Origin of the sequence: Streptomyces sp. NPDC005281 (assembly GCF_040607495.1) — a bacterium.
In the GTDB taxonomy this organism is placed as follows: domain Bacteria; phylum Actinomycetota; class Actinomycetes; order Streptomycetales; family Streptomycetaceae; genus Streptomyces.
The window spans coordinates 57,672-114,729 of sequence record NZ_JBEXGX010000023.1 but is presented as its reverse complement, the minus strand read 5'-3'; the positions used below and the strand labels follow the sequence as shown (position 1 = coordinate 114,729).

The 57,058-nt window shown below is 70.9% G+C and carries 54 protein-coding genes and 1 riboswitch (2 of these 55 only partly in view); of the genes, 38 read left to right on the top strand and 16 right to left on the bottom strand.

The annotated features are described in order from the left end of the window. Positions 1-421: the 5' portion of a glycoside hydrolase family 25 protein gene (locus ABZV42_RS28940; RefSeq protein ID WP_355983444.1), read on the bottom strand. It extends 137 nt beyond the left edge of the window; the window shows 421 of its 558 coding nt (coding positions 1-421); its start codon is at positions 419-421; its stop codon lies beyond the left edge, outside the window. 451 nt (positions 422-872) lie between these two features. On the opposite strand from ABZV42_RS28940, the gene ABZV42_RS28935 reads away from it, so the two are divergent. From ABZV42_RS28935 to ABZV42_RS28910, 6 genes are all read left to right on the top strand, one after another. After that, on the top strand, positions 873-1,130 hold the full coding sequence (locus ABZV42_RS28935; RefSeq protein WP_356054255.1) for a hypothetical protein: 258 nt from the start codon (positions 873-875) through the stop codon (positions 1,128-1,130). A gap of 271 nt (positions 1,131-1,401) precedes the next feature. Further along, positions 1,402-2,472, top strand: coding sequence for a hypothetical protein (locus ABZV42_RS28930; protein ID WP_355983442.1), 1,071 nt, complete (start codon positions 1,402-1,404; stop codon positions 2,470-2,472). 194 nt (positions 2,473-2,666) lie between these two features. Continuing rightward, the gene (locus tag ABZV42_RS28925) at positions 2,667-3,755 is read left to right on the top strand and encodes a hypothetical protein (RefSeq protein WP_356054253.1); all 1,089 of its coding nucleotides are present in this window, start codon (positions 2,667-2,669) and stop codon (positions 3,753-3,755) included. 21 nt (positions 3,756-3,776) lie between these two features. Beyond that, positions 3,777-4,505 carry a hypothetical protein gene (locus ABZV42_RS28920; RefSeq protein ID WP_356054251.1) on the top strand — a complete coding sequence of 243 codons (729 nt, stop codon included), beginning with the start codon at positions 3,777-3,779 and terminating at the stop codon, positions 4,503-4,505. Positions 4,506-4,516: 11 nt separating this feature from the next. Beyond that, a complete protein-coding gene (locus ABZV42_RS28915; protein ID WP_355983439.1) occupies positions 4,517-5,284 on the top strand; it encodes a hypothetical protein in 768 nt (255 codons plus the stop codon). Between the two features lie 112 nt (positions 5,285-5,396). Further along, positions 5,397-6,506 carry a M14 family metallopeptidase gene (locus ABZV42_RS28910; protein ID WP_355983438.1) on the top strand — a complete coding sequence of 370 codons (1,110 nt, stop codon included), beginning with the start codon at positions 5,397-5,399 and terminating at the stop codon, positions 6,504-6,506. Between the two features lie 79 nt (positions 6,507-6,585). On the opposite strand, the gene ABZV42_RS28905 is transcribed toward ABZV42_RS28910, so the two are convergent. The 5 genes from ABZV42_RS28905 to ABZV42_RS28885 all read right to left on the bottom strand — a co-directional run bounded on the left by ABZV42_RS28905 (position 6,586) and on the right by ABZV42_RS28885 (position 12,933). Continuing rightward, entirely contained in the window at positions 6,586-7,605 is a 1,020-nt protein-coding gene (locus ABZV42_RS28905; RefSeq protein ID WP_356054249.1) for a methyltransferase domain-containing protein, read from the bottom strand. Continuing rightward, positions 7,602-8,960, bottom strand: coding sequence for a dipeptidase (locus ABZV42_RS28900; protein WP_355983436.1), 1,359 nt, complete (start codon positions 8,958-8,960; stop codon positions 7,602-7,604). Before ABZV42_RS28900 ends, ABZV42_RS28905 begins: the two co-directional genes overlap by 4 nt. A gap of 94 nt (positions 8,961-9,054) precedes the next feature. Beyond that, on the bottom strand, positions 9,055-10,377 hold the full coding sequence (locus tag ABZV42_RS28895; protein WP_356054247.1) for an MFS transporter: 1,323 nt from the start codon (positions 10,375-10,377) through the stop codon (positions 9,055-9,057). After that, positions 10,374-11,636 carry an ATP-grasp domain-containing protein gene (locus ABZV42_RS28890; RefSeq protein ID WP_356054245.1) on the bottom strand — a complete coding sequence of 421 codons (1,263 nt, stop codon included), beginning with the start codon at positions 11,634-11,636 and terminating at the stop codon, positions 10,374-10,376. The genes ABZV42_RS28895 and ABZV42_RS28890 overlap by 4 nt, the downstream gene beginning before the upstream one ends. A 1-nt stretch (position 11,637) precedes the next feature. After that, positions 11,638-12,933, bottom strand: coding sequence for an ATP-grasp domain-containing protein (locus ABZV42_RS28885; RefSeq protein ID WP_356054243.1), 1,296 nt, complete (start codon positions 12,931-12,933; stop codon positions 11,638-11,640). A 370-nt stretch (positions 12,934-13,303) separates the two neighbouring features. Between ABZV42_RS28885 and ABZV42_RS28880 the strand changes: the two genes are divergently transcribed. From ABZV42_RS28880 to ABZV42_RS28855, 6 genes are all read left to right on the top strand, one after another. Continuing rightward, positions 13,304-14,611 carry a hydroxyacid-oxoacid transhydrogenase gene (locus ABZV42_RS28880; RefSeq protein ID WP_355983431.1) on the top strand — a complete coding sequence of 436 codons (1,308 nt, stop codon included), beginning with the start codon at positions 13,304-13,306 and terminating at the stop codon, positions 14,609-14,611. Positions 14,612-14,657: 46 nt separating this feature from the next. Continuing rightward, positions 14,658-16,115, top strand: a complete 1,458-nt coding sequence (locus ABZV42_RS28875; protein ID WP_355983429.1) for an aldehyde dehydrogenase family protein — start codon at positions 14,658-14,660, stop codon at positions 16,113-16,115. An 86-nt stretch (positions 16,116-16,201) separates the two neighbouring features. Then, entirely contained in the window at positions 16,202-16,681 is a 480-nt protein-coding gene (locus tag ABZV42_RS28870; RefSeq protein WP_355983427.1) for a response regulator transcription factor, read from the top strand. Positions 16,682-16,800: 119 nt separating this feature from the next. Next, positions 16,801-17,775: a helix-turn-helix domain-containing protein gene (locus tag ABZV42_RS28865; protein WP_355983425.1), complete on the top strand. Its 975-nt coding sequence runs from the start codon at positions 16,801-16,803 to the stop codon at positions 17,773-17,775. Between the two features lie 29 nt (positions 17,776-17,804). After that, positions 17,805-18,854, top strand: coding sequence for an aspartate-semialdehyde dehydrogenase (locus ABZV42_RS28860; RefSeq protein WP_356054241.1), 1,050 nt, complete (start codon positions 17,805-17,807; stop codon positions 18,852-18,854). Next, complete coding sequence (locus ABZV42_RS28855; RefSeq protein ID WP_356054239.1) at positions 18,851-20,098, top strand: hypothetical protein; 1,248 nt, start codon at positions 18,851-18,853, stop codon at positions 20,096-20,098. Before ABZV42_RS28860 ends, ABZV42_RS28855 begins: the two co-directional genes overlap by 4 nt. Positions 20,099-20,247: 149 nt before the next feature. Here the strand turns inward: ABZV42_RS28855 and ABZV42_RS28850 are convergent, their stop codons facing one another. From ABZV42_RS28850 to gcvT, 4 genes are all read right to left on the bottom strand, one after another. After that, positions 20,248-21,615 carry an L-serine ammonia-lyase gene (locus ABZV42_RS28850; protein WP_355983419.1) on the bottom strand — a complete coding sequence of 456 codons (1,368 nt, stop codon included), beginning with the start codon at positions 21,613-21,615 and terminating at the stop codon, positions 20,248-20,250. 175 nt (positions 21,616-21,790) lie between these two features. Continuing rightward, positions 21,791-23,050 carry a serine hydroxymethyltransferase gene (gene glyA, locus ABZV42_RS28845; protein ID WP_356054237.1) on the bottom strand — a complete coding sequence of 420 codons (1,260 nt, stop codon included), beginning with the start codon at positions 23,048-23,050 and terminating at the stop codon, positions 21,791-21,793. Between the two features lie 11 nt (positions 23,051-23,061). Next, the gene (gcvH, locus tag ABZV42_RS28840) at positions 23,062-23,439 is read right to left on the bottom strand and encodes a glycine cleavage system protein GcvH (RefSeq protein WP_355983415.1); all 378 of its coding nucleotides are present in this window, start codon (positions 23,437-23,439) and stop codon (positions 23,062-23,064) included. A 163-nt stretch (positions 23,440-23,602) separates the two neighbouring features. Further along, a complete protein-coding gene (gene gcvT / locus ABZV42_RS28835; protein WP_355983413.1) occupies positions 23,603-24,721 on the bottom strand; it encodes a glycine cleavage system aminomethyltransferase GcvT in 1,119 nt (372 codons plus the stop codon). Positions 24,722-24,869: 148 nt separating this feature from the next. Continuing rightward, positions 24,870-24,966, bottom strand: a riboswitch (glycine riboswitch). Between the two features lie 175 nt (positions 24,967-25,141). Here gcvT and ABZV42_RS28830 point away from each other — a divergent pair. The 10 genes from ABZV42_RS28830 (at position 25,142) to ABZV42_RS28785 (ending at position 36,659) form a co-directional block, all read left to right on the top strand. Continuing rightward, positions 25,142-25,810 carry an AAA family ATPase gene (locus ABZV42_RS28830; RefSeq protein ID WP_355983411.1) on the top strand — a complete coding sequence of 223 codons (669 nt, stop codon included), beginning with the start codon at positions 25,142-25,144 and terminating at the stop codon, positions 25,808-25,810. Positions 25,811-25,873: 63 nt separating this feature from the next. After that, positions 25,874-26,650, top strand: coding sequence for an enhanced serine sensitivity protein SseB (locus ABZV42_RS28825; RefSeq protein WP_355983409.1), 777 nt, complete (start codon positions 25,874-25,876; stop codon positions 26,648-26,650). A gap of 214 nt (positions 26,651-26,864) precedes the next feature. Then, complete coding sequence (locus ABZV42_RS28820; protein ID WP_355983407.1) at positions 26,865-27,665, top strand: enhanced serine sensitivity protein SseB C-terminal domain-containing protein; 801 nt, start codon at positions 26,865-26,867, stop codon at positions 27,663-27,665. 476 nt (positions 27,666-28,141) lie between these two features. Further along, complete coding sequence (locus tag ABZV42_RS28815; RefSeq protein WP_355983405.1) at positions 28,142-29,140, top strand: ABC transporter permease; 999 nt, start codon at positions 28,142-28,144, stop codon at positions 29,138-29,140. A gap of 59 nt (positions 29,141-29,199) precedes the next feature. Beyond that, the gene (locus ABZV42_RS28810) at positions 29,200-30,951 is read left to right on the top strand and encodes an ABC transporter substrate-binding protein (RefSeq protein WP_355983403.1); all 1,752 of its coding nucleotides are present in this window, start codon (positions 29,200-29,202) and stop codon (positions 30,949-30,951) included. 72 nt (positions 30,952-31,023) lie between these two features. Further along, positions 31,024-32,031 carry an ABC transporter permease gene (locus tag ABZV42_RS28805; protein ID WP_355983401.1) on the top strand — a complete coding sequence of 336 codons (1,008 nt, stop codon included), beginning with the start codon at positions 31,024-31,026 and terminating at the stop codon, positions 32,029-32,031. Next, positions 32,028-33,125, top strand: coding sequence for an ABC transporter ATP-binding protein (locus ABZV42_RS28800; protein WP_355983399.1), 1,098 nt, complete (start codon positions 32,028-32,030; stop codon positions 33,123-33,125). Before ABZV42_RS28805 ends, ABZV42_RS28800 begins: the two co-directional genes overlap by 4 nt. Positions 33,126-33,160: 35 nt before the next feature. Beyond that, entirely contained in the window at positions 33,161-34,447 is a 1,287-nt protein-coding gene (locus ABZV42_RS28795; protein WP_355983470.1) for a dipeptide ABC transporter ATP-binding protein, read from the top strand. Between the two features lie 107 nt (positions 34,448-34,554). Then, the gene (locus tag ABZV42_RS28790) at positions 34,555-35,946 is read left to right on the top strand and encodes a M1 family metallopeptidase (protein WP_356054235.1); all 1,392 of its coding nucleotides are present in this window, start codon (positions 34,555-34,557) and stop codon (positions 35,944-35,946) included. Between the two features lie 47 nt (positions 35,947-35,993). Continuing rightward, positions 35,994-36,659: a trimeric intracellular cation channel family protein gene (locus ABZV42_RS28785; RefSeq protein ID WP_355983395.1), complete on the top strand. Its 666-nt coding sequence runs from the start codon at positions 35,994-35,996 to the stop codon at positions 36,657-36,659. Here the strand turns inward: ABZV42_RS28785 and ABZV42_RS28780 are convergent. After that, positions 36,559-37,911 carry an alpha/beta hydrolase-fold protein gene (locus ABZV42_RS28780; RefSeq protein ID WP_356054233.1) on the bottom strand — a complete coding sequence of 451 codons (1,353 nt, stop codon included), beginning with the start codon at positions 37,909-37,911 and terminating at the stop codon, positions 36,559-36,561. The genes ABZV42_RS28785 and ABZV42_RS28780 overlap by 101 nt on opposite strands. Positions 37,912-38,071: 160 nt before the next feature. On the opposite strand from ABZV42_RS28780, the gene ABZV42_RS28775 reads away from it, so the two are divergent. Further along, positions 38,072-38,932, top strand: coding sequence for a thioesterase family protein (locus tag ABZV42_RS28775; RefSeq protein WP_355983391.1), 861 nt, complete (start codon positions 38,072-38,074; stop codon positions 38,930-38,932). Positions 38,933-39,042: 110 nt separating this feature from the next. Here ABZV42_RS28775 and ABZV42_RS28770 read toward each other — a convergent pair whose 3' ends face one another. Next, on the bottom strand, positions 39,043-39,633 hold the full coding sequence (locus tag ABZV42_RS28770; protein WP_355983389.1) for a TIGR03086 family metal-binding protein: 591 nt from the start codon (positions 39,631-39,633) through the stop codon (positions 39,043-39,045). Between the two features lie 111 nt (positions 39,634-39,744). Here ABZV42_RS28770 and ABZV42_RS28765 point away from each other — a divergent pair, with 111 nt between their 5' ends. Together ABZV42_RS28765 and ABZV42_RS28760 are read left to right on the top strand one after the other, a co-directional pair. Then, on the top strand, positions 39,745-40,707 hold the full coding sequence (locus tag ABZV42_RS28765; RefSeq protein ID WP_355983387.1) for a YafY family protein: 963 nt from the start codon (positions 39,745-39,747) through the stop codon (positions 40,705-40,707). Positions 40,708-40,898: 191 nt separating this feature from the next. Next, entirely contained in the window at positions 40,899-41,249 is a 351-nt protein-coding gene (locus ABZV42_RS28760) for a hypothetical protein (RefSeq protein WP_356054231.1), read from the top strand. Between the two features lie 41 nt (positions 41,250-41,290). On the opposite strand, the gene ABZV42_RS28755 is transcribed toward ABZV42_RS28760, so the two are convergent. Beyond that, on the bottom strand, positions 41,291-41,917 hold the full coding sequence (locus ABZV42_RS28755) for a TetR family transcriptional regulator (RefSeq protein ID WP_356054229.1): 627 nt from the start codon (positions 41,915-41,917) through the stop codon (positions 41,291-41,293). Between the two features lie 184 nt (positions 41,918-42,101). On the opposite strand from ABZV42_RS28755, the gene ABZV42_RS28750 reads away from it, so the two are divergent. The 3 genes from ABZV42_RS28750 to ABZV42_RS28740 all read left to right on the top strand — a co-directional run bounded on the left by ABZV42_RS28750 (position 42,102) and on the right by ABZV42_RS28740 (position 43,989). After that, positions 42,102-42,269 carry a hypothetical protein gene (locus ABZV42_RS28750; protein WP_355983381.1) on the top strand — a complete coding sequence of 56 codons (168 nt, stop codon included), beginning with the start codon at positions 42,102-42,104 and terminating at the stop codon, positions 42,267-42,269. 277 nt (positions 42,270-42,546) lie between these two features. Further along, the gene (locus ABZV42_RS28745) at positions 42,547-42,759 is read left to right on the top strand and encodes a DUF4190 domain-containing protein (protein ID WP_355983469.1); all 213 of its coding nucleotides are present in this window, start codon (positions 42,547-42,549) and stop codon (positions 42,757-42,759) included. 60 nt (positions 42,760-42,819) lie between these two features. After that, a complete protein-coding gene (locus tag ABZV42_RS28740) occupies positions 42,820-43,989 on the top strand; it encodes a cysteine desulfurase family protein (RefSeq protein WP_355983379.1) in 1,170 nt (389 codons plus the stop codon). A 149-nt stretch (positions 43,990-44,138) separates the two neighbouring features. On the opposite strand, the gene ABZV42_RS28735 is transcribed toward ABZV42_RS28740, so the two are convergent. Further along, on the bottom strand, positions 44,139-44,837 hold the full coding sequence (locus tag ABZV42_RS28735; protein ID WP_356054227.1) for an N-acetylmuramoyl-L-alanine amidase: 699 nt from the start codon (positions 44,835-44,837) through the stop codon (positions 44,139-44,141). Between the two features lie 60 nt (positions 44,838-44,897). On the opposite strand from ABZV42_RS28735, the gene mnmA reads away from it, so the two are divergent. Continuing rightward, positions 44,898-46,019, top strand: a complete 1,122-nt coding sequence (gene mnmA, locus ABZV42_RS28730; protein ID WP_355983375.1) for a tRNA 2-thiouridine(34) synthase MnmA — start codon at positions 44,898-44,900, stop codon at positions 46,017-46,019. Positions 46,020-46,140: 121 nt separating this feature from the next. Here mnmA and ABZV42_RS28725 read toward each other — a convergent pair whose 3' ends face one another. Beyond that, positions 46,141-46,926, bottom strand: coding sequence for an alpha/beta hydrolase (locus ABZV42_RS28725; protein WP_355983373.1), 786 nt, complete (start codon positions 46,924-46,926; stop codon positions 46,141-46,143). A 64-nt stretch (positions 46,927-46,990) separates the two neighbouring features. Further along, a complete protein-coding gene (locus tag ABZV42_RS28720) occupies positions 46,991-47,314 on the bottom strand; it encodes a DUF427 domain-containing protein (protein WP_356054225.1) in 324 nt (107 codons plus the stop codon). Between the two features lie 50 nt (positions 47,315-47,364). On the opposite strand from ABZV42_RS28720, the gene ABZV42_RS28715 reads away from it, so the two are divergent. From ABZV42_RS28715 to gatB, 9 genes are all read left to right on the top strand, one after another. After that, the gene (locus ABZV42_RS28715; RefSeq protein ID WP_355983370.1) at positions 47,365-47,904 is read left to right on the top strand and encodes a TIGR00730 family Rossman fold protein; all 540 of its coding nucleotides are present in this window, start codon (positions 47,365-47,367) and stop codon (positions 47,902-47,904) included. A gap of 43 nt (positions 47,905-47,947) precedes the next feature. Continuing rightward, positions 47,948-48,646 (top strand): SDR family oxidoreductase, encoded by a 699-nt coding sequence (locus tag ABZV42_RS28710; protein WP_355983368.1) that lies wholly within the window; start codon positions 47,948-47,950, stop codon positions 48,644-48,646. A 30-nt stretch (positions 48,647-48,676) separates the two neighbouring features. Then, complete coding sequence (locus tag ABZV42_RS28705; protein WP_355983366.1) at positions 48,677-49,684, top strand: methionine synthase; 1,008 nt, start codon at positions 48,677-48,679, stop codon at positions 49,682-49,684. A gap of 15 nt (positions 49,685-49,699) precedes the next feature. Further along, positions 49,700-51,895, top strand: coding sequence for an NAD-dependent DNA ligase LigA (gene ligA, locus ABZV42_RS28700; protein ID WP_355983364.1), 2,196 nt, complete (start codon positions 49,700-49,702; stop codon positions 51,893-51,895). A 262-nt stretch (positions 51,896-52,157) separates the two neighbouring features. Continuing rightward, positions 52,158-54,389, top strand: coding sequence for a bifunctional diguanylate cyclase/phosphodiesterase (locus ABZV42_RS28695; protein ID WP_355983362.1), 2,232 nt, complete (start codon positions 52,158-52,160; stop codon positions 54,387-54,389). Positions 54,390-54,700: 311 nt separating this feature from the next. Then, complete coding sequence (gene gatC / locus ABZV42_RS28690) at positions 54,701-54,997, top strand: Asp-tRNA(Asn)/Glu-tRNA(Gln) amidotransferase subunit GatC (protein ID WP_261705575.1); 297 nt, start codon at positions 54,701-54,703, stop codon at positions 54,995-54,997. A gap of 5 nt (positions 54,998-55,002) precedes the next feature. Next, positions 55,003-56,508 carry an Asp-tRNA(Asn)/Glu-tRNA(Gln) amidotransferase subunit GatA gene (gene gatA, locus ABZV42_RS28685; RefSeq protein ID WP_355983360.1) on the top strand — a complete coding sequence of 502 codons (1,506 nt, stop codon included), beginning with the start codon at positions 55,003-55,005 and terminating at the stop codon, positions 56,506-56,508. Next, positions 56,505-56,747, top strand: a complete 243-nt coding sequence (locus tag ABZV42_RS28680) for a hypothetical protein (protein WP_355983358.1) — start codon at positions 56,505-56,507, stop codon at positions 56,745-56,747. Before gatA ends, ABZV42_RS28680 begins: the two co-directional genes overlap by 4 nt. Positions 56,748-56,763: 16 nt before the next feature. After that, on the top strand, positions 56,764-57,058 hold the 5' portion of the coding sequence (gatB, locus tag ABZV42_RS28675) for an Asp-tRNA(Asn)/Glu-tRNA(Gln) amidotransferase subunit GatB (RefSeq protein WP_355983356.1). It continues 1,220 nt past the right edge of the window; only the first 295 of its 1,515 coding nucleotides appear in the window; it begins with the start codon at positions 56,764-56,766; its stop codon lies beyond the right edge, outside the window.

Here is a 57,058-nt window from a genome sequence, read left to right as displayed (position 1 = left end):
CGATCCACAGGCCGTCGCCCGCGTACGAGGTGGTGTCGACGTTCAGCCAGAAGTCCCGGTTCGTGTAGAGCACCACGCGGTTGTCCGGGCGGAGTTCCTTCACCTTCCGGATGAAACGGTCCTTCTCCGCATTGCTCGCGTGGGTGCCGTCGCCGGTGGTCTCCCAATCGACGGCGAGCACGTCGCCCGCCCGCTCGGGGGCCTTGCCGACGAAGTACGCGGCCTGGTCGGTGATGTCGCCGGGCCACAGGAAGTGGTAGAGGCCCACGACGCAGTCCGCGTCACGGGCGGTCCTCACCTGCGCGGTGAGTTTCGGGTTGACGTACGAGCGGCCTTCCGTCGCCTTGACGAAGACGAAGGAGAGGCCGGCCGTGCTGTACGCGGACGACTGGTAGGCGCTGACGTCGATGCCTCGCAGCATGGGGGGGAGCCTCCGTGCATGTGGGGAGGGGGCGGACCGTGCGGGACGAGTCCCGGGGTCCGTGGCGAACAACCGCTGTTGTCACGGGGACGGTCGGTGGGGGCAACGGGTAGGGCAGCGGGTGAGGAACTGTGAGTGGGGAACGGTGGGTGGGGGACTGCCGCCGCTGTCCTCGGGGACGGTCCGCGTGGGACAACTGCCTTTGGGGTTCCCCCACTTCGGCCCCTCCACGCTCGCACGCGTGACCGGCCCGCCCGCATGCGTCCGCTCGGATCGCCCGCACCCGCCCGCTCGGACCGTCCGCCGCCGGGCCGGTCGGCCGCGCCGTGATGGCCCATCGGTCGGGTTCCCGGGGCCGGGTGGTCCACGCCGCGGGCCGGAGCGCGGCCCGGAGCAGCGGTCGGTGCGCGGGCCGGAGCGGGCCCCGGTGCCCGGGCGGGAGCCCCCGGCCGTGCCCGGGCGGGCGTGGCTGATACTGGCGCTCGCCACGGCCGGCTTCGCCGTCGACGGCGTGCGCTACGGGGCGTACGGGAGCTATTGGGCCGGTCTTGCCCCGCTGGGACTCGTCGCCGCCGCGGCCCTGGCCTTCACCGACACCGGGGTCGCCACGCGGTCTCCCGGCGCACCCCGGTGGCCCCGGCGCGGACGCACTGACGGTCCGTCCGCGCAGCGAGGGGCCGGCTCCCGGAGACCGAAGGGCCGGCCCTGAGGCGTGCGGCGGTGATCGAGGGGCGGGCCCTGAGGCGTGCGGCCGTGATCGAGTGGCCGGCCCTGGGGCGTGCGGCCGTGACCGGGGCCGGCTCTGCGCACTGCGACACCGGCCGAAGAAAATACAGCACCGCGGCCGATGCCGACACGGTCGGAAGTACCAGTCGCGAAACAGGGTGCAGGGACCATCGTCCTATAGCCCTACGACCCCGTCACCCGCCAAATTGGAGGCCACGGCGAGAAAACGCGCAAAGGTCATGACGGGAGTGATCGTGTCCACCAAGATAGCCATTGATCCCGGCCGCTTCAGCCAGTTCGGTGAGGCCACCGGAAGCACCTTCTGTCTGATCACGAATTCCGAGCTGGTGGATCGTATCGAAATAGTGCCGACGGCACCGTACCGGGATTTCCTCACCATCACGCTGGACGCCGGCGATCGGTTCGAGGACATTCTGGAGAAGAAGATCCCGGAACCCGCGCACGTGCTCGTCGTCTCGCCCCGCAGGTTCTTCGAGTCACCGGACCCGTCTCTCGTGGGCCGCCGGAAGATCATGGGAATGGCGTGCAATTCGACGCCGACCACCATCGACGAGATCCGGCACTTCCTCGGGGTGATGGAACGGACCTCGGCGGCCGACCAGGCTGCGTTCTGCGACACCTTCTTCGAACTCGCCGAGGACTCCGAACAGCTCGTGTACGTCGACCTCGTGCACGGCACCCGGGCCACCCTCGACCATCTGCGCGAGGGCCTGGTGTGGAACCAGCAGGCCGGCCCGCTGGACTGGGGCGACCAGCAGATCGTCCCGTCCGGCGAGATCAGCGTCCTGCCCGTCGAGATCAGGGAGTTCGACGAGGCACTGAAGCTGCCGCTGGAGGGCGAGATCACGCTGCGCGGCTACCCGATCCTGCACAACGGCACCCCCTCCTTCTCCCGCGCCGACCAGGCCCGTATCCACGCCGAGCTCTGGGCGATGCACGACAACGCGATCAAGGCGACCGTCGAGGACGGCAGGATCACGCGCCTTCAGGCGCTGGACGCGGGAGCGGCGCCGGCCGTGGCGATGCTGGAGCAGATGTTCGCCGTCGACTCCCGGTACCGGATCGTCTGGGAGATCGGCCACGCCCTCAACACCTCGCACGACATCCTGCCCGGGAACCACGCCATGAACGAGGTGTACGGCGGTACGGAAGGCTGTCTGCACTTCGGCCTCGGACTCACCCCGTACACCCAGTACCACCTGGACATCATCTCGCCCGACACCCGCGTGCTGACCAGTAATGGAGTCGCGGTGATCGGCCACCCGGACCACCCCACCGTGGAAAGGGTCGTGCCTCTCGCATAGCGGGTCACGACCCCCCGGTCGGGGTGAACGCAAGAAAATCAACCCAACAGGAGGTGACTCCCCATGAAGAAGATCAAGGTGCAGAAGAACCGCAACTACCTGGGCACGCTCCTGGGCTGAGTACCGACCCGCGGCGGGGTGTTCACGACGCCCCGCCGCGGGGTTCCCATTTGTTCTTTCCCAGGGAGTGCCCCGTGTCATCGCTGGAACTCACGACGAGCGATTTCGACCAGTTCGGCCGGCCGGCCGGGACATTCTGTCTGATCACGAGCGAACAGCACGGCGAATCCATTTCCCTGAATCCCGGTGACGGATATTCCCGTGCACTGCGTCTGACGCTTCCTCATGGCACCCGCCTGGGCGAGCTGATCGAGCGGAGCGTCCCCGAGGACGCCCATGTGCTGGCGGCCTGCCCCGGGCAGTTCCTCGACTCGCCGACCCCGCGGGAGCTGGGCGGGCGCAAGCTGGCCGTGCTGCCGGCCGGGTCCACGCCGTTGACCGACGAGCACGTGCGCTACTTCCTGCGCACCGCCGCCCTGACCGACGTCGCCGGACACGCCCGGGTGGCCGAGGAGTTCTTCGACCTGGTCGGCGACAGCGACCGGCTGACGATCGTCGACGACGCCTCAGGCACCGAGGCCGAGTTCGACCACACGGTCGGCGACTGCGTCTGGAACATGCAGGCGGGTGTCCTGGAACCGGGCGACCAGCAGATCTTCCCTTCGGGCAAGCTGAGCGTCACCGCCGCCGAGATCACCACCTTCGAACCGGAGGCCCGGCTGCTGGGTCTCGACGGGGATCTGACCCTGCGCGGGTGGCCGATCGTCCACCGCCACCGGGACCCGGCCGACGCCGCCGACCAGCGGAGGCTGTTCGAAGCGCTCTCGCCGCTCGTCTCCGACGCCGTGACGCTGCACATCGCCGCCGGAAGCATCGAGGGCGTCACCCCGCAGACACGGGGGGCGGCCTCGGCCGCCGTGGAGCTGGAGAAGCTCCTCACCGACGATCCGCGCTACCGCGTCATCTGGGAACTCGGCTTCGGGATCAACACCACCACGGAGATCATCCCGGCGAACTGCGGCCCGAACGAGGTGTACGGCGCCACCGGCGGAGTCGTGAATCTCGGACTGGGGATCACGCCGGCCACGCGCTTCGCCCTGGCCTTCCTGTGCCCCCGCAGCTCACTGGTGACCTCGGACGGTACCGCCGTCCTCGGCGCCCGCAAGGCGGTACGCCGCGGCCGGATGCAGCGCGTCTCCAGCGCGGGCTGCGGCTGCCACTGACCCCAAGGAGGGAAGCACGCCATGACGATCAACCCCGACCTGCGCAAGAAGGTCGACGCGGTCCTCGACACCTTCATCAAGGACTTCTACAAGACCGTCCCGTACGCCCAGCACCAGAAGAACGCCTCCGAGCTGAACCTCGACTACTACAAGCGGCACAACATCGAGACGATCCTGCGGCTGCGCCGCAAGCGGACCGTGGACGCGCTGGCCATCAAGTACTTCACCAAGGTGGACCCCGTCCAGGCCAAGGCGTGGGCGCACTACACCGACGACGAGATGCTGCACGACCGGCTGTTCGCCGCGGACCTCGCCAAGGTCGGTGTCACCAAGGACCAGATCTACTCCACCGAGCCCCTGCTCTCCACCAAGCTGCTCACCGGATACCTCCAGTTCGGCATGGAGTTCGAGGACAGCCCGATGGCGCTGATCACCAGCGTGTACTTCGTGGAGTACGTCACCACGCGCACCCAGCCCGACTGGCTGGACAACCTGGGCGACGTCCTCGGCGAGGAGAACGTCAAGGGCGCCCGCGCCCACGTCAACACGGACCTCGACGACGACCACGACGACTTCGTGTGGCGCGTGCTGTCCACGCTGATCCACTCGGAGGCCGACGAGCGCAAGGTCGTCGAGCACCTCCACAACGTCTACTGGCTGTGGAAGCTCTACTTCGTGGAGCTGCACCAGCTCACCGTGCTCGGCAAGAGCGACGCGCAGATCCCGCTGCCCACCTCGGCCGAGGTCTGAGCGGGGCAGCGGTGGCCGACGACGACCGGGGCGCGCGGCCCGGCGGGCGGTCCGGGGTCGAGATACGGGCCCTGCCGCCCGGCCGTGAGCTGCCGACCGGGACCGAGAAGTGGATCGTGGACGGTCTGGTCCTCGCCATGCCGGGACTTCACACCCGGCAGCTGTTCACGCTCCGCCGCGAGATGCTGACCGAGGCCGACCACGTCGTCGTGGGAGTGGACCGGGAGCACGACCGGGTCGTCTCGCTGCTCACCTCCCGGTGGGCGCGGATCCCGTCGGGGCGGCCCTGTCTGCACATCATGATCCAGTTCGTGGGGGACGCGTACCGGGGCGGCGCGGTCTTCAGGGAGAGCTGGGCGCTGCACTTCGCCCGGCTGCTCGCCGACGGCCGCCCGTTCCCCGAGGTGATCGCGCTCAAGACGTACAACCCCGTGGTGCACTGCGCGATGTCGGCCTTCAGCGGTCATCCGGACATCAGCATGTACCCGGACCTCGCCGGCAAGGACGACAGCCAGGAGGCCCTGGCGGCCGAGGTGGCCGCGGCGCTCGCCCCCCGGGCCGCGTTCGACCCGGTGCGCGGAGTCATCCCGGGCATCGGCCGACCGCTCGACCTCTACCGGGAACGGCCGCTGAGCCATGTGCCCGAGGCCAACCGGTACTTCGCCGAGCACACGGAGCCGGGCGACCGGGTGCTGTGCCTGCTGAACGTACCCACGAGGGCGGGGGCGCACGCGATCCTCACGGCCCTCGGGGTGCCGGTGCCCTCCGGGCGGAGCTGAGCCCAGGCGGCGACGCCGGGTCCGGCGCCCCGGGCGAGGCTCCGGGCCCGCCGCCCGGGGCACCGCGCCGGGAAGTCCAGGCATGTCAGGCACTCCAGGAACGCGAGGCATCATGGCGGACGAATTCCCCCTGGACTACTCCCGGGCCCGGGCCGGCTTCCTGGGCGCCGCCGAGGAGGCGGGCGCGCGCCTGAGGACCTTCACCCTGCCGGGGCACCTCGGGCCCGACGGCGGCGAACTCTGCGTGGACACCGCCTATCTGGGGCCGCCCGGCCCGGCGAAGCTCCTGGTGACGGTCTCCGGGACGCATGGCATCGAAGGCTTCTGCGGCTCCGCCTGCCAGACCGGCATCCTGCTGCGGGAAGGCATGGCGAGGGCCGCGGCCGGGCCCGGGACCGGCGTCCTGCTCGTCCATTCCCTCAACCCCTACGGATTCGCCTACCTGCGGCGCGTCAACGAGGACAACATCGACCTCAACCGGAACTTCGTCGACCACGCCGCCCCGCCGCACAACGACGCCTACGACGCCGTGCACCGCACACTGGCACCGGCGGACGCCGCCGCCTTCACACCCGGCGAACTGGTCGCGGACCTCACCGCGCTCCGCGACCGGCTCGGTCCGCAGCGCCTCCAGGAGGCCGTGACCCGCGGCCAGTACCGCCACCCCGACGGGTTGTTCTACGGCGGACACGCCCCGGCCTGGTCCCGGCGGGTCTTCGAGACGGTGGTCGCCGAGCGGATCGCCGGCGCCGGCCATGTCGCCTACATCGACCTGCACACCGGGCTCGGCGAGCGCGGTGTCGGCGAACCCATCTTCCGCGGTGGCCGTGACGCGGACGCCCGTGAGCGGGCCCGCCGGTGGTACGGCGACGCGCTCACCGCCTCCGAGGAGGGCACGTCCTCCTCCACGCCGATCGTGGGCAACACGGCGACCTCGGTGGCGGACGGCCTCGGCACGGGTGGCCTGCTGACGGCGATCACCCTGGAGTTCGGCACCCTGCCGGGTCCCGAGGTCCTGCTGGCGCTGTGCGCCGACAACTGGCTGCACGGGCACCGCCCTCCGGCCGACGCGGTCCGCCACGGCCTCAAGCGGCTGATCCGCGACGCCTTCTGCCCGGCGGACGACGCCCGCTGGCGCGAAAAGGTCCTCCAGCGGGCACGCGAGGTCTTCGGCCAGGCCCTCACCGGCCTCGCCGACGCCAAGCCGGGGGAACCCGGCTGATCGGGCGAAACCGCGCCCGCGACGCCGTCGGCGGCCACCCCTTTCGGGGATGGCCGCCGACGGCGTCGGTGTCCGGGCCTCAGCGGGCCTTTTGGCCGATCGCGAGTACGGCTGTCCTCGGGACCGTGCACGTCCAGGACCGGGCGGAGGGGTCGTACTCGACCGAGAGCGTCTCCAGGGAGCCGTCCGCACGTTTGTCGCGGAAGACTGTCCTGGCCAGCTCCACGGTGTGGCGGGCGGCGTCCGTCGGATGCCCCCGTTCGATCCCGGCCAGGCCGTACATGTCCAGCAGGTAGCGTCCCAGCTCCAGTTCGGCCTCCCGCGCCGTGGCCGCGGTCGCGACGTAGGGATCGGCCATCTCGGTCACCTCACCCGGCGCGAAGCCCGCCTTCGTCAGGTAGCCCCACAACTCCTCCCGGGTGAAGTGGTCGAAGGCGTGCCCGGTCCGCGAGTACGGGTCGACCACGTCCCGGAACCAGGTGTCCATCGGGGACCCGACGAGGAAGTCGTGGAGCAGCAGCACACCGCCGGGCCGCAGCACCCGGTACGCCTCGTGGACGAGTTCCGCACGGTCCTCGGCGGCGATGTGGTGCGATCCGTAGGCGACGAGGACCGCTTCGACACTGTCGCCGCGCATGAGCAGCCGGTCGGCGCGCTGCACGAGCGCCGGACAGTCCGCGGCCCAGGCGGCGCGCACCATGTACGGGGAGGCGTCGCAGGTCAGCACGGACAGGCCGGTCAGGCGGCGGGCGTCCGCGACCTTGCGGACCAGTCCGTCGCCGCCGAGCACGTCCACGACGACGGAGGGCCGGCGGTCGGCCCGGGCCGGCACCAGGGAGAGCAGATGGTGGATGCCCCGGGCGCGTGCGGTGAGGTTGCGGGCCTGCGCCCGGATGTAGGAGGAACCCCGGCCGCCGGCTCCGTCGTCGCCGAAGTCGTCCCTGACGTCGGTGGCCCCGGCCAGCAGCCGGGCCGAGGCCCTGGCCCGTTCCGGGTCGACGCACGCGTGCAGGTCGGGGGCCGCCCGGCCGAGCCGGCTCAGGTGGTCCGCCATGTCGGCCTCGGTGAAAGAGACCTGACGCTCCGTCAGTTCCGTCATGACCGCTCTCCCGCCGACTCCAGGAAGAGCGCGAGGGCGAGCGCCATGCGTTCGATCTCCTGGGGATCCACACTCTCGTCGGGGGCGTGGATGAGGCACTGGGGCTCCTCGACGCCGATCAGCGCGATCTCCGCGTCCGGGAAGGTCTCCTGCAACGCGTCGCAGGTGGGGATCGAGCCGCCCTGCCCCGCCGTCGTCGGCTCCCGCCCGAAGGCCTCCCGCAGCGCCTCGGCCAGCCCGGCGTACGCGGGGCCGTCGGTGCGCGCCCGGAAGGGGCGGCTGGAGGAGATCCGTACGGTCTCCACCTCGACCTCCCAGGGGGCGGCCTGTGCCAGATGGGCCCTGAGCGCCTCCCAGGCGGTGTCCGGCTCGGTTCCGTAGGGGATGCGCAGATTGATCTTGGCGGTCACCTCGCCGAGCACGGCCGGCGCCGAACCGACCACCGGGGGGCAGTCGATGCCGACGACGGTCAGGGCGGGCCTGGCCCACAGCATGTCCGCCACACTGCCGTCGCCCACCAGACGGACGCCGTCGCGTATCCCGATGTCACGGCGGTAACGCTCGGCGGGATACTCCGCGCCCTGCCACCGCCCGCTGTTGTCGAGGCCGTCCACGGTGGTGTTGCCGTCGGCGTCGTGCAGGGTGGCGAGCATCGCGATCAGCGCGTTGAGCGGGTCGGGCGCGGGACCGCCGAACGACCCGGAGTGCACGGGACCGGCCAGTGAGCGCACGGTGACGGTGGCGTGGACGACGCCCCGCAGGTCGGTGGTCGTCGTGGGCACCCCGGCCTCGGAGTTGCCCGTGTCGCACACCAGGACGGTGTCGGCGTAGAGGAGCTTGGGGTTCTCCCGGATCAGGGTGGCGAGGCCGCCGGTGCTCTGCTCCTCGGCACCCTCGGAGATGACCTTGACGCCCACCCCGAGCCGGGTCAGGTCGCCGAGCGCCCGCAGCGCGGTGAGCTGCATGACGATGTTGCCCTTGCAGTCGGCGGCCCCGCGCCCGTACCAGCGGCCGTCGGCGCGCTCGGTCAGGGTCCAGACCGGGGTGGTCCAGGCGGGCTCGTCGAGCGGCGGCTGGACGTCGTAGTGGCTGTACAGGAGGACGGTGGGCAGGCCGGGGGCGGCGGGCAGATGACCGAACACGGCCTTGCTGCCGTCCGGTGTGTCCAGCAGTCGCGTCCCGGGGACGCCGGCCTCGGTGAACAGCCGGGCGACCAGTGCCGCGGCACTCTCGCACTCCTCCACCGGGTACTGCCGGGGGTCGGCGACGGACCGGTGCGCGACCAGGTCCCGCAGGTCCTCCTCGGCCCGGCCCATCAGTTCGCGCACCCGTGCGCGCAACTCCTTGGGCGGCATGCGGCCTCCTTCTCGGTCGGTGTTCGGGGGTGTGTTCCGGGTTGTTGCGTACGGGCGCCCAAGGCGCGCGGATGTGTACGGCGGGGCAGGGCGGTCAGCCGGACGGGGACGGCGTGCCGTCAGGGGCGGGTCCGGGGGTGGCCCGGCGCCGGTCCACCGCCTCGGCCAGTGAGCGGCGCACCACCCGGGTGCCCGCCCCGTACCCGATCCCCACGAGGGCCAGCACCAGCCAGAACAGCGGCAGCGCGCCATGGCCGGCGGCCAGGTCGAAGCCGCCGCCGACGAAGCCGCCCAGCATGCCGCCGACGCCCCAGGCCATCGTGGAGTAGCCCAGATACAGGCCGGTACGGCCCTCCGTCGCGAGGCCAGCGACGACCGCGTCGACCACACCGCAGAACAGCGACTCGCCGATCGAGGTGACGATGACGGCGGCGACGACCGGGCTGATCCCGTCGACCGAGCACAGCAGCCAGCCGCCGCCGAGGAGCACCCCGGAGGCGGCGAACAGGTCGAGACGGCCGATCGTGGAGCGCTTCTCGACACGCGAGCCGAGCAGCCACACGGTCAGCATCACCACGACGGCGTTGCCCGCGGTGAACAGGCCGACCAGGTCGGAGGAGAGCTTCTGGTGGACGACGGTCAGCGGCAGCGCGACCCGGTACTGGGTGATGAGGAACCAGCCGCCGACCGCGAGCGAGCAGAAGACCATCAGCGGGCGGTCGCGCAGCGCCTCGGCCATGGCGGCGGGCCTGATGGGGGCCGCGTTCGAGGCGTGCAGACCGCGCAGCAGCACCGCGGAGGTCACGGCGAACCCCAGGTGCAGCGCGGCCGCGATGAGGAACCCGGCCCTCATCGCGCCGGCCGCCATGAGCGCGGTGCCGATCAGCGGGCCGATGAGGGCGGCCCCGTTGATGGACACGTAGTAGCGGCTGAGGTTCGCCGCGACCCCGCCGGACCTGCTGGAGGCGAGGACGCTGCGGGCGCCGTTGTTGTTGAGGGAGCCGCCGACCCCCAGCAGCGCGACGGCCGCGGCCCAGACCGCGAAGCTGCCGCCCGCCCCGGTGAACACGAGGTACGCGCCCGCCTCGACGGCGAGACCCAGGGCCAGGATCCGGGCGGCGCCGAAGCGGTCGCTGACCCAGCCGGACGGGATGCCGAGCCCGCGCCGGGTGAACTCCATGACGGCGAAGAGCAGACCGGTTTGGAAGCTGCTCAGCCCCTCGTCCTTGGTCAGGTGCACCGCGAGGAAGGGCACGACCATGAAGAAGCCGATGTTGGTGGTGAAGCGGCCGAGGATGACGACGTACGCCGGACCCCGGCCCGCGAGGAAACGGCCGGGCCGCGTCCCCGGGGCGTGCTCCGCCCGCGCCGCGGAGTTCCCGGCGAGTGTCACCCCGTCTCCCTTCTCGGAGGTCATCGCGTGGCCTCCCCGTCGGTGCGGACGACGATCCGGGCGGCCGCCGCGTCGGCCGCGTCGGCGGCGGCCTTGGGGTCGGGGCCCGCGGCGACGACATGTCCGGCCCGGTTCCAGGAGTCGCCGAGCGCGGCCAGTTCGGCTCCCACGAGGGGGAGTTCGCCGACGCGGATGACGCCCTCCATGGCTTTGGCCTCGGCCACCCCCGTCACCTCGGTGACCCGGCCCGGCCGGGGGGTGAGATAGCGGATCGAGGCGCCGCCCGCGTGGCCCGTGGCCGGCCCCGGCAGGACGCTGTGGGCGAGAGCGAGGACGGCGCCCTGGAGCATGTCGACGCCGGTGACGTGATGGACGAGTTCCCAGATCTGGTCGCCGCCCTGCCGGGCGTTGATCTCGACGACGGTGGCGCGCTCGCCGTCCTCGGCGAGCATCACCTCGGTGTGGCAGGGACCCCAGGCGTAGCCGACGGCGTCCAGGGCGCGCAGCGCCGCCTCGACGACCGCCGCGTACCGGTCGGGCGGCAGCGGCGCGGGCAGGTCGTGGCCGGTCTCCACGAAGTGCGGGGCGCCCGAGGTGTGCTTCCGGGTGACCGCGAGGACCTGGTGGCGTCCGGCGGCCGACAGCGACTCGACGCTGAACTCCTGGCCGGTCAGGAACTCCTCGGCCAGCACCCGGGACGCGGACTCGCCCTGCGGCCAGGCGAAACCGGTTCTGGCACCGCTGGTCCAGGCCCACGCCCGATCCAACTCCCCTTCCCTGCGCACGAGATGCACGCCCGTGCCGCCGTTGCCGTCGACCGGCTTGAGGATCACCCCGGCCGGACAGCCGCGGAGCAGCTCACGGGCCTCGTCGACGCCGGTGCACACCCGGTGGGCCACCGCGCCCAGGCCGTGCTCCCGCAGGTGTGCACGCATGGCCGCCTTGTCCTGGGTCAGGGCGAGCGTGGCGGGCGGGTTGCCGCGCGCGCCCAGCGCCTCGGCCACCACGCTCGCCGGGCGCAGCGAGAGCTCGGTGAGCCCGAGCACCGCGTCCACCGGGCGCCGGGCGTGCACCTCGCGGGCGACGGCGAGCAGGGCGTCGGGGTCGGTGAAGTCGGCGTCGACCACCGCGAGGGCGAGGGAGGCCTCTAGCTCCCGGTCGCCGCCGGGCCGGTGGACCACGGTGAGGGCGACCGGCAGGCCGACGAACTTTCCCAGGATGTCGTGGCGCGGACAGATGAGCAGGAGGTGGGGTACATGGGCCCCGAACGACTGGCCCGGCATGTCAGGCGTTCCCCCTTTCGCCGGCCGCGTCCTCGGTCCGGGCCGCGTTCCACGTCCGTTCCAGCTCACGGATGCGGGCCGAGTCCTTCTCGATGGCGTCCCAGTCGTCCGCGCCCTGGACGACCCAGCCCAGACTGGTGGTCACGTCGTTGGTGAGCGGCATGTCCCGGCCCTCGGGCGGGATCGACATGGAGTGCGTGGTGGGCAGGTCGGCGATCGCCCTGAGGATCTCCATGTTCCGCACCGGGCCGGCCAGGTCCGAGCAGAGCCAGAGCGTGCGGACCTCCCTGACGAGGTCGAACGACGGCACGAACTCCCCGTCGAGGACGTGCCGTACGGTGCGCTCGATCTGGTTGTCGCCGGTGGCCAGGGACCCGGAGATCATCATGCAGCTGCCCGAGTAGCGGGCGGCCAGTTCCACCAGGCGGGGCCCGTCCGGTGTCATGATCGCCTCGGCGTGGGTGGAGCCGTTGCGGATGCCGACGGCGTCGGCCGCGCGCATCACGTAGGGCGCGAGGAGCGCCACGTCGGGGTGGTCGGGGGCCAGGAAGTCGGCGACGTCGTAGATGCCGATGCGGGGGCCCCGGTCGTGCTTGGCGTAGACACAGGTGTCGACCAGTCCGTGCCGCCCGTCCACCGAGTACAGGTCGACGATGTACTCGGGTCCTTCCAGGAACTCCTGCACGATCACGGTGTCGTTGCGCAGTTCGAACCCGTTGACCTGGCCGAGGATGTGGGTGAAGTGGCCGAGCCACTCGCCGCCGGCCGGCACGAAGTGCACATTGTCCGTCCCGGCGCTGTGCGGCGGCTTCAGGACGAGCGGCCGGCCGGTGAGGCCGCTCGCCTCGATCCAGGCGGCGGCCTCCGCGGGGTCGGCGGTCGACAGGGTGCGCGGACCGGACACTCCGGCGCGTTCCAGTGCGAGCGCCATCTCCCCTTTGTGACGCTGGGATTTCGCACTGCCGGGTACGTTCTGGAACTGCGGCATGAGACGTTCGACAAGCCGCGCGGCGAATTCGACACCGCTCTCGTTGCCGGTGACGATCGCCACCGGATCATAAGATTCCACAAGCTTTGCCATTGCTTCGAAGTCGCCGTCGAAATAGTGGACGGCCTCGAAGTCGTCGGGGTACCAGATGTTCTTCTTGACGAATTTCGCCAGTGGCTGTGGAGTGCTCATGACGGTGACCGGCAGCACGCCCCTGGCCCGGAAGGCGCTGGCGAAGCCCCGGTCGTCGCCGTCCCTGATGTGGTAGCCGTCTACGACGATCACGTACCGCCGCCCAGTGGACTTCATGACTCAACTCTGCTGGCCGGGACCCCTCCTGCGACAGTGGCGGAACTGACACGCAACCACGATTTACTGCCAGTCGGCGCCCGGGGACGAGCGTGCGGCCGGGCCGGCGCGGAGGCCGGAGCAGGGGTGTTGATCCGCTGACTTCCGATATGCGCCAGTGGTTGTGATTGAGCCGTTTCTGTCATAGGGCAAGGGACCTATGGCGGGAGCAAGGGGGACTGGCTACTGTGGCCCACGCCTGGTCGAAATTCTGTGTGAAGGTGACGTCGATTCGCCGGGTCGGCCGAGACGTCTGGGTGCGCGTCGCCGTTCGTCATGTCATTTTCTCGGTCGGAATTCCGAGTCAAGTCGATGAAGGCGGGGACGGACTGTGGAATCGCTCGGGTGGGGCGGTCGGACTCCGGAGCAGGAACGAATAGTCGCCTGGCAGGCTCCACCACTGAAATTCGGTGTCGGCGCCACGGGGGAGATCGGACACGCACTGCGCGGAGCAGGCGTCGAGTCGGTGCTGCTGGTGACCGATCCCGTCCTGGCCGGCCTCGGCCTGCCCGCCCGTGTCGCCAAGCACATCGAGCAGGAGGGGATCTCGGTCACGCTGTTCGACCGGGCCCGGGTGGAACCCACCGACACGAGCGTCGCCGAGGCGGCCCGCGAACTGGAGACCCTCCAGGTGGACGGTTACGTCGGTCTCGGCGGCGGCAGCTCGATCGACACCGCCAAGATGCTCAACCTGCTGCTCAGCCACCCGGGACGACCGGTGCGCGACTACCTGAACGCCCCGATCGGCGCCGGAGCCCGGATTCCCGGCCCGCTCAAGCCTCTGGTGGCCGTGCCCACCACGGCCGGCAGCGGCAGCGAGTGCACCGCCATGGTCGCCCTCGGCGTCACGGACCTGAACGTGAAGACCGGCATCAGCGACCTGCGGCTGATGCCCTCCCTGGCACTCGTCGACCCGGCGAACACCCTGACCCTGCCCCCGGCCGTCACCGCCTCCTCGGGCTACGACGTCCTGACGCACGCCTGCGAGTCGTACACGGCCCGCGCCTACGACCGGCGCCCCCCGTACGCCACGCCCGGGGACCGGCCGCTGTACATCGGCGCCAATCCGATCAGTGACGTGTGGGCGGAACAGGCCCTCGAACTGGTCGGCCGCTATCTCAGGCGAGCCGTGCTCAACTCCGACGACCTGGAGGCCCGTACGGGAATGAGCCGGGCGGCGAGCTTCGCCGGGATGGGATTCGGCAACGCGGGAACGCACATCCCGCACGCCTGCGCCTATCCCGTCGCGGGGATGGTGCGGGACTACCGGCCGGACGGGTACGAGGTGGACCACGCCATGGTGCCGCACGGGGCGGCGGTCGTCTCCACCGCGGCCGCGGCCTTCGAGTTCACCTATCCGACCGCCCCCGAACGTCATCTGCGCGCGGCCGAGCTGCTCGGCGCGAACCTCGCCGGCGTGACGGCGGCGAACGGTTCGGACGTGCTTCCGGCCACGCTGCTGAGCATCGTGACGGACACCGGAGGACCCACCGGGCTGCGGGACTTCGGCTACTCCGTGAAGGACCTCCCCGGACTCGTCGAAGGCGCGCTCAAACAGCGGCGGTTGCTCGTGTGCTGTCCGCGGGACGTCGCCTCACGTGATCTCGAACGGGTCATCGCCGGTTCGATGACCCACTGACACACCGGACAAGCGCGCCCCCCACGCCAAGGAGCTGGATGCACCCGTGAGTGATGCATCGATACCGGAACACCCGGCCGTCATCGCGGGGAAGCAGGTTCCGACCGACCGGTGGATCGACGTCCTCGATCCCTCGAACGCCCGCACCGTCGCACGGGTCGCGCGCTGCGGCCCGGCGGAGGTCCGGGCCGCGGTGGAAGCGGCCCGGCACACCCACGAGAGCGTGTGGCGGTTCACGACGCCGGTGGAGCGCTCCCGGGTCTGCCGCCGCATCGCCGACATCCTGCGCGCCCGGCGCGAGGAACTCGCCGCGCTGGAGACGCTCGACACCGGCAAGCCGCTGCGCCAGTCGCTGGCCGACGCCGACGTCGCCGCCCGCTACTTCGACTTCTACGCCAACGCCGTGGAAGGGCTCGGCGGCGAGACCATCCAGCAGCAGCCGGACCGGCCGGCCTTCACACTGCGCGAGCCCTACGGAGTGTGCGGGCACATCATCCCCTGGAACTATCCGCTCCAGATCGCGGCCAGGACCCTGGCGCCCGCCCTCGCGGCCGGAAACTGCTGTGTCCTCAAGCCGGCCGAGGACGCGCCCCTGACCTCGCTGAGACTGGCCGGCATCGCCGAGGAAGCGGGACTCCCGACGGGAGCGCTGAACGTCGTGCCGGGCCTCGGAGCCGAAGCGGGCGCCGCGCTCGCCGCGCACCCCGGCCTGGACCGGCTGGCCTTCACCGGCTCACGGGAGGTCGGCGAAGCCGTGATGACCGCGGCGGCACGCACCATCGTGCCCGTCACCCTGGAACTCGGCGGCAAGTCCCCGCACCTCGTGCTGCCCGACTTCGACGCCGCCCGCGCGGTGCCGCAGATCGTGGAGTCGATCACCGAGCACGCGGGACAGAACTGCTCGGCCGGCAGCCGGCTGCTCGTCCACCGGTCCGTGCACGGCGAACTGGTGGACGCGCTCGTCGAACGGTTCCGCGCCCTGACCATCGGGCCGGGCATGACCGATCCCGGCATGGGACCGCTCATCTCCGCGAAACAGCGCGACCGTGTCCTGCGTTACGTGGCCGAGGGCCGGCGTGACGCCGTCCTGCGCACGGGCGGTGGTGTCCCCGAAGGGAAGGCGTATGCCGAGGGCTTCTTCGTGGAGCCCACCATTCTCGATCAAGTGACCCCGGAACAGCGGGTGTTCAACGAGGAGATATTCGGTCCGGTGCTGTGCGTATCGGTCTTCGACTCGCTGGAGGAAGCGGTCGCACTCGCGGAACACACCACCTACGGACTGGCCGCCGGAGTGTGGACGTCCGACGTGACCCGCGCGCACTGGCTCGCCCAGCGGCTGAGGGTGGGGCAGGTGTTCGTGAACAACTACAGCGCGGCCGGGGGGGTCGAGCTTCCGTTCGGCGGCTACCGGCGCTCGGGAATCGGAGTGGAGAAGGGACTGGAGGCGCTGCGTGAATACACGAGGTGCAAGACGGTGGCGATCCACGCACAGCTTCCTTCCTGATGTGGCACGCCGGTCATTCCGCACGTCCTCGGTCCTACGGAGAAGAGCGGTTCGGTCAATTCACCTCGGTGGAGGGAGATCATCTGATGTCGCCTGTTGTGCGCGGTTCGGTCGAGGAACTGAGGACCCGGCAGTGCTGCACGGTCTGCGGGGCACCGGCCCAGCCCGTGACGGCCTTGGCCGAGGGCGTCGCCAAGGTCCACAAGGCCCTGGGCGAGGCACGGGACGCCCTGGAGGCCCAGGAACAGCTGATCGAGGACTTACGGGCCGACGGCCGCCGCGGTGCCGCCGCCGCCCCGCCGCCCGCCGGGGAATCGCCGGGGGCACGGCAGGCCCTCGCCGTGCTGACGGCCCGCGAACGTCAGATTCTGGTGCTCATCTCCCAGGGGAATTCGAACCGTCAGGTGGCCAAGGCGCTCGGCATATCCGAGAAGACGGTGAAGAACCATCTGTCCGCGGTCTTCATGAAGGTCGGCGCGTCCGATCGGACACAAGCCGTCGTCATGGGCATCCGCAGCGGGATCGTGTCCATCGGCCAGCCCGTCGACGATGTCTCCCACCCATGAGCGCGGATGAGTGATCCCAACCGGCTTCCGGGTCCATGCCGTGAGTATGAGCGCCGATCCGGCCATACGACAGCGGCGGGACTGTCAGAACACCATGTATTACTGCCACATTGGAAAACATGCTGAAGAACGTAGCCGCGGTCCTGCTCGACAACGTCCATCCCTTCGAGCTGGGTGTCGTATGTGAGGTGTTCGGGATCGACCGCCGTGAAGAGGGGCTGCCCGCTTACGACTTCGCGCTCGTCGCCGCGGAATCCCCTTCGGTGCGGGCGGTGCCCGGCTTCACCATCAGCACGCCCTACGGCCTCGACCGGCTGGAGGAGGCCGACCTCATCGCCATCCCGGTCGGGGACGACTTCCACACCCGGGACTTTCCGCCAGCTCTGCTGGAGGCCCTGCGCCAGGCGGTGGCCCGCGGGGCCCGGGTGGTGAGCGTCTGCGTCGGCGCCTTCGTCCTCGGCGCGGCGGGGCTCCTCGACGGACGCCGCTGCACCACCCACTGGCGGTACGCGGGGGCGCTCACCGAGCGCTATCCCAAGGCCCGGGTCGAGCCGGGAGTGCTGTACGTCGACGAGGATCCGATCCTCACCTCGGCCGGCACCTCCGCGGGAATCGACGCCTGCCTCCACCTCGTGCGCAAGCTCCAGGGCAGCGACGTGGCCAACGCCATCGCCCGGCGCATGGTGGTACCCCCGCACCGGGAGGGCGGCCAGGCCCAGTACATCGAACGGCCGGTGGCGCAGTACGGGGAGGACGGTGTGCGTGAGGTGCTGACCTGGGCGGAACGGAACCTGGACCAGGAGATCAGCGTCGAGCAGCTGTCCGCGCGGGCCTGCATGTCACCGCGCACGTTCGCCCGCCGCTTCCGGGCGGAGACGGGAACCACGCCCTACCGGTGGCTGCTGGCCCAGCGGGTGCTGAGCGCCCAGCGGCTGCTGGAGAACACCGACGAGACGATGGAGGCCGTGGCGGCCCGTACGGGATTCGCCAACGCGGCCGCCCTGCGGTACCAGTTCGTGCACTTCCTCAGCACCACTCCCAACGCGTACCGGCGGGCCTTCAGGGGCCGGTTACCGGACACGACCACGTACTGAGCCCCGCGCGGGGCGACAGGAGGACGGGAATGCTGCGCATCGCGGTAGTGGGCGCCACCGGAGCGGTGGGCCGGGAATGCCTGGCCCTGCTCGACGGCGGGATCGTGCCCGTGGAACAGGTGGTGCCCGTGGGATCCGCCCGCAGCGTCGGCCGGGACCTGGGTTCCGAACTGGGACTGTCCCTGCCCCTGGCGGACCTGGTCACCCTCGACGGTCTCGACCCCAGCGCTCTGGACGTCGCCGTCTTCTCGGCGGGCGCCGAGGTGAGCGCCCGGGAGGCGGAGCGGCTGGCCGCGGCCGGGGTACTGGTCGTCGACAACAGCTCGGCGTTCCGCATGCGCCCCGACATCCCGCTCGTGGTGCCCCAGGTCAACCCCGGTGCGCTCGACGACCGGCCGGCGTCCGGCCTCGTGGCCAACCCCAACTGCTCCACCATCCAGCTGGTGCGCGCCCTGCACCCGGTCCACGAACTGGCCGGTCTGGAGAGCGTCGTGGTGGCGACCTACCAGGCGGCGTCCGGCGGCGGGGTGCGCGGTCTGCGGGAACTGGCGGAGGGATCCAGGGCCGTCCTGGACGACCCCCTTGCCCAGGGCGCCCCCGGCGGACGCTTCGGGCAGCCGCTCGCCTTCAACCTCGTTCCCGAGATCGGGCTCCAGGACGAGGACGGGTTCACCCACGAGGAACGCAAGCTGGTCCGCGAACCTCGCAAGATCCTCGGCCTGCCGGATCTGCGGGTGAGCGCCACCGCGGTGCGGGTGCCGGTCTTCGACTGCCACTCCGAGGCCGCGCACCTGCGGCTGCGCGAGCCGGTCACGACCGCGGCGGTCGAGGACGCCCTGGCCGAGACGCCAGGCCTGCGCGTCCACCGCCGCGCCCACAGCCCCTCGTACCCCATGCCCCGTACCGTCTTCGCCCGGCGCGAGGACCGCGCGCTGGTCCACGTCGGACGCGTCCGTGTCGAGCCGGAGGACGACCGTGCCCTCGCGTTCTGGGTGGTCGCCGACAACCTGTGGGTGGGGGCCGCGCTCAACGCGCTCCAGATCGTCGAACTGGCCATGAAGAACGGGTGGTTGGGATGACGGACGGTCCCGCGCCGGAGCGCCGGCCGCTGGTGCTGAAGTTCGGCGGCTCCGCCTTCGCCGACCTCGACGGCTACCGTCGCGTGGCCCGGTACGCGGCGCGCCGCCATGCCGAGGAGAAGCGCCCGCTGGTCGTCGTGGTGAGCGCGATGTCCGGTACGACGGGCAGGCTCCAGCAGACCCTGGACGCCCTGGCCGCCGACCCGCCCGCCCTCGCCGCGGCGATGCTCCTGACCGCGGGCGAGACGGTGAGCGTCGCCCTGCTCGCGGCCGCGCTCGACGCCGAGGGCGTGCCCGGGTGCCCGGTGCCGGCGGCGGCCACCGGGCTCCTCGCCCAGGGGCCCGGGGACCGGGCGGAGCTGATCTCGGCCAGTCCCGAGGCGCTGTCCGGCACCCTGGCCGACTGCCCGGTCGCGGTCGTCCCCGGCGGGCAGGCGCTCGACGCGGCCGGGCGGACCGTGATGCTGGGCCGCAACAGCTCGGATCTCTCCGCGGTGGCGACGGCGGCGACGCTGGGCGCTGACACCTGCGAGCTCTTCTCCGACGTGCCCGGGGTGTGCACCGCCGACCCCTACCTCGTTCCGGAGGCCCGCACCCTGTCCCGGATCAGCTATGAGGGAGTGCGCCGGATGTCCCGTCACGGCGCCAAGGTCGTCCACGAGGGGGCCGTGGACTGGGCGGAGCGCGCGGGCGTGCGGCTGCTGTGCCGGCCCTTTCCCTGGAGCGGGGATCCGGAGGGCGGGACGGCCGTCGGGACGGGTCCCGCTGCGGCCGTGGTCGTCGTGCGCAAGGACAGCGACGTGTGGTCCTTCCGGTCCGGCCGGGAACGCCGCTCGGCCGGCGGACGGCTGCGGGCCGAGGGCCTGACGGTCACCGAGTTCGACACCGAGGGCGAGGTGTGTCTGGCGGTGCCGGCCGGAGCGCGGGGCGCGGCCCGGCACGTACGGGAGGCACGGCTGCTCGGCGGCCTGTGCCTGGTCACCACCCTGCCGGCGGACGGCCGGGCCGAACACACCCTGGTGCCGCGCGCGGAGGCCGCGGCGGAGGCCCGCAGACGCCACGCCCTGCTGTACCCGGACGCCGAGGCCACCCCGGGACAGACCGCGCTCCCGCCCGACAAGGCCCGTTCCCCCCGCAGCGACGTGCTGGTCGGCCCGGCACCCGCCCCGGCCCGGGCTGTCGCACTCGCACCCGTCCCGGCACCCGTTCCGGCCTTCGTCCCGGAGGACGACTGCCCGGACTGACCCGGAGGCGGGCCGGCCGGGCCGGCCGGATGGAAAATGGAGCGGCAGGCCGGGCGGGTGGGCAGGCTGTCGGCCTGGCCGACGGCGCGGGGCCGCGGGTCAGAGACAGCAGCGCAGACGTACCGGCCGAGACCGCCGCTGCCGCCCGCTCAGCACTCGATGATGTTGACCGCGAGCCCGCCCCGGGCCGTCTCCTTGTACTTGACGCTCATGTCGGCGCCGGTCTCCTTCATGGTCTTGATGACCTTGTCGAGGGAGACCATGTGGGAGCCGTCGCCGCGCATGGCCATCCTGGCGGCCGTGACGGCCTTCACGGCGGCCATGCCGTTGCGCTCGATGCAGGGGATCTGGACCAGGCCGCCGACCGGGTCGCAGGTCAGGCCGAGGTTGTGCTCCATGCCGATCTCGGCGGCGTTCTCGACCTGCTCCGGGCTTCCGCCCAGCACCTCGGCGAGGGCTCCGGCCGCCATCGAGCAGGCGGAGCCGACCTCGCCCTGGCAGCCGACCTCGGCGCCCGAGATGGAGGCGTTCTCCTTGAACAGCATGCCGATCGCCCCGGCCGCGAGCAGGAACCGTACGACCCCGTCCTCGTCGGCGCCCGGCACGAAGTTGATGTAGTAGTGCAGCACCGCCGGGATGATGCCCGCCGCGCCGTTGGTGGGGGCGGTGACCACCCGGCCGCCCGCCGCGTTCTCCTCGTTGACCGCCATCGCGTAGAGGGTGATCCACTCCATCGCGTGGGCCAGCGGATCGCCCTCGGCCCGCAGCTGGCGCGCCGAGAGGGCGGCACGGCGGCGGACCCGCAGACCGCCCGGCAGGATGCCCTCCCGGGTGATGCCGCGCGAGACGCACGCCTGCATCACACGCCAGATCCCGAGGAGCCCCTCACGGATCTCCTCCTCGGTGCGCCAGGCCCGCTCGTTCTCCAGCATCAGGGAGGAGATCGACAGACCGGTCTCCTTGGCGAGCCGCAGCAGCTCGTCACCCGTGCGGAACGGGTACTTCAGGACCGTGTCGTCGAGCTTGATGCGGTCCTCGCCGACCGCGTCCTCGTCGACCACGAAACCGCCGCCGACGGAGTAGTACGTCTTCTCCAGGACGAGCTCGCCCGAGGCGTCGTACGCGAAGATCGTCATGCCGTTGGCGTGGTACGGCAGGGCCTTGCGGCGGTGCAGGACGAGGTCGTCGTCGAAGGAGAAGCCGATCTCGTGCTCGCCGAGCACGTTGATCCGCCCCGAGGCCTTGATCTGCTCGACCCGCTCGTCGGCGCCCTCCACGTCCACCGTCGCGGGGGAGGCGCCTTCCAGGCCAAGCAGCACCGCCTTGGGGGTGCCGTGGCCGTGGCCGGTCGCGCCCAGTGAGCCGTACAGCTCGGCGCGTATCGACGCGACGGGGGCCAGCAGGTCCTCGTTGCGAAGCCGCCGGGCGAACATGCGCGCGGCGCGCATCGGACCCACCGTGTGGGAGCTGGACGGGCCGATGCCGATCGAGAACAGGTCGAAGACCGAGATGGCCACGGGAACTCCTTGCTGGTTTCGCCGGACGCCGTTGTCCGACGGAGGTGGTGCGTGACTGCGGGTAACTGCACGGAACGGGGCACCGCGCTCTGCTTCCAGTGTGGCGCGGTGCCCCGGATGCCCGTACGAATACAGACCGTACGGGTGAAAAACATATGACGGAAAGCCTACGAAACTAAATCAGGCCGGGGTACAACGGGTGCTTGTCGGCCAGAGCGGACACCCGGGCCTTCAGGGACTCCGTGTCGTAGGACGGCTTCAGCGTCTCGGCGATGATGTCCGCGACCTCGGTGAAGTCCTCGGCGGTGAAGCCGCGGGTGGCGAGGGCGGGCGTGCCGATGCGCAGACCGGAGGTGACCATCGGCGGGCGCGGGTCGTTCGGGATGGCGTTGCGGTTGACCGTGATGCCGACCTCGTGGAGGCGGTCCTCGGCCTGCTGCCCGTCCAGCTCGGAGTTGCGCAGGTCGACCAGGACCAGGTGCACGTCCGTGCCCCCGGACAGGACGTCCACGCCGACGGCCTTCACGTCGTCCTGGACCAGGCGCTCGGCCAGGATGCGCGCGCCGTCCAGCGTGCGCTGCTGGCGCTCCTTGAAGTCGTCCGAGGCGGCGATCTTGAACGAGACGGCCTTGGCGGCGATCACGTGCTCCAGGGGACCGCCCTGGAAGCCCGGGAAGACCGAGGAGTTCAGCTTCTTCGCGAAGCTCTGCTTCGCGAGGATGATCCCGCCGCGGGGGCCGCCGAGCGTCTTGTGCGTGGTGGAGGTGACCACGTCCGCGAAGGGGACCGGGTTCGGGTGCAGACCCGCTGCGACCAGACCCGCGAAGTGGGCCATGTCGACCCACAGGAGGGCCTCGACCTCGTCCGCGATCCGGCGGAACTCGGCGAAGTCGAGCTGGCGCGGGTACGCCGACCAGCCCGCGATGATCACCTTCGGGCGGTGCTCCTTGGCGAGCCGCTCGACCTCGGCCATGTCGACCAGGCCGGCCTCGTCCACGTGGTACGCGACCACGTTGAACTGCTTGCCGGAGAAGTTCAGCCGCATCCCGTGGGTCAGGTGACCGCCGTGGGCCAGGTCGAGGCCGAGGATGGTGTCGCCGGGCTTGGCCATCGCGAACAGCGCGGCCTGGTTGGCGGAGGCGCCCGAGTGGGGCTGCACGTTGGCGTACTCGGCGCCGAACAGCTCCTTGACCCGGTCGATGGCGATCTGCTCGGCCACGTCGACGTGCTCGCAGCCGCCGTAGTAGCGGCGGCCCGGGTAGCCCTCGGCGTACTTGTTGGTCAGGACCGAGCCCTGGGCCTCCATGACGGCGACCGGAGCGAAGTTCTCCGAGGCGATCATCTCGAGGGTCGACTGCTGGCGGTGCAGCTCGGCGTCGACGGCGGCCGCGACGTCCGGGTCGAGCTCGTGCAGGGGGGTGTTCATGAGCGACATGCGGTGACTCCTCAGCCGGCCGTGAAGGCGGTGTACTCGTCGGCGGACATCAGGTCCTCGGGCTCGCCCGCGACGCGCACCTTGAACAGCCAGCCGCCCTCGAAGGGGGCGGAGTTGACCAGGGCCGGGTCGTCCACGACGTCCTGGTTGGCCTCGACGACCTCGCCGTTCACCGGGGAGTACAGGTCGCTGACGGACTTGGTCGACTCCAGTTCGCCGCAGGACTCGCCCGCGGCCACCGTGTCACCGACCTCCGGGAGCTGGGCGTAGACGACATCGCCGAGCGCGTTGGCCGCGAACTCGGTGATGCCGACCGTCGCGACGCCGTCCTCGGCGACGGACAGCCACTCGTGCTCCTTGCTGAAACGCAGCTGCTGGGGGTTGCTCATGGCCTGAATTCTCCTGTACGCGGTGGAGTGCTGATGGAGGGAAGCGTGGGTGACCGGGCGGATGTGCCCAGGGTCACGTCCAGGGGCCCGGCGGGCGCCACCCGTCAGGACCGGCGCCCGGCGGGCATCGGTGTCCTGCCGGTCCGGTCCGGCCGGCCCGGTGCTACTTCTGGCGCTTGTAGAACGGCAGCGCCACGACCTCGTACGGTTCGTGGCTGCCCCGGATGTCGACGCCCACACCGGTGGTGCCCGGCGCGGCGTGCACGGCGTCGACGTACGCCATCGCGATCGGCGTGCCCAGCGTGGGGGAGGGGGCGCCGGAGGTGATCTCGCCGATCACCTTGCCGTCGGCGACGACCGAGTACCCGGCGCGCGGCACCCGGCGGCCCTCGGCGATCAGGCCGACGAGGACCCGCGGCGGGTTCTGCTCGGCACGGGAGGCGGCCTCCTCCAGCGCGGCGCGCCCGACGAAGTCGCCGTCCTTCTCGAACTTCACGACCCGGCCGAGGCCGGCGTCGAAGGGGGTCAGCGCGGTGGTCAGCTCGTGGCCGTACAGCGGCATGCCGGCCTCCAGGCGCAGCGTGTCGCGGCAGGACAGACCGCAGGGCACGAGACCGGCCGGGGTGCCCGCGTCGGTGAGGGCCTGCCACACCTTCTCGGCGTCGGCGGGGGCGACGAACAGCTCGAAGCCGTCCTCGCCTGTGTAGCCGGTGCGGGCGATCAGGGCCGGAACACCGGCCACGGTGCCCGGCAGGCCCGCGTAGTACTTCAGGCCGTCGAGGTCCGCGTCGGTGACCGCCTTGAGGATGCCGGGGGACTCGGGGCCCTGCACGGCGATCAGCGCGTAGGCGTCACGGTCGTCGCGCACGACGGCGTCGAAACCGGCCGCTCGCCCGGTCAGCGCGTCCAGCACCACCTGGGCGTTGGAGGCGTTGGCGACGACCATGTATTCGTACTCGGCCAGCCGGTAGACGATCAGGTCGTCCAGGATGCCGCCGTCCTCCTGGCAGATCATCGTGTAGCGGGCGCGTCCGACGCCGACGGTGGCGATGTTGCCGACCAGCGCGTGGTTCAGCAGGGCCGCCGCCTCGGGGCCGGTGACGGTGATCTCGCCCATGTGGGAGAGGTCGAAGAGCCCGGCCTTAGTGCGGACGGCGACGTGCTCGTCGCGTTCCGAGCCGTAGCGCAGCGGCATGTCCCAGCCCGCGAAGTCGGTCATGGTCGCGCCGAGCGAGCGATGCAGGGCATCGAGCGCGGTGTGACGGGGTGCGTTGCTGCTCATCGGTCTGGCTCCCAAGGCATGACGGCGAGGTCGTTCCTCCCCATCTGTCATCGGAACCTGAGAGGTTCATCAAGACACCACGAAACGGTGGTCCTGATTTGCACCTTGGGTGGGGCCACTGGTTCAGCGGCCCGCTTTTCAGATGTGCCTCGCCCGCGCGGTAACGGGGCCTGAGAGATTCAAGGGAGGGACTTGCTCCTTCGGCGCCCGGGTACACGTACCCAGGACTCTCCCGCGCGGATTCAAGCGGCCGGTATGCAGTTGGCGCGGCCATCATCGCACGCGTTCCCCGATCGCGGCAGCCCGTCATCTGTGACGGGGCTGTGGCAGTCCGCGCACGGAAATGGGAAGCGCCGGGCATTACCTTCTCTTTACACTCGACGGAGATGGGACTCCACGTCCAAGGGGAGGACGGTCACGGTGAACAGGACCACGGCGTACGCGACGGCCACGGGTCTCGCACTGCCCGAGCAGGCCGGCGCACCGGCCCGAAAGGCCCGCGGACCGCTTCCGGCGGCCGTCGTGCGCGATCTGCGCGACCGGGTCGGGCACAGTCCGCACGGTCTCCGCTTCGGGGCCCGCGACCTCGTCGTGGTCACCGGACTGCCCGGCAGCGGCAAGTCGACGCTGATGCGGCGGGCGGTGCGGGGCCCGCGGGTCGACTCGCAGGACACCCGCGACCGCTGGGACGGCCGGATGGCCGGGCTGCTGCCGTACGCGCTCTACCGCCCCCTGGTCCGCCTCGCGCACTACGCCGGCCTGCGCCGTGCCCTGCGCGAGGGCGGCGGACTCGTCGTGCACGACTGCGGCACGCAGGCCTGGGTGCGGCGCTGGCTCGTCCGCGAGGCCCGGCGCCGCGGCGGCGCGCTGCACCTGCTGCTGCTCGACGTCACGCCGGGCACCGCGCTGGACGGTCAGCGCGAGCGCGGCCGGGGCGTGTCGCGCTACGCCTTCGCCCGCCATCGCGGCGCGGCCGCCCGGCTGCTGCGGGCCGCCGAGCGGGGAGACCTGCCCGAGGGCTGCGGCTCGGCGGTGCTGATCGACCGGGACGCGGCGGACGTGCTGCGCAGGATCGACTTCGGCCACTGACCGGTGGCGGTGGCCCACTAACCTTTCCAGCCGGAACAACGGTTCGAAGCAGGCGGTAGACAGATGGACTTTCCGGCACAGGCGCACCCCCATCCGCACGGCGGCTGGCCCGGCAACGAGCTGGAGGAGGTGCTGTCCGCCTCCCTCGGCATGCCCGCGGGCCCCTCGGCGGGCGCTCGCATCGTCGAGGTGCTCGGCCGCAGCTTCGTGTGGGTGCCGCTGCCCAACGGCGGCGGACCGCAGAGCGGTGCGCTCGATCTGCCCACGATGGACATCGGGGGCCAGGTGTACGTCCCCGTCTTCAGCTCCGAGGAGCAGTTCCGCCAGGTCGTCGGCAGTCACATGTCGTTCACGATCGCGCCCGCCGTGGAGTTCGCCCGCGGGCTTCCGCCGCAGGTCGGCCTCGCGGTGAACCCGGACGGTGTGGTCGGCGTACCGCTGCCGCCGATGGCCGTCGCCGAGCTGTGCCGGGCCGGGCGGTCCGAGCTGGACGGGGCCTCCAGCGGGGGCCGCGTGCGGCTCTTCGAGCCCGACTGGCAGGACGATCCGATGGACTTCCTCGCCGCGGCCTCGGCGGAGTTCGCCGCGACCGGCGTCGTCCTGAGCGCCCGTCGCTGTCTCGCCAGCATCGAGGGCGACGAACCGGTGATGTTCATCGGCGTCGAGCTCTCGATGTGGGAGGGCGACGTCCGCGCCGTGCCGCTGGACGCCCTGGGCCGCGCCCTCGGCCGGGTCCCGGTGAACATCGCGGTGAACCTGGTTCTTCTCGACGTGGCGCAGGACCCGGTCGGCGACTGGATGCGGGCCCAGGTGCGCCCCTTCTACCAGCACGGTCACTGAACGACGCCCGCCAGGAGCGCCCGCGCGCCGGCCCCGCCGGGCCCTCTGCGGGCCCGCGGGGGCGGTCCCGGCTCTCGACTGCTTCCCCCGGCGGAGCACGATCGCCGCATAAGCTGGTTTCATGGCCTGGACGAGGTGTTGACGCATATCGGACCGGTGCCTCGGGCGTAAGGGATGAGTTCGTCGTGAATTGTTCGCGAAGGGGCGGTTGAGGGTGAGCGCGTCGGGCACGGCCGCGGCCGGGCAGGTCGAGCACATGCTGCGCCAGGTGACTCCCGGGCGTTACGACGCCTACGAGGCGCTCCTTCGCGCGCTCGCGACCCCGTCGTCCGGCCAGGTGTGGATGCTGCTGTGGCACGGCCAGGCCGGCTCCCCCGACGCCCAGTACGGGAACATGCCGGTGGACGGCTTCGGGTACGCGCCCTGCGTCACCTCGGCCCAGGAACTCTCGGCCAGCGGCTGGAACCGCAGCTACGAGGTCGTGGACGGCCTGGACGTCGCCCGCACCCTGTACCCGGACCAGTTCGGGCTCTGGCTCAATCCGCACGCCCCGGGCGGGGGCCTCGGCGTGCCCTGGCTGGATCTGCGCCGGATCGCCACGGGTCTGGAGCGCCAGCCGGCGGGTCCGCTGCGGCTGTCCGAACCCGCCATCGAGATCCCGCAGTTCTACGCCCTGATCACCCAGAACGCCCATCTCACCCCGGCCGTACGGTCGTTGCGCCGAGCCTGGGTCCAACCCGCGCTCGGGGCGCCGTATCTGGCCATCGGCCTCGACGTGTACGACACGTCACCGCCCGCCGTCGACTCGGTGCGGGCGATGATGCAGCAGTCGATCGGCGCCGTCCCGGACGGGCTGCCGGTCTCCACCGTCGCGATGTCGGACGAGTTCGACCCGGTGGCGATGTGGCTGCGCGCGAACGCACGCCCGTTCTACGACCGTGAGGCGCACGCGGCCCCGGCGCAGGTCCCGACAGCGGGCGGTTACGGCTATCCGCCGGCCCGCGGCGGGTACTGAGAGCGTCCCGAATCCCGGACCTCTCGCATGCCCGTGCGAGAACGGCTGGCATCATGACTCTGCACACGGCCTTCACGTGGCGTGGGTCTCATGCTGCTGACCTGCGGGGAAGCCGAAGCATGTGCCGATTGTCCCGTTTTGGCGGGACTTCCGACCAAAAAGACTCTTATGGATTCTTCGCGGTCAATTGGCAGTCGTCCGGCTCCCGTTACCCAGTGTTCGGATAACGGAATCCCCCAACAAGCATCACGGTTGCGCATAGTTTCTCCATGAGGCCTGGCAACTGATCGTGGCGGCACTGAAGACTCGCCCATCAGACACGGGGTCATCGATCCTGTGAGCGAGTGCAAGCCGAATCATCAGCCGGGTCATCGGACCGCACCATCTGCGGTCAACTTCCCGGCGAGCAAGTGAACCAAGCCGCAGACAGCGGCAGTCGTAGGCCGGTCACCACCGGCGAGAGGGGTCGGGTCACTGTGACCGCACCGATCGAGACCACCGCGGCGGCAACGGAAGCGCAGCCAGAGGCTGTGCTTGCCGGAGCCGGCAAGGGGCAGATCGAGGGCCGTTCCCTGGGACAGATCGCCTGGACGCGCTTCAAGCGCGACAAGGTGGCGGTCGCCGGCGGTGTCATCGTCTTGCTCCTCATCCTGCTGGCCGTGCTGGCCCGGCCCATCCAGTCGATGCTGGGCCTGGACCCGAACGCCTTCAACCAGGACCTGATCGACGCCAACACCTCGCTCCCCAAGGGCGGCATGGGCGGCATGAGCGCGGACCACCCGCTCGGTGTCGACCCGAAGTTCGGGCGCGACCTGGCCACCCGCCTCCTGGAGGGCTCCTGGGTGTCGCTGGTCGTCGCCTTCGGGGCGACCATCCTGTCGAACGTGATCGGCGCGATCCTCGGCGTCGTCGCGGGCTTCTACGGCGGGCGCGTCGACGCGATCATCAGCCGGCTGATGGACACCTTCCTCGCCTTCCCCCTCCTGCTCTTCGCGATCGCCATCTCCGCCACCCTCCAGGGCGGCGCGTTCGGCCTCGAAGGGCTTCCGCTCCACCTCTGCGTCCTGATCTTCGTGATCGGCTTCTTCAACTGGCCCTACCTGGGCCGGATCGTCCGAGGCCAGACGCTCGCCCTGCGCGAGCGGGAATTCGTGGACGCCTCCCGGGGCATGGGCGCCAAGGGCCCCTACATCGTGTTCCGGGAGCTGCTGCCCAACCTGGTCGGCCCGATCATCGTCTACTCGACGCTGCTCATCCCGACCAACATCCTCTTCGAGGCGTCCCTGAGCTTCCTCGGGGTCGGTATCCAGCCCCCGCAGGCTTCTTGGGGCGGCATGCTCAGGGAAGCGGTCACCTACTACGAGGTCGACCCGCAGTTCATGATCGTGCCCGGCCTCGCCATCTTCGTGACTGTCCTCGCCTTCAACCTGTTGGGCGACGGACTCCGCGACGCTCTCGACCCGCGCAGCCGCTGATGCCTGCCGCACACCGAGAGATCAACAAGTTTCCGACAATGGAGGGGAACCCGCCCATCATGCGAAGGTCAGCGCTGGCCGCGATTGCGGCCATCGGCTCCGCGAGTCTGCTCGTTGCAGGCTGCAGCAAGGCCGATGACAACAAGAACAACGACACCACGAAGTCAGCTGGGGCCAACGCAGCGACCACGGACGTCGTCAACGCCTCCACGAAGAAGGGGGGCACGGTCACGTACGAGTACTCGGACGTGCCGGACTCCTTCGACCCGGGCAACACGTACTACGCGTTCATGTACAACCTCTCCCGGCTGTACGCCCGTCCGCTGATGACGTTCCAGCCCGGTGCCGGCGAGAAGGGCAACACCCTCGTCCCGGACCTCGCGGCCGGCAAGGGTGTCCCGAGCGACGGTGGCAAGACCTGGACGTACAAGCTGCGTACGGGTGTGAAGTACCAGGACGGCACCGCGATCACGTCCAAGGACGTCAAGTACGCGGTCGAGCGCTCCAACTTCTCGCGTGACGTGCTCTCCCTCGGTCCGAACTACTTCCAGCAGTTCCTCGTGGGCGGCGACAAGTACAAGGGTCCCTACAAGGACAAGAGCGGCAAGGGCCTCTCGTCCATCGAGACCCCGGACGACTCCACCGTCGTCTTCCACCTGAAGACGGCCTTCCAGGAGTTCGACTACCTGGTCGCCTCGCCGCAGACGGCTCCGGTCCCGCAGGCCAAGGACAACGGCGTCGACTACGTCAAGAACATCGTGTCCTCGGGCTCGTACAAGTTCCAGAGCTACGACGACGGCAAGCAGGCCGTCCTCGTGCGCAACGAGAACTGGGACGCGAAGTCCGACCCGCTGCGCAAGCAGTACCCGGACAAGATCGTCGTCAACCTGAAGGTCGCCGCCGAGACGATCGACAAGGACGTCCTCGCGGGCGACGCGATCGACCTCGGTGGTGGCGGTGTCCAGGCCGCGACCCAGGCGCAGCTGCTCAGCTCCGCCGACAAGAAGGCCAACACGGACAACACCTACGGTGGCCGTCTCGTCTACATGGCGATCAACACCAAGGTGAAGCCGTTCGACAACGTCGCGTGCCGCAAGGCCGTGCAGTTCGCGATCGACAAGGTCTCGGTGCAGACCGCCGAGGGCGGCCCGATCCGTGGCGACATCGCCTCCACGGTTCTCCCGCCGGACATCCCGGGCTACGCCAAGGCCGACGCCTACGCGTCCGCCGGCAGCAAGGGTGACGCCGCGAAGTCCAAGGAGCAGCTGAAGGCCTGCGGCAAGTCGGGCATCAGCACCAACATCTCCGCGCGCAGCGACCGTCCGCAGGAGATCGACGCGGCCACCGCGATCATCGCCTCGCTGAAGACGGCCGGCATCAACGCCACCCTGAAGCAGTACCCGTCGGGCAAGTACTTCACCGACTACGCGGGTGTCCCGAAGTTCACCGAGAAGCAGAACATCGGCCTGATCATGATGCAGTGGGGTGCCGACTGGCCCTCCGGCTACGGCTTCCTGCAGCAGATCCTGAACGGCTCCGCGATCGGCGCCTCGGGTAACACCAACCTGTCGCAGTACAACAACAAGGACGTCAACTCCCTCCTGGAGAAGGCGATCGGCACGCAGGACGACGCCGCGCGCAACGCCCTGTACACCGAGATCGACAAGAAGACCATGGACGACGCCGTCCTCGTGCCGCTGACCTACTTCAAGGTTCTGCTGGCCCGCCCGCAGTACGCGACCAACCTGGTCTCCACGGCGGCCTTCAGCGGTCAGTACGACTACCTCAACATCGGCACCACGAAGAAGTAGCAGCCCCGGAAGGCAGGTGAAGGCATTGGTGCCCGCGGGCTTAGCGGCCCGCGGGCACCAGCGCCGATCCCCGTGATCTCGTACATCCTCCGTCGGACGGCAGCGGCAGCGATCCTGCTCCTGGTCGTCTCCGCGGTCACCTTCGCCATCTTCTTCCTGCTGCCAAGACTGGTCGGTCAGTCCGCCGACCAGCTCGCGCAGCAGTACATCGGGAAGAGCCCGACGAAGGCCGACATTCTCGCGGTCAAGCACAACCTCGGTCTGGACCAGCCCGTCTACGTCCAGTACTGGCACTTCATCAAGGGGATCGTGGTCGGCGCCACCTATGATCTGGGTCCCACCACGGCACACTGTGGCGCGCCGTGCTTCGGGTACTCCTTCAAGACCCACCAGGCGGTCTGGCCGGAGCTCACCTCCCGGATCCCGGTGACCCTCTCGCTCGCCGCGGGGGCCGCCGTGATGTGGCTGGTGTCCGGTGTGGCGGTCGGCGTGATCTCCGCGCTCAAGCCGCGCTCGCTCTTCGACCGCACCTTCATGGGCGTCGCGCTCGCCGGTGTCTCGCTGCCCATGTTCTTCACGGGCAACCTGGCGCTGCTGCTCTTCACCGTCAACTGGCCGATCTTCGGCCGCACCTACGTCCCGCTCACCGAGAACCCCGTGCAGTGGGCCAACACCCTCTTCCCCGCGTGGTGTTCTCTCGCGCTTCTGTACTCCGCCATCTACGCGCGGCTCACCCGCTCGGGCATGATGGAGACGATGAACGAGGACTTCATCCGCACGGCCCGCGCCAAGGGCCTGCCCGAGAGGGTCGTCGTCGTCCGGCACGGACTGCGCGCCGCTCTCACCCCGATCATCACCGTCTTCGGCATGGACCTCGGTCTGCTGCTCGGCGGTGCCGTGATCACCGAATCCGTGTTCTCCCTGCACGGTGTCGGCCAGTACGCGGTGCAGGGCATCACCGACAATGACCTGCCGCTCATCCTCGGCGTGACCCTTCTCGCCGCGTTCTTCGTCGTCGTAGCAAATCTTCTGGTGGACCTGCTGTACGCCGCCGCTGACCCGCGGGTGAGGCTCTCGTGACCGAACTTTCCAAGACCGGCGCCGCCGTGGGCGAGCCCGTCTCCTCACCCTCGAACGCCCCGAGCTCCTTCCTCGAAGTGCGTGACCTCAAGGTGCACTTCCCGACCGACGACGGTCTGGTCAAGTCCGTCGACGGGCTCACCTTCTCGGTGGAGAAGGGCAAGACCCTCTGCATCGTGGGTGAGTCGGGCTCCGGCAAGTCCGTCACCTCGCTGGCGGTCATGGGCCTGCACCGGCTCGGCGCGCGCGGCAAGAACGTCCAGATGTCGGGCGAGATCTGGCTGGACGGCAAGGAACTGATCGGCGCCGACCCGGACGAGGTGCGCAAGCTCCGCGGCCGCGAGATGGCGATGATCTTCCAGGACCCGCTGTCGGCGATGCACCCGTACTACACGATCGGCAACCAGATCGTGGAGGCGTACCGCACCCACCACAAGGTCAGCAAGAAGGTCGCCCGCACGCGGGCGATCGAGATGCTCGACCGTGTGGGCATCCCCGAGCCGGCCAAGCGTGCCGACAGCTACCCGCACGAGTTCTCGGGCGGTATGCGGCAGCGCGCGATGATCGCGATGGCGCTCGTCAACAACCCCGAGCTGCTCATCGCGGACGAGCCGACGACCGCCCTCGACGTCACCGTCCAGGCGCAGATCCTCGACCTCATCCGTGACCTCCAGAAGGAGTTCGGCTCCGCGGTCATGCTGATCACCCACGACCTGGGTGTGGTCGCCGAGATCGCCGACGACGTCCTCGTGATGTACGGCGGCCGGTGCGTGGAGCGCGGCACCGTCGAGCGGGTCTTCGAGGAGCCGCAGCACCCCTACACCTGGGGTCTGCTCGGCTCGATGCCCCGTATCGACCGTGAGACGTCCGAGCGGCTCATCCCCGTCAAGGGCCAGCCGCCGAGCCTCATCAACGTCCCCTCGGGCTGCGCCTTCCACCCGCGCTGCCCGTACGCGGACCTGCCCAAGGGCAATGTCACCCGCACCGTGCGCCCCGAACTCCAGCTGATCGGCAGCGGCCACTACACCGCCTGCCACCTCTCGCAGGAGGACCGCACGCGGATCTGGACCGAAGAGATTGCGCCGAAGCTGTGAGCGAGAACAACAAGACGGACGGCGCCGGCGCGGTGATCCCGCAGCAGGCCGCGGCTCCCGCGCACCGCGCGAAGTCCTCGGAAGGCCGTGAGGTCCTCCTCCGGGTGCAGGGACTTGAGAAGCACTTCCCCATCCGGAAGGGCGTTCTCCAGCGTCAGGTCGGCGCGGTCAAGGCGGTCGACGGCATCGACTTCGAGGTCCGCAAGGGCGAGACGCTCGGTGTCGTCGGCGAGTCCGGCTGCGGCAAGTCGACCATGGGCCGGGTCATCACCCGTCTCCAGGACCCGACCGGCGGCAGCATCGAGTTCGAGGGCCAGGACATCACCCGGCTCAGCGCCTCGAAGATGCGTCCGCTGCGCCGTGACATCCAGATGATCTTCCAGGACCCGTACGGGTCGCTGAACCCCCGTCACACCATCGGCTCGATCGTCTCGGCGCCGTTCCGGCTCCAGAACGTGGAGCCCGAGGGCGGTGTGAAGAAGGAGGTCCAGCGGCTCCTGGAGCTGGTGGGTCTGAGCCCCGAGCACTACAACCGCTACCCGCACGAGTTCTCCGGCGGTCAGCGCCAGCGCATCGGCATCGCCCGCGCGCTCGCCCTGAAGCCGAAGCTCGTCGTGGCGGACGAGCCGGTCTCGGCGCTCGACGTGTCGATCCAGGCGCAGGTCGTGAACCTGATGGACGACCTCCAGTCGGAGCTCGGCCTGACGTACGTGATCATCGCTCACGACCTCTCCGTCGTGCGCCATGTCTCGGACCGCATCGCGGTGATGTACCTCGGCAAGATCGTCGAGCTCGCCGACCGCGCCTCGCTGTACGAGGCGCCGATGCACCCGTACACCAAGGCCCTGATGTCGGCCGTGCCGGTCCCGGACCCCAAGCGCCGTGGTGCCAAGAGCGAGCGGATCCTGCTGCGCGGCGACGTTCCCTCGCCGATCGCGCCGCCGAGCGGCTGCCGCTTCCACACCCGGTGCTGGAAGGCCACGCAGATCTGCAAGACGACCGAGCCGCCGCTCATCGAGCTGAAGCCCGGCCAGCAGGTCGCCTGCCACCACCCGGAGAACTTCGCGGACCAGGCTCCGCAGGACGTCGTCCTGCTCTCGGCCGCCCGCGAGGCCATCGAGCTGGTGTCCGGCGTGGAATCCGCCGAGGTGTCGGGCAAGGCTCCGGCCGAGCTCGCCGCCACCGACGAGGCCGTCGCCGACGAGGAGGCCGCCACCGCTGAGGAGGCCACCGTCGAGGAGCCCGCAGTCGCCGAGGAGGCCGGCTCCGCTACGGACTCCGCGGTTGCGGAAGCCGATCGTCAGGAGTCAACGGGCAAGTAGCCCGTGACGACTTGGCAAAGTCATGAACATGCTCGAACGGGAGAGTGCAGAGTCCTGCGTGTCCGTCTGATCGGAAACGATCGGCACACGTACGAAAGGGACGCGAAATGGCACTCTCCCGTTCGGCACGTTTAGGCGCGCTCGCCACTGCGGCAGCCTCCTTCCTCCTCGTCGCAGCCTCCTCCGCCCCCACCCCCGGCGCGGACGGCATCGGTGACACGTACTTCCCCCAGCTCGGCAACGGCGGCTTCGACGCCCGCCACTACGCCCTGGACGTGGCGTACAACCCGGACACCGACCGCCTCGACGGCGTCACGACCCTCACCGCCCGCGCCACCCAGAACCTCGCCTCCTTCGACCTCGACCTCCAGAAGCTGGACGTCACGAGGATCGAGGTGAACGGCAGGGCGGCCCACTTCACGCGGGAGGGCGACGAGATCCACATCACCCCGCGCGGCCCGCTGGCCAAGGGCAAGACCTTCACGGTGACCGTCACCTACGGCGGAATCCCCGAGCCCCTCAACGGGCCGATCGTCTTCGGCTCCGACTACGGGTGGATGAAGACCGCGGACGGCGTGTTCGTGGCCTGCGAGCCCAACGCCGCCTCCACCTGGTTCCCCTCCAGCGACCACCCCTCCGACAAGGCGACCTACGACATCCGCATCAAGGCGCCCAAGGGCCTGACGGCGGTCTCCAACGGCCGCCTGATATCGACCCGCTCCAAGGGCGCCGAGACGGTCACGCACTGGCGCGAGAGCCGCCCCATGGCCACCTATCTCGCGACGGCGACCATCGGGAAGTTCGACGTGAAGACCGGCAGAACCCCCGCCGGGACACCGATCTACGTCGCCATCGACCCGGTGCTCGCGAACAGCAACAGCGTCGACGTGTACGCCGTCACCGCCGAGGCCACCGACTACTGGTCGCAGCTGTTCGGCCCGTACCCGTTCGAGGAGACCGGCGCCATCGTCGACGACATGCCCGAGGCGGGATTCTCGCTGGAGGTCCAGTCGAAGCCCGCGTACTCGGCGGTGCGCTCGGAGTCGACCATCGTGCACGAGCTGGCCCACCAGTGGTTCGGGGACTCCGTCTCCGTGGCGCACTGGAAGGACATCTGGCTGAACGAGGGCTTCGCCACCTACGCCCAGTGGCTGTGGGCCGAGCACAAGGGCATCCGCTCCGCGCACGACTCGTTCCTCGCCGGGTACAACCAGCGGCCCGCGGACTCGGCCTTCTGGCAGACCGAGGTCGCCGATCCGCAGCGCGACACGATGTTCGCCTCCGCGGTGTACCAGCGGGGTGCGATGACCCTCCAGAACCTGCGCGAGCGCATCGGCGACACCGCCTTCTTCAAGCTGCTGCCCGCGTGGACGAAGCTGCACCGGTACGGCAACGCCGGCACCGCCGACTTCATCGCCCTCGCGGAGCGGATCTCCGGGCAACAGCTGGACGACCTCTTCCAGACCTGGCTGTTCACCACAGGCAAGCCGGCCCTCTAGCCCTTCCTTCGTAAGGCGCACGCCCCGCGACAGGTGAGAATGTGGGGGTGTTCCAGCAACTGTTCAGCCCCTCCGTCCAGCACACGCTCGACCTGATCGGCATCTTCGTCTTCGCGATCTCCGGCGCGCTGCTGGCCGTCCGCAAGAACTTCGACGTCTTCGGTATCGCCGTCCTCGCGGAGATCACCGCGCTGGGCGGAGGGCTGCTGCGCGACGTCATCATCGGTGCCGTACCCCCGGCGGCCTTCACCGACCTGGGGTACTTCACCACACCGCTGGTCGCCGCCCTGCTCGTGTTCTTCCTGCACCCGCAGGTCGAACGCATCCAGGTCGGCGTGAACGTCTTCGACGCGGCCGGGCTCGGACTGTTCTGTGTCACCGGCACCGTCAAGGCGTACGACTACGGGCTCGGCCTGACCGCCTCCGCCGCCCTCGGCCTCGCGACCGCCGTGGGCGGCGGTGTGCTGCGGGACGTCCTCGCCAACGAGGTCCCCTCACTGCTGCGCTGGGACCGCGACCTCTACGCGGTACCGGCGATCGTCGGCGCCACGATGGTGGTCCTCTGCATCCGCTACGACGCGCTCACTCCGTTCACCACCGGCGTCGCCATCGTCACGGCTTTCGTGCTGCGCCTGCTCGCGATGCGGTTCCACTGGCGAGCTCCGCGGGCGTGGAACCGCCGCTCGACGGTGCGTGAGGACGAGAACTCCTGATCCTGTCGGCGCCGACCGCCGTGCCGGCGCCTCCGGCGGTGTTCGTGGCGCCGGCTCCGGCCCCGCCCGCGGTGCCTCCCGTGCCCGCGGTGCCTCCCCTGCGCGCGGTGCCTCCCGTGCCTGCCGTGGCCCTCCTGCCGTCGAACTGCGCGGTCAGCCAGCGGAACACCTCCGGCAGCTGGGGCCGCCACAGCCCCATGTCGTGGCCGCCCGCGCTGCGCGGCAGCAGCACCACGTCCACGCTCGTCGGCGCCTTCGCGATCGCCTGGATCGCCGCGCCCGCCTGGTACCCGTCACCGGACTCGCCGGAGAAGTAGAGGGCGATCCGGGGGTGGAGGCGGTCGGCGCGCAGCAGCAGGTAGGGATTGTTCCGGCGGCGCAGTTCGAGGGTCCGTCCGGCCAGTGAACCGCGTTCGCCCTTGGGGTCGTTGTAGCCGGACATGCTCACCGCGGCGCGGTAGCGGTCGGGGTGGGCGACGGCCAGTTTGGTGGCGCAGTGCGCCCCGGCCGAGTACCCGGCCGTGGCCCAGCCGTTCGGGGCGGACTCGGCGCGGAAGTTGTCCATGACCATCCGCGGTACGTCGATGCTCAGCCAGCTCTCCGCGTTCACCGTTCCCGGGATGTTCGCGCAGCCGGTGTCGGCCCGGGCCAGCAGGTTGGTGCGCGGCGCGACCAGGATGAACGGCGCGACCCGGCCGTCGAGCATCATCGGCCGCAGCTGTTCGTGCACCCGAAGGGACCCGAACCACGCCTTGGCGGAGCCCGGATAACCAGGCAGCAGTTCCACGACCGGGAACCTCCGGTGCCGGTAGGCGGGCTCGTTGTACTGCGGCGGCAGCCAGACGTAGACCTCGGCGTTCACCCCCGACACCCGCCCCTTCAGATCGGTGACGAACACGCCGGCCGACCCCATACGTGGCCCCTGGGCCGGCTCGAAGGTCTGCCGCATCCTGGGCAGGGTCTTCAGCGAGATCCCTCCGGTGCCGTCCACACCGAGGTCGGCCGCCTGCTGGACATGGTTGCCGGTGCCGAGGAGGTCGGCCCAGTTGTCGTACAGGTTGTTCGCGTTGTTCACGAGGACGAACACCAGGCTGATCGCCGTCCCCTGGGCGAACAGCAGCATCAGGAGCCGGGTCGCGGCACGCACGGGGGCCGGTCCGGGCACCCGGGACCACAGGACCAGGGGCAGCAGAAGTGCGAACGCGCACACCACGAAGGAGGTCAGGAGGAACGTTGTCCCTGTGAGGCTCATGTCCCATCAGAGGAGAACCCGGACCGATTGGTCACGGAAGATTGCGGACACTTAACAAGAAATTGCCGAATCCTCACCTGGATGGCCGGACGATGACGCGTCCGTGTATCCGGAATCGCAAAAGCTACCGCTTAGTAATTTCCTGTTGTACCGTTCACGTATGCCAGAAGCAGCTTCGGTGCAGGCCGTACGGGCCACGATCGGCGACAGCGAGTTCGACCGGGACACGGCCGTCACCCCGCGCGGGGCCGGCGTCTACGACGTCGACCTCTCCGCCGGGTGGACGATCATCAACGCCGTCAACGGCGGCTATCTGCTGGCCGTCCTCGGCCGCGCACTCTCCGACGCCCTCCCGCACTCCGACCCGTTCACGGTCTCCGCGCACTATCTGACCGCCTCCCAGCCGGGCCCCGCGGTCATCCGCACGGACGTCGTACGCACCGGCCGGACGCTGTCGACCGGACAGGCCTCCCTCTTCCAGTACGACGACGAGGGCCGCGAGATCGAGCGGATCCGGGTGCTCGCCTCCTACGGCGACCTCGACTCGCTGCCCGACGACGTGCGCACGACCGCGGTGCCGCCCGCGCTGCCGCCCATGGACCAGTGCTTCGGTCCGCAGGACGCGCCGGCCCCCATCCCCGGCAGCTCGGCCATCACCGACCGGCTGTTCCTCAAGCTCGACCCCGCCACCCTCGGCTGGGCGCTCGGCGCTCCGTCCGGGAAGGGCGAGATGCGCTCCTGGTTCGGCCTCGCCGACGGCCGGGACGCGGACCCGCTCTCGCTGCTCCTCGCGGTCGACGCGCTGCCGCCCACGGCCTTCGAGATCGGCCTCTCCGGCTGGGTGCCGACCGTCGAGCTGACCGTGCACGTGCGTTCCCGCCCGGCGCCCGGCCCGCTGCGGGTGTCCATCACGACCCGCAATCTCGCCGGTGGCTTCCTGGAGGAGGACGCGGAGGTCTGGGACAGCGCGGACCGTCTGGTCGCCCAGTCCCGGCAGCTCGCCCGCGCCCGCCTCGGCTGACCCGCGCCCGCCTCGGCCGGCCCGCGCCCGCCTCGGCCGGCCCGCGCCCGCCTCGGCCGGCCCGCGCCCGCCTCGGCCGGCCCGGGCTCGTCCCGGCCGGTCCGGCGTCGTCAGGCGGTCACCAGCGGGCGGCGGCCCATCCAGGCCGCCAGTCGTCCGTAGGCGTCGGCGTCCTCGGGAGCCGGCGCCACCGCGCCGAAGGGCAGTTCGGGGTCCTCGCGCCCCTCGTCGGGCAGTACGCGGGTGGCGATGGTGAGCGCGAACTCGGCCAGCTCCGGGTCGAGTTCGAGAGGCCGGCCGAGCGCTTCCCAGAGGTCCCAGGTGTGCGTGACCGCCTCCATGACGTAGCCGGCCAGCGCGATACGTCCCGTCACCTCGCCCCAGGGCACCGTCACCGGCGCGTCCAGCCGCGCGTCGTCCGCCCAGTCCTCGCGGACCTGGGTCCTGGCCTCGTCGTACGCGGCGTCCCAGCCGTCGTCCGGCACGCCGTCGGCGAACGGCCGCACCGCGAGCCCGTCACCGCCCGCCCCGATCACGGCGATCCGCCGGGTGCCGCCGACCATGTGCGACAGCAGCAGGCGCACGTCGAACTCGGTGCACGGAGTGGGGCGGTCCAGCTGCTCGGGCCGCACGGTCGCGACGAGCGACGCGATCTGAGCGGCGGCGCGGGCGTACAGGGGGCGGGGGTCCATGGCGTTCATGACTGCCTCTTCCGTCTCTTCCGGGTGTCGGTGTGCCCTCACTCTCGACCCATAACCTGACAGTTTCCGTCAGCATTTGCGGAGGCCTTCGACGGGCGCGATCCTGAGCCGGTGAAGTCCGACCGCCTGCTCTCGATCCTGCTGCTGCTCCAGACCCGCGGCCGTGTCCCGGCGCACGAACTCGCCGGCCGGCTCGAGGTGTCGGTGCGCACGATCTACCGGGACATCGAGGCGCTGTCCGCCTCCGGCGTCCCGGTCTACGCCGAACGCGGCCGGCACGGCGGGATCGAGCTGCTCGCCGGCTTCCGTACGGACGTCACGGGACTGACCGCGGACGAGTCCCGTTCGCTGTTCATCCTGGCCGCGCAGGGCGCGCACGCCGCCCTCGGCCTGGACGCGGCACTCGGCTCGGCGCTGCGCAAGGTGATGGCCGCGCTGCCGGCGCCCTTCCGGCCCGCCGCCGAGGTCACCAGCCGACGGGTCCTCGTCGACGCCACCCGCTGGAAGGGCGGCCCCCAACGGACCGTCGATCTGGACGTGTTGCAGGACGCCGTCTTCTCCGACCGCAGGCTGCGGCTGCGCTACCGCCACGGAGGCGACGCCGAGCCGCGCACCTACACCGTCGACCCGTACGGCCTCGTCTTCAAGGCGGGCGTCTGGTACCTGGTCGCCGACCGGCGCGGCGCGCCGCGGCTGTTCCGCGCCGACCGGGTGCGCTCGGCCACCCCGCTGCCGGACCCGGTGCGGCGCCGTCCGGGCGTCGAACTCGCCGACGCCTGGGAGGTGCTGAGGCGCCAGGTCGAGGACCGTCCGGGGGTCGTCGATGTCACGGTTCGGGTACGGCGCTCGCGCCTCGACATGTTCGTACGCCTCCATGCTGCCTCCCTCGCGGAGCTGCCCGAGGACGACGGCGCCGGCGAGTGGGTGACCGCGCGTCTGCGTCTCGGCTCGGTGCGCGAGACCCGCACGCTGCTGGCCTTCGGGGACGCGCTGGAGGTCCTCGCGCCGGCCGAGGCGCGACAGGAGCTGGCCACGACGGCGGCCGCCATCAGCGCGGTGTACGAGGGGGGTTGAGCCGCGGCGCCGCGCCCGTGCCGCACAGCAACGCACAGCTCCGGCACAGCGCGGCCCTACGTGGATCTGGTGCTCTGGCTCCCGCTCGTCCGGCTCCGGTGCCGTGGCGGCCGGCGTTCACCGTGACGGGCGGACGCCGCCCGCCGCGGCACCGGCGGCCCGACCCACGTGACCTGACCGGGAGTTGCCCCATGAACCGTCGTGCACGACTCGTTCCCCTCGTCGCCCTTCTCGCACTCGCGCCCCTCCTGGCGGCCTGCGGCTCCGGTGACGCGTCCTCCTCGGACGGCAAGACCTCCGGAGGGCAGAACTGCACGCGCCCCTCCGGGATGCCGGGCGGCGCCTCCGGCCGCCCGAGCGGCGCCCCCTCGGGGATGCCCACGGGGAAGGCCCCCTCGGGGATGCCCACCGGGAAGGCCCCTTCGGGCATGCCGAGCGGCGCTCCTGGGGGTGGCACGGGCGGCGGCCAGGGCGGCTGCGGGGGCGGTCCCGGCGGTGGTCAGATGGGCCAGGGCCAGGGCCAGTCGGCCGCGCAGGGCTGACACGGGGGAGAGAGCCCGCCGCCCTACGGGGCGGCGGGCGGTCAGCCGAGCCAGTGACGGCGGCCGATGCTGATCAGCCGCATCTGACGGCTGGCCACCTTGGCCACCCGCTCACGCTCCGCCGCGGAGCCGTCCAGCGCCTCCAGGAACGCCGAGGCCGCCATGAGCATGTGGTCGACGTACAGGCCCGCCAGCATGAGCAGATCGTCGTCGCTCCACCCCTTCGACTCGGGGTGCTCGGCCAGCGCGTCCCTGACCTCCTCGGCGAACCGGGCCAGTTGCTCGCGGATCGCGTCCCGCACCGGCTGGACCCCGCCGTGCCGCTCGCGCGCGATGAAGCGGACGTGCGCCGGATGCGCCCCGACGTGGTGGGCGATCAGTTCCACGGCGCGCGTGATGCGTTCGTCGCTGTCACCGGCCGTGGACACGATGTCCTCGATCATCGGATGCAGGCTGCCGAGCGCCTCCTCGACCAGTGCCACACCGAGATCCGCCGTCGAGCGGAAATGCCGGTAGAAGGCGGTCGGGGCGACTCCGACGGCGCGGGTGACCTCGCGCAGCCCCAGGCTGCTCAGGCTCTGGTCCTCCAGAAGCCCCAACGCCGCGTCCAGCAGCGACTGCCGGGTCTTCTGCTTCTGCGCCTGGCGGAGGCCGAGAGTGTGACTCATGCCATGCAGTTAACAACTGTTCTCTGGAAATTTAAAGCCGGGAGCGCGCTAGACTCAAGAGTCAGTGAACAAGTGTTACTACAACCGTTCACTGAGTCGTCAAGTCCCGGAAACATCGGGCCCTCACCGTTGAGGTCCCGGACGTTCCAGGACCGGACTTCGAGACTTCTTCGAGAGGCATCTCATGCTGTTCCTCGTCGCCACACTCCTGCTGCTCGGCGTTGTGATGGGTTCCGTGGCGCACGCGCCGCTGACCGTCACCCTCGCCGCCGCGGCCGTCATCGGCGTCTGGCTGATCGTCTTCGCGCTGCGCGAGCGCGGGGCCCGCCGACGCCACCCCTCCGCCAACTGACCGTTGGCCCCGCACCTTCGCCGGTCGGCCGCCGGTCCCACACTTTCGCCGACGGCCGTCGGTCCCGCACCTCCGCCGACCCGCCGTCGGTCCCGCACCTTCACCAACTGATCGTTGGGAGCTGACTCACGTCATGGAACTCACCGCGCGCACCACCGGCACGACCCGCTCGACCCGCACCACCGGTGTCTCCGGTACGACCCGCACCTCTGACGCGACCCGGGCCACCGAGACCGCACCCGCCACGCACCGGACCGGCGTCAGGGACGCGGACGGCATGGCCGTCGCCTCCTTCGTCCTCGGCCTGCTCGGCCTGCTCGTGCTGAACGTCTTCCTCGGTCCCGTCGCCATCGTCCTCGCCTCCGTCGCCCTCTGGCGCGGAACGGCCCGCCGAGGCCGCGCCTTCCTCGGCCTCGGCCTGGGAATCGCCGACCTGGTCGTCCTCGTCGCCTTCATGCAGTTCGACAACACGGTGTCCTGGAGCTTCTGAGACGCTCATGCCGTAGGGGGCCCGGGCGCGCGGGAGCGGGCCCGTAGAATCGAGCCCACCATGGCTTACCTCGACCACGCCGCGACCACCCCCATGCTTCCCGAGGCAGTAGAGGCTCTGACCGCCCGGCTGAGCGTCACGGGCAACGCCTCCTCCCTCCACGCCGCCGGCCGCACCGCGCGGCGGACGGTCGAGGAGGCCCGCGAAACCCTGGCGGACGCCCTCGGCGCCCGCCCCAGCGAGGTGGTCCTCACCTCCGGCGGCACCGAGGCCGACAACCTCGCGGTGAAGGGCCTGTACTGGTCCCGCAGAGACGCGGATCCGGCCCGGACCCGCGTACTTGCGAGCCCCGTCGAGCACCACGCCGTCCTCGACGCGGTCCACTGGCTCGGCGAGCACGAGGGCGCCACGGTCGAGTACCTGCCCGTCGACGCGTACGGCCGTGTCCACCCCGGCGCCCTGCGCGAGGCCATCGCCCGCAACCCCGGGGACGTCGCCCTCGCCACGGTCATGTGGGCCAACAACGAGATCGGCACCCTCATGCCGGTCCGTGAACTGGCCGACGTCGCGGCCGAGTTCGGGATCCCGCTGCACGCCGACGCGGTCCAGGCCTTCGGTCAGGTCCCCGTCGACTTCGCGGCCTCGGGCCTCGCCGCGATGACGGTGTCGGGCCACAAGATCGGCGGCCCGTACGGCATCGGCGCGCTCCTTCTGGGCCGCGAGTACAGCCCCGTGCCCGTGCTGCACGGAGGCGGCCAGGAGCGCCACGTCCGCTCCGGCACGCTCGACGTGCCCGCCATCGCGTCCTTCGCGGTCGCCGGGCGGCTGGCCGCCGAGCGGCGGGAGTGGTTCGCCCGCGAGATCGGCGCCCTGCGCGACGACCTGGCCGACGCCGTCGTCAAGGCCGTGCCCGACGCGATCCTCGGCGGCGACCCGGCCCCCGGCGGCCGGCTGCCCGCCAACGCGCACTTCACGTTCCCGGGCTGCGAGGGCGACTCGCTGCTCCTGCTGCTCGACGCGCAGGGCATCGAGTGCTCGACCGGCTCGGCCTGCACGGCGGGGGTGGCCCAGCCGAGCCATGTCCTCCTCGCCACCGGCACCGACCCGGACCTCGCCCGGGGAACCCTGCGCTTCTCCCTCGGCCACACCTCCACCCGGGCGGACGTCGAGGCGGTGACACGGGCGATCGGACCCGCGGTGGAACGGGCCCGCATGGCGGGCCTCACCTGACCTCCACCCGGTGGGCCACCCGGGGACACCTGGAGATATTCAGGGACCCCCGGGACCCCCGGGACCCCCGGGACCCCCCCGGGACCCCCGGGACCCCCGGGACCCCCGGGACCCCCCCGGGACCCCCGGGACCCCCGGGGGAGGTCCCGTCAGGCCGCCGCCGACCGTGCCCGCCGGACGAGCCGTATGTACCGGTCCCAGTCCCAGTGCCGTCCGGGATCCGTGTGGTCCGTGCCCGGGACCTCGACGTGTCCGATGATGTGCTCGCGGTCCACGGGGATGCCGTACCGCCCGCATATCCCGGCCGTCAGCCGCGCCGAGGCCTCGTACATCGCGTCCGTGAACGACGACGGGCGATCGACGAAACCCTCGTGCTCGATGCCGACGCTGCGTTCGTTGTACGCGCGGTTGCCCGCGTGGAACGCCACGTCCAGCTCGCGGATCATCTGCGTGACATGACCGTCCCTGCGGACGACGTAATGAGCGGCCGCCCCGTGCCTCGGGTCCTGGAAGACCTGCACCGCGCTCGCGAAGCTGCCCTGGGTGACATGGACGACCACGCGGTCTATCGAGTAGTCGTCGGGACGGTCGGCCCGCCGCCAGTTCGCCGCCGAGGCCGCCACCCACTGCGCGCCCCGGAAGTCCACCGCCCCCGCGACGCGCGCCTTCTCCACACCCGGCAGCCGCCACCACAGATGCGACAGCTCCTCCCGGGCCAGCCCCGCCGCGCTCACGGCGGCCACCAGACCGCCGAGGAGCAGCACCCGGCGCCCGACCGGCTGGTCCGCGTCCTTGGCCCCCGCCCCACGGCTCCGTGGCGTTCCCGGCTTCCCCTTTTTCGCCCCCATGCGATCTTCAACGGATACTCGCGGGTTCCGGTTCCCGCGGCCCCGTACTCTTGAGGGGTTATGACTGAGACCTCGCAGCGCCCCCTCCGCGTCCTCGCCGCCATGTCGGGCGGAGTGGACTCCGCCGTAGCCGCCGCCCGTGCCGCCGAGTCCGGGCACGACGTGACCGGTGTGCACCTCGCCCTCTCGGCGAACCCGCAGTCGTTCAGGACCGGCGCGCGCGGCTGCTGCACCATCGAGGACTCGCGCGACGCCCGCCGGGCCGCCGACGTCATCGGCATCCCGTTCTACGTCTGGGACCTCGCCGAGCGCTTCCGCGAGGACGTCGTCGAGGACTTCATCGCCGAGTACGAGGCCGGCCGGACCCCGAACCCGTGCCTGCGCTGCAACGAGAAGATCAAGTTCGCCGCCCTGCTGGACAAGGCGCTCGCGCTCGGCTTCGACGCGGTCTGCACCGGCCACTACGCGCAGGTGATCGTCCGTGAGGACGGCACGCGCGAGCTGCACCGGGCCTCCGACATGGCCAAGGACCAGTCGTACGTCCTCGGTGTCCTGGACGACCGCCAGCTCGCCCACGCGCTGTTCCCGCTCGGCGACACGGTCACCACCAAGGACGAGATCCGCGCCGAGGCCGAGCGCCGGGGCCTCGCCGTCGCCAAGAAGCCGGACTCGCACGACATCTGCTTCATCGCCGACGGTGACACCCAGGGCTTCCTCGCGGGCCGGCTCGGCAAGGCCGAGGGCGACATCGTCGACGAGGACGGCGCCCGGATCGGCACCCACGAGGGCGCGTTCGGCTTCACGATCGGCCAGCGCAAGGGGCTGCGCATCGGCACCCCGGCCGCCGACGGCAAGCCCCGCTACGTCCTCGACATCTCACCGGTGAACAACACGGTCACGGTCGGCCCGGCCGCCTCCCTGGACGTGTCCGCGCTGACCGCCGTCAAGCCCCGCTGGTGCGGCGCGGCCCCGGCCGGCCCCGGCACCTACACCGCCCAACTCCGCGCCCACGGTGGCGAGACCGAGGTGAACGCCCGTCTCGTCGACGGCGAACTGCGCGTCACCTTCACCGAGCCGGTCCGCGGCGTGGCCCCCGGCCAGGCGATCGTCCTGTACGACGACACCCGCGTGGTGGGGTCGGCGACGATCGCGACGACCACGCGCGCGACGGCGACCGTCTAGGCGTACGCGACCGGCCAGGCCCCGCCGCCCGACCGACGCGACCGGCCCGGCCGGGCTCGTGTGGGACCCGGGTGGCCGGACTGCCCGGCCGGTGCGTGCGGGACCTCGGCGCGGACCTCGTCTAACCGTCCGTGCCGAAGAACTCCGCGAGGACCGGCGCGAGCGCCAGGGGATCCACCATGTGGGTCTGGCCCTCCAGCGTGCGGTACGACCCGTTCGGCGCCGCCTCCGCGACGGTGCTCGCCGCCTCGCGCATCCACGCGGGGCTCGCGTCGCCGGCGATCGACAGCAGCGGCAAGGAGAGCGCCGCCAGCCGTTCCCGGGGCACCCCGTTCCCGCCCATCGCGGCGTCGTCGTACGCCAGGGTCGGCGCGATGGCCTCCATGCCGGGCCAGGCGTGGGACATGCGCACCCCGGCGATCATCTCCGGGGGCGTTCCCACCAGGCTCAGGAAGAGCTCGACCGCGTCGCCGCGCCGGTCCTGGCCGAGCAGCTCGGCCAGTCGCTGGGTGTACTCCGCCCGCTGCTTGCCCGCCACCTCGTCGACGGCGAACGGCGTCTCGTAGACGGCGACTTCGCGGACGGGCAGCCCGCTCATGGCCGCCTCCAGGGCCAGCGCGCCGCCCGACGAGATGCCGTAGAGCGACGCACCGCCCCCGAAGGCCCCGATCAGCGCCGCGATGTCCTCGATCTCCCGGGCGACCGCGAAGGGCTTCGTGTCGCCGCTGCCGCCGCGGCCCCGCCGGTCGTAGGTGATGGCGCCGAAGCGGTCCGAGAGCGCTTCGGCCAGAGGCGTGAGCGTGGCGCCGGTGCACATGGCACCGCCGACCAGGACGACCGTCGGGCCGTCACCGTGGCGTTCGTACGCGATGGGGGTCCCGTCGCGCGAGATGGTCTTCTTGTCCATGTCTCAAGAGACTGCCCGCCGGCCGGGAACTCATCGCGTCACCACGCCCGCGCCCGCCCGGAACTCAGGACACGTCCACCTCGTAGAAGCAGAGGTGGTCCTTGATCTCGGCGACGTCGGACTCGGGATCGGGATAGGCCCACACCAGATCGGCCGCGCCGGTGCTCGACCAGTAGGACGCGGTGCCCTTGAACGGGCAGTACGTGTGGGTGTCGGAGGGCGTCAGCAGGTCCAGACGGACGTCCTCGGGCGGGATGTAGTAGCGCACCGGACAGCCCGTCTCGCGCAGCACCAGGGGGCGGTCGCTCTCCGCCAGAACCTGGCCGCCGTGCACGACGCGGACGTGCCGCGCGCCCTGCTCGATGGTGATCGTGTGTCCTTCAGCCATGTAGGGAAAGCGCTCGCGAGCCCCGAATCGTTCCCGCGTACGGTGACGTCATGAACATCTGCGTCTTCCTCTCCGCCGCCGACCTCGACGACCGCTACACGCGCCCCGCGCGGGAGTTCGCCGAACTCCTCGGCAAGGGCGGCCACACGCTCGTGTGGGGCGGCTCCGACGTCGGACTGATGAAGGTCGTCGCCGACGGGGTGCAGCAGGCGGGCGGACGGCTGGTGGGCGTCTCCGTGGACTTCCTGGCCGCCAAGGCCCGTCCGGGCGCCGACGAGATGGTCGTCGCCCGTGATCTCGCCGAGCGCAAGGCGCTGCTCCTCGCGAAGGCCGACGCGGTGGTCGTCATGGTCGGCGGCACCGGCACCCTGGACGAGGCGACCGAGATCCTGGAGCTGAAGAAGCACGGGAAGACCGAGAAGCCGGTCGTCCTGCTCAACACGGCCGGCTTCTACGACGGGCTCAAGCAGCAGTTCCTGCGGATGGACGCCGAGGGCTTCCTGCCGCGCCCGCTCACCGACCTGGTCTTCTTCGCCGAGGAACCGGTGGGGGCGCTGGCCCACCTGGAGGAGAGCCTCGGCACCCGCTGAGGCGTCCGCGGATGGTTCGGGACCGGTGCCGGGTGATGCGAGCATGGCGTCCATGGCTACACATGTGATCACCGGGGCCGGTTCCGGCATCGGCGCGGCCGTCGCCCGCCGTCTGCACGCGCGCGGGGACGAACTCGTGCTCCACGCGCGCGACGCCGGCCGCGCGAAGGAACTGGCCGCCGCGTTCCCCGGGGCGAAGACCCTGGTCGGCGACCTGGCGGACCCCGACAAGCTCTCCTGGGCGTTCTCGCACCAGTCGCTCCCCGGCCAGGTCGACTCCCTGCTGCACATCGCGGGCGTGGTCGATCTCGGCCCGGTCGGCGAGCTGACCCCGAAGGCCTGGCGCCACCAGCTCAACGTGAACCTGATCGCCCCCGCCGAGCTGACCCGCCACTTCCTGCCCCAGCTCCGCCTCGCCCGGGGCCACGTGCTCTTCGTGAACTCCGGCGCCGGACTGAACGCCCACGCCGACTGGTCCGCCTACGCCGCCTCCAAGCACGGACTGAAGGCCCTGGCCGACTCCCTGCGCCACGAGGAGCACGCGGCCGGGGTCCGGGTGACCTCCGTCTACCCGGGCCGCACCGCGAGCCCCATGCAGGCCAAGGTCCACCAGCAGGAGGGCAAGGAGTACGACGCCTCGAGGTGGATCGACCCCGAGTCGGTCGCCACGACGATCGTGATGGCGCTCGACCTGCCCCGGGACGCCGAGGTCAACGATCTGACGGTGCGCCCGGGAGGCTGACCCGCGCGCGGGATTCCGTAGGCTTCCGGGGTGAGCGAAAACAGCGAGTTCAGGTTCGGCGCCGCCACCGGGGTCGGGTCCATGCCGGGCGGTGACGCGCGGGAGGCCGCCAAGACCGTCACCGGCTCCTTCGAGGACTTCCCCTTCCTCGCCGAACTGCCCGCGCGCGGGCCCGGGGCGGACATGATCGGCCGGACCGCGGGGATGCTCGTCGAGCTGTACGCGCGCGTGGAGCCCAGCGGCTGGCGCTTGGGAGACCGGCCGGGCCGTGACACCAAGCGGGCCAGGTCGTGGCTGGGGGAGGACCTCGACGCCCTGGAGGAGTTCACCCAGGAGTACGAGGGTCCTCTCAAGGTGCAGGCCGTCGGTCCCTGGACGCTGGCCGCCGCACTGGAACTGAGGAACGGCGAGTCCGCCCTCTCCGACCCCGGCGCCTGCCGCGATCTCGCCGGATCTCTCACCGAGGGCCTGCGGATCCACCTCGACGACGTACGCCGCCGGATCCCCGGGGCCGAGATCGTCCTCCAGCTCGACGAGCCCTCCCTGATCGCCGTGCTGCGCGGCCAGGTGCCCACCGCCAGCGGCTACCGCACCCACCGCGCGGTGGACCGCCAGATCGCCGAGGCCACGCTCCGGGACGTCGTCGGGGCGAACGGCGGCGGTCCCGTCGTCGTCCACAGCTGCGCGCCGGACGTCCCTTTCGCCCTGCTGCGCCGGGCGGGCGCGGCGGCGATCTCGTTCGACTTCTCCCTCCTCACCGAGCGTGACGACGACGCGATCGGGGAGGCGGTCGAAGGCGGTACCCGGCTGTTCGCAGGTGTCGTCCCCGGCGTGGACGTCCCATTGTCGGACCCTGCCGGTAGCGTCATGGGTGTCAGGACGTTGTGGCGCAGGCTGGGCCTGCGGCCGGGCCTTCTCGCGGAGGCGGTCACGCTCACTCCGTCGTGCGGACTCGCGGGAGCCTCCCCCGACTTCGCGCGCAGGGCGCTGGCCCACTGCGTCCGGGCGGCGAGATCCCTCGCGGACAACCCAGAGTAACGGGAGGACACAACGGTGGCCGGCGACAAGCACGCAGAGCCCACATCGGTACCCGCCGGGGCGCGGGAGCGGCACGCGCGGCTCGCCGAGCAGATCGAGGAGCACCGCTTCCGGTACTACGTGAAGGACGCCCCGGTCGTCAGCGACGCGGAGTTCGACACCTTGCTGCGTTCCCTGGAGGCGCTGGAGGAGGAGTACTCCGAGCTGCGCACGCCGGACTCGCCGACCCAGAAGGTCGCCGTCGAGTACGAGACCGATCTCGCCGAGGTCGAGCACCGCGAGCGCATGCTCTCCCTCGACAACGTCTTCGACGACGCGGGACTCGCCCTCTGGGCCGGTCGCGTGGCCAAGGACGTGGGCTCGTCCGGCTACCACTTCCTGTGCGAGCTCAAGGTCGACGGTCTCGCCGTGAACCTGACGTACGAGGACGGCAGGCTCACGCGCGCGGCCACCCGTGGCACCGGCCGGACCGGCGAGGACATCACGCCGAACGTGATGACGATCGCCGAGATCCCGCACCGGCTGAAGGGCGATCACGTTCCCCGGCTCGTCGAGATCCGCGGCGAGGTCTACTTCCCGATGGAGGCGTTCGAGGCTCTCAACGCGCGTCGGGTGGCGGCCGGGGAGAAGCCGTACGCCAACCCCCGCAATTCCGCCTCGGGTTCGCTGCGGCAGAAGGATCCCAAGGTCACGGCGACGCTTCCGCTCCACATGGTCGTCCACGGCATCGGCGCCCTGGAGGGCTTCGAGGGCCTCGGCCGCCTCTCCGAGGCCTACGGCCTGCTGCACTCCTGGGGACTGCCGACCACGCGGTACGCCAAGGTGGTCGACGACCTCGACGGCGTACGGGAGTTCATCGCGTACTACGGCGAGAACCGCCACTCCGTGGAGCACGAGATCGACGGCGTGGTCGTCAAGCTGGACGAGATCCCCCTCCAGGGCCGGCTCGGTTCCACCGCGCGCGCACCGCGCTGGGCGATCGCCTGGAAGTACGCGCCCGAGGAGGTCAACACCAAGCTCGTCAACATCCGCGTCGGCGTGGGCCGTACGGGCCGGGTCACCCCGTACGCGCAGGTCGAGCCGGTCACGGTCGCCGGCTCCGAGGTCGAGTTCGCCACCCTGCACAACCAGGAGGTGGTGAAGTCCAAGGGCGTGCTCATCGGGGACACGGTGGTGCTGCGCAAGGCCGGTGACGTCATCCCCGAGATCCTCGGACCGGTCGCCGACCTGCGCGACGGCAGCGAGCGGGAGTTCGTGATGCCCGCCGAGTGCCCCGAGTGCGGCACGGCGCTGCGGGCCATGAAGGAAGGCGACATCGACCTGCGCTGCCCCAACGGCCGTTCCTGCCCGGCCCAGTTGAGAGAGCGCGTCTCCTATCTCGCGGGCCGCGAGTGCCTCGACATCGACCACTTCGGCGACGTGGCCGCCGCCGCGCTGACCCGTCCGCTGGCGCCCGTGGCCGCGCCTCTCGTCGACGAGGGCGACCTCTTCGACCTCACCGTCGAGCAGTTGCTCCCTATCAGGGTGCACGTTCTCGACCCGGTCAGCGGCCTGCCCAAGCGGGACCCCAGGACCGGTGAGGAGAAGGTCGTCACGGTCTTCGCCAACCAGAAGGGCGAGCCGAAGAAGAACACGCTTGCCCTGCTGGACAAGATCGCCGAGGCGAGGACCCGCCCGCTCGCCCGGTTCCTCAACGGACTCTCCATCAGGCACGTGGGCCCGGTGGCCGCCGAGGCGCTGGCCCGCGAGTTCCGTTCCGTCGACCGAATCGAGCAGGCCACCGAGGCGGAACTCGCGGCGGTCGACGGGGTCGGCGGGATCATCGCGACCTCGCTCAAGGAATGGTTCGCCGAGGACTGGCACCGCGAGATCATCCGCAAGTGGAAGGCGTCCGGCGTCCGGATGGAGGACGAGGGCGCGGGCGAGGACGAGGGACCCCGTCCCCTCGAAGGCCTCACCGTCGTGGTCACGGGCACGCTCGAACACCACACACGGGACGGGGCGAAGGAGGAACTCCAGAGCCGTGGAGCAAAGGTGACCGGCTCTGTTTCGAAGAAGACATCTTTCGTTGTCGTGGGCGACAATCCCGGCTCGAAGTATGACAAGGCGATGCAGTTGAAGGTTCCGGTCCTGAACGAGGAGGGCTTCGCCGTCCTGTTGGGGCAGGGACCGGACGCGGCGGCGGAGGTCGCGCTGCCGATCGAGGAATAGCGGTTGAAGTCCACCCGTTCGGCGCAAATCGTCGTCATCCGGGTGACCAGGTCGCATTCGGGCAACCGTCGACGACCGCTGCCCGTGGAAGCCTTCCGCGGCCTACTGTTGACGTGTGCGCCCGCCGTGTCCGGCCGCGGTCGGCGCATCCTCCGCTCCGCACACGAGCAGGGGGAAGGGTTTTCCCACGCGGCACCGTTGGCAGTTGTCGCCGGCAACGGATCGTGTGGCGTGGGCACCGCCGGCAGTGAGAGGGACGGGAATGGAACCCACCGAGAGCGCTGCTCCCGACCCACGGTTGCGCCTGCGCCGGACGACCGGCGCATGGCTGACCGGCCTGCGGACGGGACGGCCTTCGGAACGCCATGCCCGCACCGGGCCCGGCATCGCACCGTTCTCCGTTCCGGCCGTCCCCGGCGCTCTCGCCGCCGATCACGGCACCGGTCTGCCCGGCCAGGACCCCGAACGCCACACGTCCTGGCCCGCGCTGCCGTCGGCGGTCGCGGCCACCGCCGCGTTCGTCCTCGGCGCGGGCTTCTACCGCGCGTTCAGCGGTCATCACGCCCTCTTCCCGTGCGGCACCGTCGGCTGGGCGCTGGCGCTGCTGACCGGCGTCATCGTCGGTCACCTGGTCGCCCTCGGCCGGGCCCGCTGGTGGGGCGGCACCGGTTCCGGCGCCGCACTCACCCTCGCGGTCCTGCTGCTGTACGGCTGGGTGCCGGCCGGCATGGTCAGCCTCACCGTCGTCGTCCTCGTGGGCACGGCCCGCCGCAACCGCTGGCGCCAAGGCGTCCTGCACGGCGCCGTCGACATCATCGGCATCGGCGCCGGAGCCCTGGTCCTCGCGTCGTTCGGGCGGTTCCCGAGCGTCGAGACACCCTGGGCCCCCAGCACCTGGACGTTCTACGCCGCTCCCCAGCTGGTGCTGGTCGCCGGCGCCTACCTCGCCGTCACCCGCGCCCTGCTCTGGTATCTGAACACCCCGGGCGGCGGCCTGCCGACCGTCGCCCGTACGGCCCTCGTCAGACACGGTCTCGTCGCCGTGGCACTGCTCGGCATCGCCCCGCTGATCTGTGTCGTCGCGATGGCCCAGCCGACGCTGCTGCCGCTGTTCTCGATCCCGCTGATCGCCCTCGACTCCACCCTGTGGATAGCCCGCGCGCGGGCCGAGGAGCAACTACGCGACCCGCTGACCGGGCTGCCGAACCGTCAGTGGCTGCTGGAGCGCACCTGGACGGCGCTGGACGACGCCGAGCGCATCGGCGCCCGCTCCGCCCTGCTGCTCATCGACCTGGACCGCTTCCGTTCGGTGAACGACACCCTGGGGCACCTCGCCGGTGACCGCCTGCTCCTCCAGATAGCCGAGAGGCTGCGGCTCGCACTGCCGCGCGGGGCGGAGGCCGCGCGGCTCGGCGGTGACGAGTTCGCCGTCTTACTGCCGGTCGCGGACTCCACCACCTCGGCGACACGGGTCGCCCGCAACCTGGTCGCGGCCCTCGGCTCGCCGCTCGACCTGGACGGACTCACCCTCGTCCTGGAGGCCAGCGCCGGGCTCGCCGTCTTCCCCGACCACGCGCTCGACGCGGAGGGGCTGCTGCGGCTGGCGGACATCGCGATGTACCAGGCGAAGCGGGACCGTACGGGCGTGGAGGTGTACGAGTCCAAGCGGGACTCCAACACCCCCGACCGGCTGGGCCTGCTCGGCGATCTGCGCCGGGCCCTGGACACCGGTGACGTCGAACTGCACTACCAGCCCAAGGTCCGCTTCGACGGACAGGTGGCCGGTCTCGAGGCCCTGGTCCGCTGGGTGCATCCCGAGCGCGGCAAGGTACCGCCGGACGAGTTCATCGCCATCGCCGAGTCGTCCGGGCTGATGCCCCACCTCACCGAGTACGTCCTGGAGACGGCCCTCGGACAGGTCGCGCGCTGGCGGGCACAGGGCCTGTACGTGCCGGTCGCGGTGAACGTGTCGCCGCGCGACGTCCACACACCGGGGTTCGCCGGGGCCGTCGCCGCCCGTCTCGCCCGGCACGGAGTGCCCGCGGGAGCGCTCCAATTGGAGATAACGGAGCATGTGCTCCTGGAGGACCCGCAGCGGGCCGCCGACACGCTCGCGGCGCTCACCGGGCACGGCGTGAAGATGTCACTGGACGACTTCGGCACCGGTTACTCCTCCCTGGTCCATCTGCGCCGGCTGCCGGTCAGCGAACTGAAGATCGACCGGTCGTTCGTCGCACGGCTCGCCGTGGACGCCGAGGACGCCGAGATCGTGCGCTGCACCGTCGACCTCGCCCATTCGCTCGGGCTCCTTGTCGTGGCGGAGGGCGTCGAGGACGACGAGACGTGGGAGCGACTGCGGGATATGGGCTGTGACGCCGTCCAGGGGTGGCTGGTCGCCGCGGCGATGCCGCCCGACGAGGCCACTGCGTGGCTGCTGGCGCGTGGGGTCCGGGGGTGGCAGCGGCCGCGGGCCGCGCTGCCGGCCGCGGAGTAGCGGCCCTCGTCACTGGCCTCCGGCCGGGTGTTGCCCACCCACGCACAACCCGGTCGCCCTCATCCGGCAAGCCGGGCACTCCCGTCCGGCCGTCCCGCCGTCGGCGGCGGTCGGTTGTGGGCGGCCCTGCCGCGGCCGCCGACGGCGGGACACCCCCGGGGGAGAGTTCGGCTGTCCGGAGACAGTCACGGGTGGTGCGCGGGTGGGAGACGTCCGGCCGGAGGCCGGGAGGCAAACCCGGGCGCGGGCATCGGCCCGGGCCCCATAGGATTGGGCCAAACCACACCGCACTCACCCCAGAGGATCGCTGCATGCCTGGCATCACGCGCGAGGAGGTCGCCCACCTCGCACGGCTGGCGCGTCTGGAGCTGAAGGGCGAAGAGCTCGACCACTTCGCAGGCCAGCTCGACGACATCATCGGCGCGGTCGCCCGCGTCAGCGAGGTCGCCGACCAAGACGTACCGCCGACCTCTCATCCGCTGCCGCTGACGAACGTCATGCGCGTGGACGAGGTCCGTCCGTCGCTCACCCCCGAGCAGGCGCTCTCCGGCGCCCCGGCCCAGGAGCAGCGGCGTTTCAAGGTGCCGCAGATCCTGGGGGAGGACTAATCACCATGACGGACACCAACGTCAACATCATCAAGCTCACCGCGGCCGAGATCGCCGGGAAGATCGCCGCGGGCGAACTGACCGCCGTCGAGGTCACCGAGGCCCACCTCGCCCGCATCGAGGCCGTCGACGAGAAGGTGCACGCCTTCCTGCACGTCGACCGTGAGGGCGCCCTCGCTCAGGCGCGTGCCGTGGACGCCAAGCGGGAGGCCGGCGAGAAGCTCGGCCCGCTCGCCGGTGTGCCCCTCGCGCTCAAGGACATCTTCACCACCGAGGGCATCCCGACCACCGTCGGGTCCAAGATCCTCGAGGGCTGGATCCCGCCGTACGACGCGACGCTCACCAAGCGGCTGAAGGCCGCCGACGTCGTGATCCTCGGCAAGACCAACATGGACGAGTTCGCCATGGGGTCCTCCACCGAGAACAGCGCGTACGGACCCACCGGCAACCCCTGGGACCTCACCCGGATCCCCGGCGGCTCGGGCGGCGGCTCCTCCGCGGCCCTCGCCTCCTACCAGGCGCCCCTCGCCATCGGCACCGACACCGGCGGCTCCATCCGCCAGCCGGCCGCCGTCACCGGCACGGTCGGCGTCAAGCCGACGTACGGCGCGGTCTCCCGCTTCGGCATGGTGGCGTTCTCCAGCTCCCTCGACCAGGGCGGCCCCTGCGCCCGTACGGTCCTCGACGCCGCCCTTCTGCACGAGGTCATCGCCGGGCACGACCCGCTCGACTCGACCTCCATCGACGCGCCGGTCCCGCCGGTCGTCGAGGCCGCCCGCAACGGCAGCGTGACGGGCATGCGTGTCGGTGTCGTCAAGCAGTTCCGCGGCGAGGGCTACCAGGCCGGTGTCATCCAGCGTTTCGACGAGTCCGTCGAGCTGCTGAAGGGACTGGGCGCCGAGATCGTCGAGCTGGACTGCCCGTCCTTCGACCTGGCGCTCTCCGCGTACTACCTGATCGCGCCGTCCGAGTGCTCCAGCAACCTCGCCCGCTTCGACGGCCTGCGCTACGGCCTGCGTACGGGTGACGACGGCACGCGCTCCGCCGAGGACGTCACCGCCCTCACCCGCGAGGCCGGCTTCGGCCCCGAGGTCAAGCGCCGCATCATGCTCGGCACGTACGCGCTCAGCTCCGGCTACTACGACGCGTACTACGGCAGCGCCCAGAAGGTCCGTACGCTCATCACGCGCGACTTCGAGAAGGCGTTCGAGCAGGTCGACGTGATCGTCTCCCCGACGACGCCCACCACCGCCTTCCCGATCGGCGAGCGCGCCGACGACCCGATGGCGATGTACCTCGCGGACCTGTGCACCATCCCGACCAACCTGGCCGGCAACTCCGCCATGTCGCTGCCCTGCGGTCTCGCCCCCGAGGACAACCTCCCGGTCGGTCTCCAGATCATCGCCCCGGCGCTGAAGGACGACCGTCTGTACAAGGTCGGAGCCGCCGTCGAGGCCGCCTTCGTGGAAAAGTGGGGCCACCCGCTGCTTGAGGAGGCTCCGTCGCTGTGAGCAAGGCAATGTCCAAGGCCAAGGGTTTCAAGAAGTCCAAGTCCGGCACGTATCTGTCCATCGCCGGAACGGCCTTCGGTGCGTTCGGTGTCGCGAAGCAGGTCAAGAAGGCCCGCACGGAACACGACACCCTGCGCCTCATCGACGCCGCCGTGTCCGCCGCCGCCATCGTCACCGGCCTCGCCATCCTCTACCGGGAGCTCAAGCGCCTGGGCGACGACGACGTCCTGCTGGGCTGAGAGGGAAGTTTTCACCGTGACCACCACGACCGACCTGGTGTCGTACGAGGACGCACTCGCGACCTACGACCCCGTCATGGGCCTCGAAGTCCATGTCGAACTCGGCACCAAGACGAAGATGTTCTGCGGCTGCTCGACCGAGCTGGGCGCCGAGCCCAACTCGCAGACCTGCCCGACCTGCCTCGGCATGCCCGGCGCCCTCCCGGTCGTCAACGCGACCGGAGTCGAGTCCGCCATCAAGATCGGCCTCGCGCTGCACTGCGAGATCGCCGAGTGGTGCCGCTTCGCCCGGAAGAACTACTTCTACCCGG

Coding starts and splice junctions, on each gene's coding strand:
- ABZV42_RS28865 (WP_355983425.1), top strand. CDS start 16,801: ATGCTGAAGAACGTAGCCGCGGTCCTGCTCGACAACGTCCATCCCTTC.
- ABZV42_RS28855 (WP_356054239.1), top strand. CDS start 18,851: ATGACGGACGGTCCCGCGCCGGAGCGCCGGCCGCTGGTGCTGAAGTTC.
- ABZV42_RS28890 (WP_356054245.1), bottom strand. CDS start 11,636: ATGCCGGGCCAGTCGTTCGGGGCCCATGTACCCCACCTCCTGCTCATC.
- ABZV42_RS28780 (WP_356054233.1), bottom strand. CDS start 37,911: ATGAGCCTCACAGGGACAACGTTCCTCCTGACCTCCTTCGTGGTGTGC.
- ABZV42_RS28695 (WP_355983362.1), top strand. CDS start 52,158: ATGGAACCCACCGAGAGCGCTGCTCCCGACCCACGGTTGCGCCTGCGC.
- ABZV42_RS28745 (WP_355983469.1), top strand. CDS start 42,547: ATGGCCGTCGCCTCCTTCGTCCTCGGCCTGCTCGGCCTGCTCGTGCTG.
- ABZV42_RS28885 (WP_356054243.1), bottom strand. CDS start 12,933: ATGAAGTCCACTGGGCGGCGGTACGTGATCGTCGTAGACGGCTACCAC.
- ABZV42_RS28790 (WP_356054235.1), top strand. CDS start 34,555: ATGGCACTCTCCCGTTCGGCACGTTTAGGCGCGCTCGCCACTGCGGCA.
- ABZV42_RS28770 (WP_355983389.1), bottom strand. CDS start 39,633: ATGAACGCCATGGACCCCCGCCCCCTGTACGCCCGCGCCGCCGCTCAG.
- ABZV42_RS28895 (WP_356054247.1), bottom strand. CDS start 10,377: ATGACCTCCGAGAAGGGAGACGGGGTGACACTCGCCGGGAACTCCGCG.
- gcvT (WP_355983413.1), bottom strand. CDS start 24,721: ATGAGCAGCAACGCACCCCGTCACACCGCGCTCGATGCCCTGCATCGC.
- mnmA (WP_355983375.1), top strand. CDS start 44,898: ATGACTGAGACCTCGCAGCGCCCCCTCCGCGTCCTCGCCGCCATGTCG.
- ABZV42_RS28725 (WP_355983373.1), bottom strand. CDS start 46,926: ATGGACAAGAAGACCATCTCGCGCGACGGGACCCCCATCGCGTACGAA.
- ABZV42_RS28920 (WP_356054251.1), top strand. CDS start 3,777: ATGACGATCAACCCCGACCTGCGCAAGAAGGTCGACGCGGTCCTCGAC.
- ABZV42_RS28775 (WP_355983391.1), top strand. CDS start 38,072: ATGCCAGAAGCAGCTTCGGTGCAGGCCGTACGGGCCACGATCGGCGAC.
- ABZV42_RS28715 (WP_355983370.1), top strand. CDS start 47,365: ATGAACATCTGCGTCTTCCTCTCCGCCGCCGACCTCGACGACCGCTAC.
- glyA (WP_356054237.1), bottom strand. CDS start 23,050: ATGTCGCTCATGAACACCCCCCTGCACGAGCTCGACCCGGACGTCGCG.
- ABZV42_RS28760 (WP_356054231.1), top strand. CDS start 40,899: ATGAACCGTCGTGCACGACTCGTTCCCCTCGTCGCCCTTCTCGCACTC.
- ABZV42_RS28860 (WP_356054241.1), top strand. CDS start 17,805: ATGCTGCGCATCGCGGTAGTGGGCGCCACCGGAGCGGTGGGCCGGGAA.
- ABZV42_RS28735 (WP_356054227.1), bottom strand. CDS start 44,837: ATGGGGGCGAAAAAGGGGAAGCCGGGAACGCCACGGAGCCGTGGGGCG.
- ABZV42_RS28910 (WP_355983438.1), top strand. CDS start 5,397: ATGGCGGACGAATTCCCCCTGGACTACTCCCGGGCCCGGGCCGGCTTC.
- ABZV42_RS28900 (WP_355983436.1), bottom strand. CDS start 8,960: ATGCCGCCCAAGGAGTTGCGCGCACGGGTGCGCGAACTGATGGGCCGG.
- ABZV42_RS28870 (WP_355983427.1), top strand. CDS start 16,202: ATGTCGCCTGTTGTGCGCGGTTCGGTCGAGGAACTGAGGACCCGGCAG.
- ABZV42_RS28720 (WP_356054225.1), bottom strand. CDS start 47,314: ATGGCTGAAGGACACACGATCACCATCGAGCAGGGCGCGCGGCACGTC.
- ABZV42_RS28905 (WP_356054249.1), bottom strand. CDS start 7,605: ATGACGGAACTGACGGAGCGTCAGGTCTCTTTCACCGAGGCCGACATG.
- gatA (WP_355983360.1), top strand. CDS start 55,003: ATGACGGACACCAACGTCAACATCATCAAGCTCACCGCGGCCGAGATC.
- ABZV42_RS28710 (WP_355983368.1), top strand. CDS start 47,948: ATGGCGTCCATGGCTACACATGTGATCACCGGGGCCGGTTCCGGCATC.
- ABZV42_RS28825 (WP_355983409.1), top strand. CDS start 25,874: ATGGACTTTCCGGCACAGGCGCACCCCCATCCGCACGGCGGCTGGCCC.
- ABZV42_RS28755 (WP_356054229.1), bottom strand. CDS start 41,917: ATGAGTCACACTCTCGGCCTCCGCCAGGCGCAGAAGCAGAAGACCCGG.
- gcvH (WP_355983415.1), bottom strand. CDS start 23,439: ATGAGCAACCCCCAGCAGCTGCGTTTCAGCAAGGAGCACGAGTGGCTG.
- ABZV42_RS28750 (WP_355983381.1), top strand. CDS start 42,102: ATGCTGTTCCTCGTCGCCACACTCCTGCTGCTCGGCGTTGTGATGGGT.
- ABZV42_RS28810 (WP_355983403.1), top strand. CDS start 29,200: ATGCGAAGGTCAGCGCTGGCCGCGATTGCGGCCATCGGCTCCGCGAGT.
- gatC (WP_261705575.1), top strand. CDS start 54,701: ATGCCTGGCATCACGCGCGAGGAGGTCGCCCACCTCGCACGGCTGGCG.
- ABZV42_RS28740 (WP_355983379.1), top strand. CDS start 42,820: ATGGCTTACCTCGACCACGCCGCGACCACCCCCATGCTTCCCGAGGCA.